At 66.1% G+C, this 57671-nt stretch carries 47 protein-coding genes, 1 tRNA gene and 1 pseudogene (2 of these 49 only partly in view); 19 read left to right on the forward strand and 30 right to left on the reverse strand.

Annotation, left to right across the window (positions count from 1 at the left end; genetic code table 11):
• Together mtaB and dapF are read right to left on the reverse strand one after the other, a co-directional pair.
• A protein-coding gene (gene mtaB, locus H1S04_RS17945) for a tRNA (N(6)-L-threonylcarbamoyladenosine(37)-C(2))-methylthiotransferase MtaB (RefSeq protein ID WP_181746857.1) crosses the window boundary here: on the reverse strand, positions 1-51 show its start. 1200 nt of this gene lie to the left of the window's left edge; only the first 51 of its 1251 coding nucleotides appear in the window; it begins with the start codon at positions 49-51; the stop codon falls past the left edge of the window.
• Complete coding sequence (gene dapF / locus H1S04_RS17950; protein WP_370470500.1) at positions 48-872, reverse strand: diaminopimelate epimerase; 825 nt, start codon at positions 870-872, stop codon at positions 48-50. Before dapF ends, mtaB begins: the two co-directional genes overlap by 4 nt.
• 86 nt (positions 873-958) lie before the next feature.
• Between dapF and H1S04_RS17955 the strand changes: the two genes are divergently transcribed.
• Positions 959-1034, forward strand: a tRNA-Lys gene (locus tag H1S04_RS17955).
• 336 nt (positions 1035-1370) lie between these two features.
• Positions 1371-1955 (forward strand): hypothetical protein, encoded by a 585-nt coding sequence (locus tag H1S04_RS17960; protein ID WP_181746859.1) that lies wholly within the window; start codon positions 1371-1373, stop codon positions 1953-1955.
• 203 nt (positions 1956-2158) lie between these two features.
• Here the strand turns inward: H1S04_RS17960 and pqqE are convergent, their stop codons facing one another.
• From pqqE to pqqA, 5 genes are all read right to left on the reverse strand, one after another.
• A complete protein-coding gene (gene pqqE / locus H1S04_RS17965; RefSeq protein ID WP_370470499.1) occupies positions 2159-3223 on the reverse strand; it encodes a pyrroloquinoline quinone biosynthesis protein PqqE in 1065 nt (354 codons plus the stop codon).
• Positions 3224-3285: 62 nt separating this feature from the next.
• Positions 3286-3549: a pyrroloquinoline quinone biosynthesis peptide chaperone PqqD gene (gene pqqD, locus H1S04_RS17970; RefSeq protein WP_181746860.1), complete on the reverse strand. Its 264-nt coding sequence runs from the start codon at positions 3547-3549 to the stop codon at positions 3286-3288.
• Entirely contained in the window at positions 3546-4298 is a 753-nt protein-coding gene (gene pqqC / locus H1S04_RS17975; RefSeq protein ID WP_181746861.1) for a pyrroloquinoline-quinone synthase PqqC, read from the reverse strand. The genes pqqD and pqqC overlap by 4 nt, the downstream gene beginning before the upstream one ends.
• On the reverse strand, positions 4295-5179 hold the full coding sequence (pqqB, locus tag H1S04_RS17980) for a pyrroloquinoline quinone biosynthesis protein PqqB (RefSeq protein WP_181746862.1): 885 nt from the start codon (positions 5177-5179) through the stop codon (positions 4295-4297). The genes pqqC and pqqB overlap by 4 nt, the downstream gene beginning before the upstream one ends.
• Before the next feature lie 9 nt (positions 5180-5188).
• The gene (gene pqqA / locus H1S04_RS17985; protein ID WP_181746863.1) at positions 5189-5290 is read right to left on the reverse strand and encodes a pyrroloquinoline quinone precursor peptide PqqA; all 102 of its coding nucleotides are present in this window, start codon (positions 5288-5290) and stop codon (positions 5189-5191) included.
• A 221-nt stretch (positions 5291-5511) separates the two neighbouring features.
• On the opposite strand from pqqA, the pseudogene H1S04_RS18855 reads away from it, so the two are divergent.
• Positions 5512-5770 (forward strand): annotated as a pseudogene (locus tag H1S04_RS18855) (hypothetical protein); the annotation flags it as partial.
• Between the two features lie 320 nt (positions 5771-6090).
• On the opposite strand, the gene H1S04_RS17990 reads toward H1S04_RS18855, so the two are convergent.
• Together H1S04_RS17990 and H1S04_RS17995 are read right to left on the reverse strand one after the other, a co-directional pair.
• Positions 6091-7263, reverse strand: a complete 1173-nt coding sequence (locus H1S04_RS17990) for an MFS transporter (RefSeq protein ID WP_181746864.1) — start codon at positions 7261-7263, stop codon at positions 6091-6093.
• 32 nt (positions 7264-7295) lie between these two features.
• Positions 7296-8204 carry a LysR family transcriptional regulator gene (locus H1S04_RS17995; protein WP_181746865.1) on the reverse strand — a complete coding sequence of 303 codons (909 nt, stop codon included), beginning with the start codon at positions 8202-8204 and terminating at the stop codon, positions 7296-7298.
• A gap of 104 nt (positions 8205-8308) precedes the next feature.
• Here H1S04_RS17995 and H1S04_RS18000 point away from each other — a divergent pair, with 104 nt between their 5' ends.
• Positions 8309-8731 carry a DoxX family protein gene (locus tag H1S04_RS18000; RefSeq protein ID WP_181746866.1) on the forward strand — a complete coding sequence of 141 codons (423 nt, stop codon included), beginning with the start codon at positions 8309-8311 and terminating at the stop codon, positions 8729-8731.
• A 35-nt stretch (positions 8732-8766) separates the two neighbouring features.
• Positions 8767-9564: a VOC family protein gene (locus H1S04_RS18005; protein ID WP_181746867.1), complete on the forward strand. Its 798-nt coding sequence runs from the start codon at positions 8767-8769 to the stop codon at positions 9562-9564.
• Positions 9565-9569: 5 nt separating this feature from the next.
• Here the strand turns inward: H1S04_RS18005 and H1S04_RS18010 are convergent, their stop codons facing one another.
• The gene (locus H1S04_RS18010) at positions 9570-9755 is read right to left on the reverse strand and encodes a hypothetical protein (RefSeq protein ID WP_181746868.1); all 186 of its coding nucleotides are present in this window, start codon (positions 9753-9755) and stop codon (positions 9570-9572) included.
• 108 nt (positions 9756-9863) lie between these two features.
• Here H1S04_RS18010 and H1S04_RS18015 point away from each other — a divergent pair, with 108 nt between their 5' ends.
• Positions 9864-10802 (forward strand): LysR family transcriptional regulator, encoded by a 939-nt coding sequence (locus H1S04_RS18015; RefSeq protein WP_181746869.1) that lies wholly within the window; start codon positions 9864-9866, stop codon positions 10800-10802.
• A 43-nt stretch (positions 10803-10845) separates the two neighbouring features.
• Here H1S04_RS18015 and H1S04_RS18020 read toward each other — a convergent pair whose 3' ends face one another.
• Entirely contained in the window at positions 10846-11925 is a 1080-nt protein-coding gene (locus H1S04_RS18020; protein ID WP_181746870.1) for an AbrB family transcriptional regulator, read from the reverse strand.
• A gap of 527 nt (positions 11926-12452) precedes the next feature.
• On the opposite strand from H1S04_RS18020, the gene H1S04_RS18025 reads away from it, so the two are divergent.
• The 11 genes from H1S04_RS18025 to H1S04_RS18075 all read left to right on the forward strand — a co-directional run bounded on the left by H1S04_RS18025 (position 12453) and on the right by H1S04_RS18075 (position 25071).
• A complete protein-coding gene (locus H1S04_RS18025; RefSeq protein ID WP_255435693.1) occupies positions 12453-13037 on the forward strand; it encodes a hypothetical protein in 585 nt (194 codons plus the stop codon).
• A 6-nt stretch (positions 13038-13043) separates the two neighbouring features.
• On the forward strand, positions 13044-14411 hold the full coding sequence (gene tagH / locus H1S04_RS18030) for a type VI secretion system-associated FHA domain protein TagH (protein ID WP_181746871.1): 1368 nt from the start codon (positions 13044-13046) through the stop codon (positions 14409-14411).
• Between the two features lie 51 nt (positions 14412-14462).
• Positions 14463-15836: a type VI secretion system ImpA family N-terminal domain-containing protein gene (locus tag H1S04_RS18035; RefSeq protein ID WP_181746872.1), complete on the forward strand. Its 1374-nt coding sequence runs from the start codon at positions 14463-14465 to the stop codon at positions 15834-15836.
• A 24-nt stretch (positions 15837-15860) separates the two neighbouring features.
• Positions 15861-16421 carry a type VI secretion system contractile sheath small subunit gene (tssB, locus tag H1S04_RS18040; RefSeq protein ID WP_298948146.1) on the forward strand — a complete coding sequence of 187 codons (561 nt, stop codon included), beginning with the start codon at positions 15861-15863 and terminating at the stop codon, positions 16419-16421.
• Between the two features lie 2 nt (positions 16422-16423).
• Entirely contained in the window at positions 16424-17914 is a 1491-nt protein-coding gene (tssC, locus tag H1S04_RS18045; RefSeq protein ID WP_181746873.1) for a type VI secretion system contractile sheath large subunit, read from the forward strand.
• A gap of 58 nt (positions 17915-17972) precedes the next feature.
• Entirely contained in the window at positions 17973-18470 is a 498-nt protein-coding gene (locus tag H1S04_RS18050; protein WP_181746874.1) for a type VI secretion system tube protein Hcp, read from the forward strand.
• 106 nt (positions 18471-18576) lie between these two features.
• A complete protein-coding gene (gene tssE / locus H1S04_RS18055; protein WP_220185290.1) occupies positions 18577-19158 on the forward strand; it encodes a type VI secretion system baseplate subunit TssE in 582 nt (193 codons plus the stop codon).
• Positions 19155-21065: a type VI secretion system baseplate subunit TssF gene (gene tssF / locus H1S04_RS18060; RefSeq protein WP_181746876.1), complete on the forward strand. Its 1911-nt coding sequence runs from the start codon at positions 19155-19157 to the stop codon at positions 21063-21065. Before tssE ends, tssF begins: the two co-directional genes overlap by 4 nt.
• Entirely contained in the window at positions 21062-22060 is a 999-nt protein-coding gene (gene tssG / locus H1S04_RS18065) for a type VI secretion system baseplate subunit TssG (RefSeq protein WP_181746877.1), read from the forward strand. The genes tssF and tssG overlap by 4 nt, the downstream gene beginning before the upstream one ends.
• Positions 22057-24696, forward strand: coding sequence for a type VI secretion system ATPase TssH (gene tssH, locus H1S04_RS18070; protein WP_181746878.1), 2640 nt, complete (start codon positions 22057-22059; stop codon positions 24694-24696). Before tssG ends, tssH begins: the two co-directional genes overlap by 4 nt.
• A 3-nt stretch (positions 24697-24699) precedes the next feature.
• Positions 24700-25071 (forward strand): hypothetical protein, encoded by a 372-nt coding sequence (locus H1S04_RS18075; RefSeq protein ID WP_181746879.1) that lies wholly within the window; start codon positions 24700-24702, stop codon positions 25069-25071.
• Here H1S04_RS18075 and H1S04_RS18080 read toward each other — a convergent pair.
• Genes H1S04_RS18080 through H1S04_RS18105 form a run of 6 tightly spaced genes read right to left on the reverse strand, consistent with a single transcriptional unit; the run spans position 25068 to position 28730 of the window.
• Positions 25068-26111, reverse strand: a complete 1044-nt coding sequence (locus H1S04_RS18080) for a hypothetical protein (RefSeq protein WP_181746880.1) — start codon at positions 26109-26111, stop codon at positions 25068-25070. The two genes, H1S04_RS18075 and H1S04_RS18080, sit on opposite strands and share 4 nt — an antisense overlap.
• Positions 26108-26509: a biopolymer transporter ExbD gene (locus tag H1S04_RS18085; protein WP_181746881.1), complete on the reverse strand. Its 402-nt coding sequence runs from the start codon at positions 26507-26509 to the stop codon at positions 26108-26110. The genes H1S04_RS18080 and H1S04_RS18085 overlap by 4 nt, the downstream gene beginning before the upstream one ends.
• Complete coding sequence (locus tag H1S04_RS18090) at positions 26510-26974, reverse strand: biopolymer transporter ExbD (RefSeq protein WP_181746882.1); 465 nt, start codon at positions 26972-26974, stop codon at positions 26510-26512. It abuts the gene before it with no gap.
• Between the two features lie 3 nt (positions 26975-26977).
• The gene (locus H1S04_RS18095) at positions 26978-27604 is read right to left on the reverse strand and encodes a MotA/TolQ/ExbB proton channel family protein (RefSeq protein WP_181746883.1); all 627 of its coding nucleotides are present in this window, start codon (positions 27602-27604) and stop codon (positions 26978-26980) included.
• A 19-nt stretch (positions 27605-27623) separates the two neighbouring features.
• Positions 27624-28073 carry a hypothetical protein gene (locus tag H1S04_RS18100; protein WP_181746884.1) on the reverse strand — a complete coding sequence of 150 codons (450 nt, stop codon included), beginning with the start codon at positions 28071-28073 and terminating at the stop codon, positions 27624-27626.
• A gap of 12 nt (positions 28074-28085) precedes the next feature.
• A complete protein-coding gene (locus H1S04_RS18105) occupies positions 28086-28730 on the reverse strand; it encodes a hypothetical protein (protein WP_181746885.1) in 645 nt (214 codons plus the stop codon).
• Between the two features lie 95 nt (positions 28731-28825).
• On the opposite strand from H1S04_RS18105, the gene H1S04_RS18110 reads away from it, so the two are divergent.
• Positions 28826-29218 (forward strand): DUF1036 domain-containing protein, encoded by a 393-nt coding sequence (locus tag H1S04_RS18110; RefSeq protein ID WP_181746886.1) that lies wholly within the window; start codon positions 28826-28828, stop codon positions 29216-29218.
• Between the two features lie 6 nt (positions 29219-29224).
• On the opposite strand, the gene H1S04_RS18115 is transcribed toward H1S04_RS18110, so the two are convergent.
• The 13 genes from H1S04_RS18115 to H1S04_RS18175 all read right to left on the reverse strand — a co-directional run bounded on the left by H1S04_RS18115 (position 29225) and on the right by H1S04_RS18175 (position 56866).
• Positions 29225-31546 carry a serine/threonine-protein kinase gene (locus H1S04_RS18115; RefSeq protein WP_181746887.1) on the reverse strand — a complete coding sequence of 774 codons (2322 nt, stop codon included), beginning with the start codon at positions 31544-31546 and terminating at the stop codon, positions 29225-29227.
• A 2-nt stretch (positions 31547-31548) separates the two neighbouring features.
• Positions 31549-32313 (reverse strand): PP2C family serine/threonine-protein phosphatase, encoded by a 765-nt coding sequence (locus H1S04_RS18120; protein WP_181746888.1) that lies wholly within the window; start codon positions 32311-32313, stop codon positions 31549-31551.
• Complete coding sequence (gene tagF, locus H1S04_RS18125; RefSeq protein WP_181746889.1) at positions 32310-33008, reverse strand: type VI secretion system-associated protein TagF; 699 nt, start codon at positions 33006-33008, stop codon at positions 32310-32312. The genes H1S04_RS18120 and tagF overlap by 4 nt, the downstream gene beginning before the upstream one ends.
• Positions 33005-36649, reverse strand: a complete 3645-nt coding sequence (tssM, locus tag H1S04_RS18130; protein ID WP_181746890.1) for a type VI secretion system membrane subunit TssM — start codon at positions 36647-36649, stop codon at positions 33005-33007. Before tssM ends, tagF begins: the two co-directional genes overlap by 4 nt.
• Positions 36646-38526, reverse strand: coding sequence for a type IVB secretion system protein IcmH/DotU (icmH, locus tag H1S04_RS18135; RefSeq protein WP_181746891.1), 1881 nt, complete (start codon positions 38524-38526; stop codon positions 36646-36648). Before icmH ends, tssM begins: the two co-directional genes overlap by 4 nt.
• Complete coding sequence (gene tssK / locus H1S04_RS18140; protein ID WP_181746892.1) at positions 38526-39860, reverse strand: type VI secretion system baseplate subunit TssK; 1335 nt, start codon at positions 39858-39860, stop codon at positions 38526-38528. The genes icmH and tssK overlap by 1 nt, the downstream gene beginning before the upstream one ends.
• A 95-nt stretch (positions 39861-39955) precedes the next feature.
• A complete protein-coding gene (locus H1S04_RS18145) occupies positions 39956-46873 on the reverse strand; it encodes a hypothetical protein (RefSeq protein ID WP_181746893.1) in 6918 nt (2305 codons plus the stop codon).
• A gap of 115 nt (positions 46874-46988) precedes the next feature.
• Entirely contained in the window at positions 46989-49205 is a 2217-nt protein-coding gene (locus tag H1S04_RS18150) for a M23 family metallopeptidase (protein ID WP_181746894.1), read from the reverse strand.
• Positions 49206-49210: 5 nt separating this feature from the next.
• Positions 49211-50560, reverse strand: coding sequence for a hypothetical protein (locus tag H1S04_RS18155; RefSeq protein ID WP_181746895.1), 1350 nt, complete (start codon positions 50558-50560; stop codon positions 49211-49213).
• 160 nt (positions 50561-50720) lie between these two features.
• On the reverse strand, positions 50721-51827 hold the full coding sequence (locus tag H1S04_RS18160) for a DUF475 domain-containing protein (protein WP_181746896.1): 1107 nt from the start codon (positions 51825-51827) through the stop codon (positions 50721-50723).
• Between the two features lie 261 nt (positions 51828-52088).
• Positions 52089-53183, reverse strand: coding sequence for an OpgC domain-containing protein (locus H1S04_RS18165; protein ID WP_181746897.1), 1095 nt, complete (start codon positions 53181-53183; stop codon positions 52089-52091).
• Positions 53180-55234, reverse strand: coding sequence for a glucans biosynthesis glucosyltransferase MdoH (gene mdoH / locus H1S04_RS18170; protein ID WP_181746898.1), 2055 nt, complete (start codon positions 55232-55234; stop codon positions 53180-53182). The genes H1S04_RS18165 and mdoH overlap by 4 nt, the downstream gene beginning before the upstream one ends.
• 75 nt (positions 55235-55309) lie before the next feature.
• On the reverse strand, positions 55310-56866 hold the full coding sequence (locus tag H1S04_RS18175; protein WP_298948160.1) for a glucan biosynthesis protein: 1557 nt from the start codon (positions 56864-56866) through the stop codon (positions 55310-55312).
• 336 nt (positions 56867-57202) lie between these two features.
• Between H1S04_RS18175 and exbB the strand changes: the two genes are divergently transcribed.
• A protein-coding gene (gene exbB / locus H1S04_RS18180) for a tonB-system energizer ExbB (RefSeq protein ID WP_181746900.1) crosses the window boundary here: on the forward strand, positions 57203-57671 show its 5' portion. Its footprint extends 461 nt past the window's final position; 469 of the gene's 930 nt are visible here — the first part of the coding sequence; the start codon lies at positions 57203-57205; its stop codon lies off the right edge, out of view.

The raw sequence follows: 57671 nt of genomic DNA on the forward strand, positions 1-57671 counted from the left end.
TTCGTAAGCATTCAGGCGGCAGCCATGGGTGGAGAAGACCGGCGCGCTCATCCCCGCCACACCCCGTCGAAGGCGTGCGCCGTGGGGCCGGTCATCCAGACGCCATCCGCGCGCCAGTCGATCTGCAACTGCCCGCCGGGCACGTTGACGGTGACCTGACGCCCGGTCAGCCCGCGCCGCGCGGCGGCCACGGCAGCGGCGCAGGAGCAGGAGCCGGAGGCGAGCGTCGGCCCGGTGCCGCGTTCCCAGATGCGCAGCTTGATCTCCGTGGGGGAGAGCACCTGGACGATTTCGACATTGGTGCGCTCGGGGTAAAGCGGGTGATGTTCGTGTTCGGGGCCGAAGCGGTCGAGATCCACCGAATCGGCATCCGCGACGAAGAAGGTCATATGCGGATTGCCCATTCCGGTGGCGACCGGATCGCCGGGAATCGGCAGGTGGTCGATATCGACCGCGCGGGCGAGGGGAATCGCCTGCCAGTCCAGCACCGGCGGACCCATGTTCACGCGCGTCAGGCCGTCGCCGGCATCTTCGGCCAGCAGGATCGCGTGATCGGTGCGCAGGCTGAGGGCCTTCTTCCCCGTTCCATCCATCAGAAAGCGCGCGATACAGCGCGTGGCATTGCCGCAGGCCGCCGAACGCGAGCCATCGGCGTTGAAAAAGACCAGCCGCGCATCGGCCTGATCGTCATGATCGATGGTCGCCATCTGGTCGAAGCCCACGCCGAAATGGCGGTCGGCGATGGCGGCAATGATCGCGGCATCGGGCGCCTCTGTCCCGTGGCGGAGGTCGATGACGACGAAATCATTGCCGAGCCCGTGCATTTTCATGAAGGGCAGGCCGGGGGTGCGCGCGTGTTCCATGGGGTGCATATAGTCGCGTCGAAAAGTTTTCGCCAGATAGGTGTTTTTGCGCTTGACCCCTCCGACGGGTAAAACTAGGAAGCGCCCTGTGATGTGGGCCCATAGCTCAGTTGGTAGAGCAACTGACTTTTAATCAGTGGGTCACAGGTTCGAATCCTGTTGGGCTCACCACTGAAATCAATGTCGTGCGACATGGGTAAGTAGCTCAAACGACAGTGAATCTATCTCAAACGACAGGCGAATCTATCTCAGCCAGCCGCTGACCATGCGTCCGCCGCGGACTTATTCGCTGGTCCTTGACTTCTGCGCCCTGCGGCGCGTCCAATCCACCAGAAGACGACGCTTCACGCTTGAGGACTACACATGGCAGAGCGGTGTAGGGGGGTACTAACTTTGTCAGACCTGCACCTGCTCGACTGGAATGGCGTAAGGGATTGAAAATAAAATAAAACCGGACCGCTTTGGGCGCCGTTACCCAGCCGCCTCAATGCAGGTTCGAGGGTGAAAGTGAGCGATTTGGACCGTCCGACCGCGCATCTGGTCGACATCGCCTTGCAGAAACTGCGCACGGGCTTGCAGCCAGCATACCTTGGTCGGGATGGACGTTGCCGCGGCGAAAACAGGTCTGAAGTCCGGAAGCCTAACCTATCCGAGCGAACTGTTAGGCGCCATTTTCGGAACTGGCCGTCCGAAAATGGCTGTGCTGTTCCGAAAATCGATATCGACAACAATAGCTGGCGATATAGCTGTACCGGCCTGCACCGGAGCCGCAGGAACTTCGAAGCTAGCGATGTGTCAGGAATGCGCCGGTTGGCCATACAGGCCATCACGCTTCAGCCTGATGCGACTGACAGCTATGTGGTCGCGGCCCAGGCCAGTAATGTCCTCGGCGAAAAGATCGCTTTTGCCAGAGAAGCTGTCAGGATCGAAACCCACGCAGCTGCTTGTAGCGCGTTACGGCAAGAGCAGCATTCAGGGCGTTCAGTTCGCCTATCTGAACTTTCGCACGGTACAGGTCTTCCGGATCATCTTGCAGCGGCGCGTGGGATTTGCGCATTACTTCTTCGCTGCGTTCAGATGGAAAATAGGTGACGCGGACCGTCGATCCGTTTGGCGGGGCTTTCCCATGCGCGCGAAAACCACCTCAAAATCCGCCAGATCAGCGGTTGAGATAGATTCGCTTGTCGTCTGCTCCTTCAGGTGGGCAGATTCTACGTCACGGCGAGGGAACTTCCGGGGGGGCAGGTAAAGATCGTAAGCCGCGAGGAGCCTCTGCTGCTGGGCGAGGTTGGCCTTTAGCGGCCTCGCACAGGTTCCAGCCGGCGATAGATGAAATCGGCCGTCGGCTCCTCGGACAGCAGCGCGTCGACGGCAGGGCGGTCCGGCGATTTGCGGCAGACCGGATCGGTGGCATCGGCCCGTCCGAGGATCGCCATCGCCTGACACCGGCAGCCGCCGAAATCGACTTCGCGGCGGTCGCAGCTGCGGCAGGGTTCGGGCATCCAGTCGGTGCCGCGGAAGGCGTTGAAGGCGGGACCTTCATACCAGATTTCGGCCAAAGCCGTCTGCGTCGCATTCTGGAAGGTCAGGCCGGGTATCGTCTCGGCGGCGTGACAGGGCAGGACGGTGCCGTCGGGCGTGACGTTCAGGCCCGTGCTGCCCCAGCCGCCCATGCAGGCCTTGGGGTAATCGGCATAATAATCGGGCGGCACGAAATCGATCACCATCACCCCGCGCAGATCCCGGCGGGCCTGCTCAACCACCCGCTTGGCTTCGGCGACCTGTTCGCGCGTCGGCTGAAGCGCCGAACGGTTGACCAATGCCCACCCCTGGAACTGGACACAGGCGACCTCGATCCGGCGCGCGCCCAGATCGCGGGCGAGCGCGATGGTTTCGGGAAGGTCGTCCAGATTATGCCGGTGCATCACTGCGTTCAGCGTCAGCGGCAGGCCGATTTCGGTAATGGCGCGGGCGACCTGCATCTTGCGGTCGAATCCGCCCCTGTAGCCGCCGATCATGTCCGCAATCCCCGCCCGCACCCCCTGCAGCGACAGCTGCACATGATCGACACCCGCCGCGTCCAGTTCGCGCAGCCGGGCCTCGGTCAGCCCGATGCCCGAGGTGATCAGGTTGACATACAGATCGACGTCGCGCGCGGCGCGGACCAGATCGGCCAGATCGCGGCGAGAGGCCGGCTCGCCCCCGGACAGATGAAGTTGCAGCACGCCCAAGTCTGCCGCCTGCGCGAAGATGTCGGCCCAGGCCTCGGTGGTCAGTTCGCCCTCGCGTGCGGTCATCTCGACGGGGTTGGAACAATAGGGGCAGGCCAGCGGGCAGCGATGGGTCAGTTCGGCCAGCATGGCGATAGGCGGCGCCGGTCGCGGTCGCGTGGAAACGGACGGGGACATGGCCGGCGATACGTTCATGCCTGCATCTCCAGCAGGCGTTTTTCGGCGAGATCGGCCAGAAAGGCCTCGACATCGCTGCGGATCACCTCGGCGGGTGCATCATAGGCCGCGGCCAGATCATCGACGATCCCGTCAAGATCGCGTGCCCCATCCACGCGCGCAAGGATCGCCGCGCCGATCGCATCCAGCAACAGCGCCCGTTCCGGGCCGAGAAGGACCGGAACATTCCGCACCCTGTCATCTTTCATCCTGACGCCGCGCAGCAAAACGGGGATCATGCCAGAAGCCCCTCATGCGGCTGCCAGCCGCCCGGTGGAATGCGTCCGGGGACGACATAGGCGGAATAAAGCGCGTCGAGCTGCGCCCACAGAACATCGGTCTTGAAGATCAGCGCGGCGGCGGCCGCATCCTGATCGGCAGCTGTCCGAGCATGATCCATGACCCAGGCAAGCCCGAAGGCCACGTCCTTGGGCGCCTCGGACAGGCGATGCTCGAAATAGGCGATGGTGTCAGGATTAGCGAAATCATAGTGTTTCAGCAACCCGGCGATCCGGGTCTTGTGAATCTCGGGGGCGAAAAGCTCGGTCAGCGACGAGGCCATGGCCGGCAGCAGCGGCTGTTCGCGCACGAAATGCACATAGGCGTCCACCGCAAACCGGGTCGCGGGCAGGATGCCGCGCTCGGATGCGACATATTCGGGGTCGAGGCCCACGCCCTCCGCCAGTCGCAGCCAGCGGGCGATGCCGCCTTCGCCCGGCGCGCGGCCGTCGTGATCCTCGATCCGCGAGCGCCATTCGCGCCGGAGGGCCGGATCGGTCACGCGCGAGATAAAGGCTGCGTCCTTCATCGGAATGCGGCTTTGATAGTAATATCGGTTGATGACCCAGGCGCGCACCTGTTCGATCGTGCAGCGCCCGGAATGCAGCATGTCGTGGAACGGATGCTTGTCGTGATAGCGTTCGGCCCCGATCTGGCGCAGTCGCGCCTCGAATGCCTCGGGCTGCATGTTATCGGGCTGCACATTCATGGCCGCAGTTCCATCCCGTCCTGCGCGATCCGCCAGCTGGCGGCGATGAGCGCCGCGCGCTCGGCACTGTCGGGCTGCAGGACCGGGTTCGTGTTATTGATATGGATGAATATCTTCTGTCCGGGAATGCCGGCCAGCCGCGCGATGCTGCCCTCGGGGCCGCTCATCGGCAGATGGCCCATGCGGGTGCCGGTCTTTTCGCCGGTGCCGGTTCTGCGCATGTCGTCATCCTCCCATACGGTGCCGTCGAAAAGAACCGCATCTCCCCGCGCCAGTTCCGCGATCAGCCAGTCGGGCAATGCGGCACAGCCGGGGACATAGAACAGTCGTTTGGCCCCGTCGTGAATTTCCAGGCCGATGGTCTGCCCACCGATTGCCGAGGTTTCGACCGTTTCGCCTTCCTTGAACAAGGCGACCTTTCCGGGCACGGCGAAGGCACGAAAGGTCAGACCCGCCGCTGAGAAGGGAGCATCAAGCTCGATCCGGCGATAACGGACCAGATCATCGCTGAGAACACGAAAGACGCCGTTCTCCCTCAGGATGTCCAGAATGTCCGCGGTGGCGCAAATTTCGAACGCCGTCCGCTCGCGCAGCGTCAGCAGGCCGGCAATATGATCGATATCCCCATTGGTTAGGACGACCGACGAGATCGGCGTGCCGCGCAAACCCAAAGGTGCGAGGGCGGGCGTGGCGCCAAGCTGGCTGCGGATGTCCGGCGATGCGTTCAGAACCACCCATGTCGTCTCGTCAGCCGAAACGGCCACCGAAGACTGCGTCATCTGGGGCAGGATTCCGCGGCGGGCGTCCTGACAGTTCCGACAGCCGCAGTTCCACTGGGGCAGGCCTCCGCCCGCCCCGGCGCCCAATATACGTGCGATCACCCGTTCTGATCAGAACAGAGTGTCTTCCCGCCGCTCGTCTTCGGCCGGGCCGTACATGTTGATTTCCATCCCGCAGGCGATTTCGCGGATGCGCGGTTTCGTCCAAGCCATAAGATGTCCTCCCAGACAATTGTTGCGAGTCGTCGTCGACGCAGGACACAGTAACAGCGGTCCGCACGCTGACAGTATGGGACTTAGGTATGACGGGTGAGGTCTCAACCCAGCTGTCACTTACGATTCCGCGAGTAAGGGTGGGAAGCGAGGTCGATCGGGTTCTGATCCTCCCCCAGTGAAGTGGTCCGCCGTTATGGGTAGGAAATGGAGGATCAAGAATGGCAAACAAACGACTGAAGCCGGAAGAGATTGTGTCGAAGCTGCGGCAGGTTGAGGTCTTGATGGGGCAAGGCATGTCCCGTTTGGATGCGATCAGGCGGATCGGCGTTGTCGAACAGACCTATACTGCTGGCGCCAGAAGTGAGCCGTTGAAGGCGCCACTGGTCCGAGCCCAACGGCGAACGCGGAATGGGCGTGGATCAGTTGAAGGAACTGAAGCGCCTGCAGCAGGAGGACGAACGGCTTCGACGTGCGATATTCCGGGCGCTGAACATCCTGGATGGTCGTGGCGCTGCCGTGACGAACTTGTCCCATAGAGCATCCTTCCATTCCGCCGAAAGGATCGCGCCATCAAACGGTGGGATCAAACACCTAGGATAAACAGCTGCTGTTCCGCGCCCGAAGTGCACCGGGGCCCTCTTCGTGAAGGCTGTGAGATAGATTCGTGTGTCGTTGTTAGATGCCATGTCGTAAGGAAAATAAAGTTATTTAAAAACAATGATTTGAAAATTCTCCTGAGTTATTTACCCATGTCGCCTGACAATCACTGAAAACAACAATTCACGGGTCGGCCCCCCTTACCCTTCAAGCACGCGGCGGCGCGCCATCCAGCCGTGGCACAGGATCGCCAGCAGATAGCAGCAGGTGATGGCCGCGATCAGGCCGCCGATGCCCGCGTGGCCCAGCAGCACCAGCAGCAGCGGCGTGCCCAGCAGGTTGCCCAGATTGCCCATCTGCGCCATCAGGCCGTTGGCCAGGGCGCGATCCTCGGCGCTGTGGTTCAGCACCGGAATGGCGGCATAGCTGGCCCCCTGGATGATCCCCAGCGCCGCATAAAGCCCGATCGCGGGCAGCACCGGCCCCGCCAGCGCCATCAGTGCGGCGCTGATCGCGGCCATGCCGAAACCCAGCTGGATCAGGCGCACCGGCGGCGCGGCACGCAGCAGAAGTGGGACCCCCCCGAGACCGGAGGCGATGCTGATCAGCGGCAGGGTGGCGATCATCGCCTCGCGCCGGTCTGCGGGGATCAGCGCCGGCAGGATCGCCAGCAGCGACACGAAGGTCAGCGTATAGAACAGCCAGCCAAAGCCCGGCGCCGCGATCCGGGCCGAGCCATAGGCGCGGGCCAGAATGGCAGCGAATTGGGCGAGCGTGGGGGGCACCGCCCCCGCATGGCGCGGTGGGCGCGGCAGCACCAGTGACAGCGCCAGCGCGCAGCCCAGCATATAGACGCCATGGACGCGAAACAGTGCTGGCAAACCCGCGCGCGCCACCAGATCCATCCCCAGCCACGCCGTCAGCGCATAGGCGACACCGAAGAACGTCGCCCAGAGCGTCATGGCGAAGCTGCGGTAGCGGTCGGGGGTCAGCTGGGCGATCAGCGTCGGCGCCGCGACCACGATCAGCAGATGCGACAACCCCTCGAATCCGCGTGTGATCAGCAGCGCCGGCAGGCTGCCCATCTGCGCCTGCAGAAGTGAGAGGAGGCCGCCAAAGATCAGCGCGAAGATCAGGGCCCGACGCAGCCCGATGCCGGTGACCAGCACGCCCGCGATCATGCCGAAGACCGCCCCCACGAGGCTGACCAGCGACAAAAGCAGCCCGACCGAGGCGCCTGCCTGCGGGAACATGTGCTGGATCTCGGTGAAGGGCACGCCGATCTTGGCGAACTGGCCGGCCGCGCCGAGACCGGCGAGCCAGAGCAGCAGCACCGAAACGAGGATGCGGGGAGGGGAGAGGTGATCGCGCATTCCTCACCCATAACGCGCGTCGCGGTCCGACGCTATGGCTGGCCGATCACCGGGACCAGCCGGTCCAGATGGCGGCGCAACACCGCGCCGAACGCCGCGATCTTGCGCTGCCGGAACGCCGTCGGCTGGCTGAGGATGTGGATCGGGCGCGGCGCGCCGGCGAAATCGTCCAGCACCGTGCGCAAGGCGCCGCTCTGCAGATAGGGGGCCAGAAAGATGTCCGGCGCGCGCACCAGCCCGCCCCCCTGCAGCGCCTGGCCGATGGTGATGGCGGCGCTGTTGACGGCGATCCGGCCGTGAATGGTCTGCGTGATCGGCTGGCCCGCGTCCTGAAAATCCCAGCGGCCGGGAAGCTGTTCGTTCAGATCAAGCACCGCCTCATGCCCGGACAGGTCACGCGGATGGGCCGGTGTGCCATGTGCCGCCAGATAATCCGAGCTGGCGGCGATGCGCGGTGTCGTGGCGCCGATGCGCTGCATCAGCAGGCTGGAATCGCGCGGGATGCCGATGCGCACTGCCATGTCGAAGCCGCCCGCCGCAAGATCGGTCAGCCCGTCCGACAGGTGCAGGTCGACCCGCATCCGGGGATGTTCGGCGACAAAGCTGTGGGCGGCCTCGGCCACGCAAAGCTCTCCCATCGTGGCGCCGCAGGTGATGCGCAGCCGTCCGCTGAGGCCGCCGGTCGGGTCCGCGAACACGCTTTCGGCCTCCTCCAGCGCCGACAGGACCTTGCGGGCATGCGGCAGCCAGGTCTCACCCGCCTCGGTCAGGGATACGGCGCGGGTGGTACGGTAGAGCAGGTTCCGGCCCAGCCGTGCCTCGAGTGCGGCGACCTGCTTGCCGGCCTGCTTGTTGGACACCCCCAACCGCTGCCCGGCGGCAGTGAAGGAGCCGGTCTCGACCACGGCCAGAAAGGCGCGGATGCCATCGGCGAGATCCATCATTATCTCCAATCTGGGGATAGTTAATCGCTGACTGTATCCATTCCGGCGATGTCGGCAAAGCCCTATCTGTTCGGCAGGAAATTCGAACAGGAGATACGACGATGACCAATGTTCTGAAACGCTTCGGCTTCGGCAGTGAGGATGCCGCGCTGGCCGCCGCGATGCTGCTGCGGGTGGCGCTGGGGGTGCTGTTTCTGGCCCATGCGGGGCTGAAGATCTTCGTTTTCACCCCCGCCGGGGCGGCGGGGTATTTCGGCTCGCTCGGGCTGCCCGAGGGGCTGGCCTATCTGACCATCGCCGCCGAGGTGCTGGGCGGGATCGCGCTGATCGTCGGCTTTCAAACCAGCCTTGTGGCGCTGGCGCTGGTGCCGGTGCTGCTGGGCGCGGCCGTGCTGGCCCATGGCCCGAACGGCTTCTGGTTCAGCAATGAAGGCGGCGGCTGGGAATATCCGGCATTCTGGGCGCTGGCATTGCTGGTACAATCGCTTCTGGGCGGCGGCAAATATGCCGTGACCGAAAACTGACCAACTGTCCCAACCGTTCCTGAAAGGAGACCATCATGGCCACCAGCGATGCCCCCGTTTCCGTCAGCCGTGTCGTTCTGACCGTGCGTGATCTGGACCGGGTGGGCGACTTCTACCAGCGCGCGATCGGGCTTGACCGGATCGCGGGCGATGGCGAATCCCTGGTATTGGGCAAGGATGCCCTTCCCCTGGTCGATCTGCGCCGCGACACCGCCGCGCGCGCCTATCCGGCCGAGGCGGGGCTGTTTCATACCGCTTTCCTGCTGCCGGACCGTGCCGATCTTGGCCGCTGGCTGCGCCACGCGGCGGGGCAGGGGCTGCGGCTGGACGGCGCCTCGGACCATGGTGTCAGCGAGGCGCTGTATCTGCGCGATCCCGAGGATAACGGCATCGAGATCTATGCCGACCGACCGCGCGACCAGTGGAACCGCGACGGTACCCGCGTCCGCATGCCGACCGAGGGGCTGGATCTGTCCGAACTGGTCCGCGCCCCCGGCGACTGGCAGGGCGCGCCCGAGGGCACGGTGATTGGTCATGTCCACTTGCAGGTGGGCGATGTGGCCGCGGCCGACCGTTTCTATACCGGGCCGCTCGGCTTTGATCTGTCGTCGCGGATCCCTTCGGCCAGTTTCTACGCCACGGGCGGGTATCACCACCACCTGGCCACGAATGTGTGGCGCAGCCGTGGCGCGGTAACGCGCAGCCCGGACAGCGCCGGACTGACCGAACTGGTGCTGTCGGCCGATGCCGACCGGGCGCAGGCGCTGGGCAGCGCGGCGCTGATCGACCCGTGGGGAAACCGCATCACGATCGAGTCCCGCGCCGCCGCCTGACGCCATCACGAAGGTGCGCGGTGCGCCTTCGTCCTCATCTCCCCCGCCTGCTGACGGTTCGCCCACGAGTCGCGTTGAGCGGCGCCGGTCGCTCTGGCCATGACCGCCAGCAGCAGCGCGCCGCCGCCGATGCCGAAGGCGACGGTGATTAAGGGCCCCGCGAAACTGGTCGCCAGCAGCGCTGCGGACACCCTTTCGCACGCCGTCGGGCAAGTGCATCAACCCATTTTGTAACATTTCCTTGCCCCTTCGAAATAGCCCGCTAGCCTTGTCCAATGTGGTGTTGTGGAGCGTGGTGAATGCGGGTTGATTACCTTGGACTGGAAGCCTTTGTGGCGATTGCCGAATACGGCTCTTTCCAGCGGGCCGCGCGGGCGCTGAACCTCTCGCAGGCGGCTTTGAGCCACCGGTTGCGCAAGGTCGAGGAAGATCTGGGTGCCACGCTTCTGACCCGCACCAGCCGCGAGGTATCGTTGACGCCGACCGGGCAGGCGCTGCTACCGGAGGCGCGTAGGCTGCTGAAATCCTTGCAGGAAACCTACGAGTCCGTGCGCGCGGGGGCGCGGCGCCAGTCGCGGCGCTGCACGATTGCCTGCGTGCCCACCATCGCCCATGCGGTCCTGCCTGAGGTGCTGGTCGAACTGACCTCGGTTCAGCCCGACATTGATTTCGAGGTGCTGGATGTGCCGGTTGCGACCATTTCCGACGCTGTGCGTCTGGGCGAGGCCGAGTTCGGCATCACCGTGATGTCTGCCGAACCGACGGACCTGCGGATGCGTCCGCTGGTCGATGAGGATTACCGGCTTTTCCTGCGGGGCGACCACGCGTTGGCGCAACGTAGGCACGCGCTGCTGGCCGATCTCGAAGGCGTACGCATGGCCCGTGTCGCAACCCAGTTGAAGAACCGGCAGTTGCTGGATGTGGCCTTCGGCGAGTGGGGCGACCGCCTGCATTGGCATGTCGAGGCGCAAAGCATTAGCCTCGCGCTGCGGCTGGTGGCGACCGGGATGGCCGTGGCGATCCTGCCGGTCTCGGCGCTGTCCATGGCGCCGGCCCCGGTGATGGCCATCCCCGTCGAGGATGTGCAGCTGCGGCGCACCATCGGCGTCGTCACCCGGCGCGGGGTGCCCCCTTCGGATAATGCCGCCGATCTGCTGGCGCGCGTCGAGGCCGCGCTGGCGGCGCGCTTTCCGCCCCATTCCATGGCCGCGGACCGGCAGACCCGACCCAAAGCCTGAGGGTGTGGGAATGTGCAGCGGCCACCTCGGCACGGGGGCAAGGTCACTCTCGCCTCCGGCCGGCTTTCCCGCGCAGCCCCATGGCCCTTGCAAAGATCGGTGCGCCGAGGATCACCAGCGTCAGCCGCGACAGGTGATGGACGACGACAAAGCCCAGATCGGCCCCGGCGACGATGGCCAGCACGGTCATTTCCGCCTGTCCGCCGGGCGCGAAAGCCAGGAAGCCATCGATCGGCGCGGCGAGGCCCAACTGGACAACCGCCTCGGTCACCAGAAACGCCAGGGCCGCGAGGATGACCACGAAGACCAGCCCCGACAGCACGAACCGGCGCAGTTCGATCAGGGTGACGCCGACATAGCCCACGCCGATCCCCATGCCGATGAGGAATTGCGCCGCCAGAATCGCCTCGCGCGGGGGGCGGTGGGTAATGATGCCGGTCAGTGACAGGATAGCGGTCGCGATCATCGGCCCAAGGATCGGGGCGCCGAACAGTCCCACCCGTTCGGCCAGCTTCCAGCCGCCGATGGCGGCGACGCTCATCAGCAGCAGTTCGGAGATCGGCAGTTCGGCGGCGGGGGCGCCGATCGGCTGGATCAGCGGCCGGTCGAAGGCATAGACCAGCACCGCCGGCACGATGGTGACGATGACCAGCACCCGCGTCGCATGGATCAGCGACAGCGCGCGGACATCGCCCCCGGCCTCCTTGCCGAAGACCACCATGTCCTGCAACCCGCCCGGCATGGCCGCGAAATAGGATGTCGCCAGATCGAAACCGCAGATGCGGTGGAAATAGGGCACCCCGACCAGCCCGATTGCGGCGATGTAGATCGGCACAAACGCGACCGAGCCGCCCATCTGCGGCAATTGATGTATCACCTGCGGTGTGATTGAGGCCCCGACCGCCACCCCCAGAATGGTCCGCGCCCCCGATGAGAGAGGTGACATTCCCTGCAGCCGCGCCCCCGCCAGTGCCCCCAGCAGGCAGGCGAACATCGGTCCGAACAGGAAGGGCAGGGGCAGTCCCGCCAGCCAGAAGACCAGCGTACCTGATGCCGCCAGCGCCAGCGTGCCAAGGCGGCGCGGCGACAGCAAGCTGGAAAGGAATGTGGCGGCTTGACGCATTTGTATCCACAACTAGGCGATTGGCCACATCCTGCAATCGGAAAAAATCGGCCCCGTGGAAACTGTCCCCGCCGCCGGCAGGCGTCGGGGCGAGACAGCCCAGGAGCAGTTGCGCGACGAGATCTGCCTAGGCAAACCGCCGCTGGGCAGTCGGTTGCGTGAAACCGCAATTGCCGAGCGGCCGGCCGCTGCACGCCGCTGCGCGAAGCCCTCTGCGGGCTGGAGATAGATGGACTCGTCAACCACCTGCCGCGCTGCGGGGCGGCGCTGCGAAAGCTTGGCTGCCCCGAGCGGATGGAGCGCTACGAGATGCGCAGCGTGCCGGAAGACGAGGTGGCGCGGCTGGTGGCGCGCGGCGTGGCCGGTCGAGTTTGTCGCGATGAGCGACGAGATGCACACGAGATGCACGCAAGGGCCTGTCAGCGCGGGCTTCTTCTCCGCATGGGTTGACACTGGCGCTGGCTGCGGCAACTTGCGATGGAAACACCCGCCCGCCCAGACAACCGCCCGCTTGTGCCGAGTTTCCGATGACCGCCGGTGACGACCTTGAAAAGACCCGCCCGCCGCGCCGGACGCTGCGCACCGAAAGCCCGGTCGAACTGTTCAGCCAGGTGGAACGCCTGCCCGAACTGGTCAAACCGCGCCCCCGCGCCGACGAAAACGGGCTGCAGTTCCTCTATCGGCTGCGCGGTTCCACGACGCCCGAGGAGGCGGTGACCTATGTCGCCTTCGCGGCGCTGCCAATCTCGGCTGTCGGCTGGGGCTATGAATGCCTGCGCATGATGGCCGAACATCTGGACGCCAGCGAGCGGCCGATGATGCACCTGATCTCGGACTGGCTGAACGATCCGACGACCTCGCGCCGCCATGTCATCATGCGCCAGGCGCTGTGGGCACCCGTCCGCAATCCCTCGGTGCTGCTGGGGCTGGCGGTCGGCTGGGCCGCCGGTGGCCCCGCGCCCAACGATCCCGAACCCTCGCCACCGCACAAGGCGCCGGTCGCGATCAACAGCGCGGTGCTGTCCTGCCTCGCCCGCACCCAACTGCGCCAGCGGCCCGTTTACCTCGCCCGTTTCCTCGATATGGCCGAGGCCCTGTTCCGGGCCTATTGAGACAGCATGACACTTACCCTGCAGATCGAGAATTTCAGCGTCCTGGACGACGGCGGACCGGTAAACGTGACCGTGTCGGAAACCGGGCTGCAAGCCGGGCGCAATGCCGGGATGGGCTGGGTGCTGCCTGATGCCAGCCGGCATATCTCGGGGCATCATTTCGACATCTCGTTCCAGCACGGCACCTGGTGGCTGCACGACCGCTCGACCAACGGGACGTTTCTGCAGGGCCATCGCCACCGGCTGGACGGCCCGCACGGGCTGCAGCATGGTGATCGCTTTCAGGTGGGCCAATATATCATAGTCGCACTGATGGAGGTGCCCATGCCGGGCGGCCGCATCGCGCCGGGATCGCTGCCGCCCTTCAATGTCGACCGCGCGGCACGCATGCCGCTGCGCGACGACGATCCCTGGTCGGTGCCCGGCGGCTTCGAACCCGTCAATCCGATGCCCGCCGCCGAGAGCGGCCCCCGGCTGCCCGACTTTGCCGGCGATTTCGTGGCCTTCCCCGCCGCGCCGCATCAGCCGCCTACGCCCGAGGCGCCGCCAACGGACTACCCGGCGCCCGTGTCGCCCGCCCAGCATCCGGGCGCACGGCCGGCCACCCCGTTCGGAGCATCGCTTCCGCCCGCGCCGGCCCATGCCTTCCCGCAAGCGACGCCCGCGCCGGTGGCCCCCACGCCCGTCGCGCCTGCGCCCGAGGCCGAGACCCCGGACCTGCCCGCGCCGCAGATGCCGCCGCCCGCCGCGGCCGCGATCAATACCGACCCTGTGGCCTTCCTGCACGCCTTCTGCCGCGGTGCCGGGCTGTCGCCGGATCTGGCCGCCGGCATCGATGCCGAGGCGCTGGCGGAAGCACTGGGCCAATCCGTCGCCGCGACCACCGGCAGGCTGATGGCGGCCCTGCGCGACCGCGCCGCCGCGCGCCATTTCACCCGCGCCGGCGAGCGCACCATGCGCGAGGCCAGCGACAACAATCCGCTGAAATTCTTGCCCACCCCCGAACAGGCGCTGGAGGCGGTCTTCCTGCGCCCGCGCGCAGGCTTCATGACCGGAGCGCGGGCCTATGACGACGCGCTGGTCAACCTGGCGCGGCACCAGACGGCGCTGTTCGCGGCGCTGCAGCCGGCGCTGGCCGAGCTGATGCAGGACCTCGACCCGACCCGGATCGAGGCCGATGCCAAATCCCGCGCGGGCATTACCGGGCAGCGCAAATCGAAGGCTTGGGATGTCTATGTCGAGCGCTGGGATGCGAAGGCCGCGCATGAAAACGGCATTCTGGACGAATTCATCCGGCTGTTTGCCGACGCCTATCGCGCCGCCGATGAATCGGGCGGCATCGGTGGGGGAACCACAAAGGACGATGCCGGTTAAACCGGGGCCGGGGCCGGGGCGGATATCAGAAAGGGATCAGGAAGACGGAATATGAAATTCGAATGGCTGACCGACCCCACCGACGATGCCCCGCCCTGCGGCCCCGATCTGGAGGCCGAGGACGATGACGCTTTCATCGGCTATTATTACGAGGCCGAAGGGCGCCTGCCCGAACGCTATTTCACCCCCGGCCTCGCGCCCGATGGAAGCGAGGACAGGCTGTTCGACCCGCGCTCGATCAGCTTCGCGCGCGAGGGCAAGCAGATCGGCGATTTGCTGCGGCGCTCGCGCGATCTGCGGCTGACCAGCCTTTTGGCCCGCTTTGCGATCCTGTCGGGCCGATTGGAGGATTTCGCCGACGCCGTCGAAGCCACCGCCACCCTGATGCAGATCTGGCCGAACGAGGCCGTTCCCCGCGTCGACCGCAGCGCAGCCGAGCGGCGCGGCGCGATCGAAGCGCTGAACACCCAGCCCACCGTGGTCATGCCGCTGCTGCATCTGGCGCTGCTGCCGACCGGCGATGTCACCCTGCGCCGCCACATGGTCGCCACCGGCCGCGCCGAGGCCCGCGCGTCCGAGGAGGGTCTGGACGGCACCACCGATGTGCTGGGCCCGCTGCGCAGCGACGCCAATCGCGCGCTGGTGGCCAGAACCCAGGCCGAGCTGACCCGCGTGGCGGCGGCACTGAACATGATCGCCCGGCTGGCGGCAAGCCATCCGGGTGCTCCATTCTCGCCCGATCTGGCGGCTGTACGCACCGCCGTCGCCGACATGCAGGCGATGATCTCGACCGCGCGGCCGGATCTGCCCGGCTGGACCGAAGGCGCGGACACACCCGCCGCCGATCCCGGCTATCCGCAACTGGGGGGCGCGCCGGCCCCAGCGGCATCTGACGCGACTCCCGCAGCCGCCCTTCCTGCCGCGCCCTCGACCCCGGCGGCGCCGGTCAACGCGCCGCTCATCGCCGATCGCGACGCGGCGCTGGCGGCGCTGAAGGCCGCCGAGGCATGGATGGCGCTTCGCGAGCCGTCCTCGCCCTCGCTTCTGCTGATCACGCAGGCGCGCCTGCTGGTCGGTGCGCCGCTGGTGCAGGCGCTGGAAACCCTGTTGCCGGCACAGGCCGGGGGCGCGATGCTGAATATCGGCCATGCCAGCGGCTTTGCCCTGCCGATGGAGCGGTTGAAGACCCTCAGCTCGGCGGCGCAGGAAAACCGGCCAGAGGCCGTCACCCCGCCGCCCGCACCGGCGATCTCCGATCGCCGGGGTCTGACCGCCTGTCTGATCGGGGTCGAGGCCTATTATGCCCAGCACGAACCGGCTAGCCCTGTGCCCTTGCTGCTGGTAAAAGCCCGTGACATGTTGACGAAACGTTTTGATGCCATCGTTGCCGAGCTGATTGCGGCACCGGTCAGGCAAGGTGAATGAGGTTAGAGTCTTCGCATTGACTCTGTGTTTGAAATTGCGTTTTTTAACGCAATCGGAGGATCGAGTAACATGGCATCTGATAAGTCGACCGATTTTTTGAAGCGTAATCGCCCGCCGCGGGTGAATATTTCCTATGAAGATCCGTACGATTCGGAAAAAATGGTTGAACTGCCCTTCGTGGTGGGGGTGATGTCGGACCTGTCGGGGAATGCCTCGCAAGTTGACAAGCCCGCGATGGAAGAGCGCGACTTCGTCGACGTGACCGCCGCGACGCTGGATGACTATATGAAGTCGATCGCGCCCGGTCTGAGTTTCAATGTCGAAAACAAGGTTGGCGGCGATCAGCGTCTGGGCGTGCAGCTGAATTTCGAATCCATGGATGATTTCGATCCGGCCGCGGTCGCGCGCCAGATCCCGGCGCTGAAGAAGCTGCTGGAAGCCCGTCAGCACCTGGCCAACCTGCAACGCTATATGAACTCGAAGCCGAAGGCGCAGGACCAGATCCGCAAGCTTCTGAACGACCCTGAACTGATGGCGGCCCTCGCCGAGCGCGACGAATCCGCCTCCCCCGAAAAGGATAGCTGAGCATGGCACAGGAAAATCAGGCCCAGGTTGCCGGCGCCGGCCAGCTGACCGAGCTTGAGGAATTCTCGGACATCCTCAAGCAGACCATCAAGCCGCGCACTGAAGTCGCCGCGAAAGAAGTTGACAACGCCGTCGTGGCGCTGGTGCGCGAGGCTCTGGACGATCAGACGCTGATCGCCGAAGACGTGATCGACACCATCGACGCCATGCTGTCGAAGCTGGATCAGAAACTCAGCGAGCAGCTGAACGCAGTGATTCACCACGAGGATTTCCAGAAGCTGGAATCGTCCTGGCGCGGGCTGGCCTATACGGTCAACAATTCGGAAACCGATGCCTCGCTGCGCGTGAAGGCAATGAACGTGTCGAAGAAAGAACTGCAGCAGATGATGCGGCGCTATCCCGGCGCGAAATGGGATAAATCGCCGCTGAACCAGCGCATTTACGAAGCCGAATTCGGCACCCTGGGCGGCAAGCCTTATGGCGCCCTGATTGGCGATTATTATTTCGACCATTCCAGCCCCGATGTCGCCCTGTTGCGCGATATGGGCAAGATCGCGGCAGCCGCACATGCGCCGTTCATTTCGTCTGCCGCGCCTGAATTGCTCGGTATGGACAGCTGGACCGAAATGTCCACGCCGCCGGACCTGTCGGAGATTTTCGATACGCCCGATTATGCGGCCTGGAATGGTCTGCGCGATTCCGAAAACTCGCGCTATATTGCGCTGACCCTGCCGCGGGTGCTGTCGCGCGAGCCGTACGGCCAGAATTCCAATTCGGTCGTCGAGGAGTTCAATTTCGAGGAAGAAACCGACGGTCATGCCGGCACGCAATATGCCTGGATGAACGCGGCACATGCGATGGCGGTGAATATCAACCGCGCGCATAAGGAATTCGGCTGGACCGTGCATATTCGTGGCGTCCAGTCGGGCGGTGAGGTTCTGAACCTGCCCACGCATAATTTCGAAACGGGCGATGGCATGAAGGACCTCAAATGCCCGACCGAAGTCTCGATCACCGACCGGCGCGAAGCGGAACTGTCCAAGGCTGGTCTGATCGGGCTGATTCACCGCAAACACACTGACAAGGCGGCGTTTATCGGCGCCCAGACGTTGTATCGGCCTAAGAAATATGTGGATGACCAAGCCACGGCGTCGGACAATATGTCCGCACGTCTGCCGTATATTTTTGCGGTGTCACGGTTTAGTCATTATTTGAAATGTATGGTCCGCGACAAGATCGGGCAAAGCCCCGATCGGTTGCAACTTCAGACGCAGTTGCAGAGTTGGGTTAACAAGTACGTTTCTGGTAATCCCGAAAGCGCCAGTGAACGCGAGAAGGCCAAGAAACCTCTTGCGGGGGCGAAGGTGGAAGTGGTGGAAGACGAGGAAAATCCCGGCTATTACATGGGCAAATTCTTCCTCAAGCCGCATTTTCAGCTTGAAGGGATGGATGTCGGGATGTCTCTCGTCTCCAAGCTGCCGAAGGGCAAGTAATTTGACCCGAGGCATTAGACTGTCTGAAGTGACGCCATATTAGAGGAGTTAGGTTAACATGGCTGTCGATATTTTTCTGAAACTGTCCAACAACATCAAGGGTGAATCGCAGGACTCGACTCACCGTAACGAGATCGACGTTCTGGCCTGGGACTGGGCGCTGACCCAGTCGGGCACCACCCATGTGGGTTCGGGCGGCGGCGGCGGTAAGGTCAACGTCAAGGACATTACCCTGACCAAATATGTTGACCTGGCATCCAACGATCTGATCAAGCGCTGCACCAACGGCGAGCACATCGAAAACGGCGAGCTCATCGTGCGCAAATCGGGCGGCACCGCGCCGGTCGAATATTTCCGCATCAAGATGAGCAACATCATGATCACCAGCTACACTACTGGTGGCTCGAAGGATGGCCTGGACCGCATCCAGGAAACGCTGACCCTGAACTTCCGCAAGTTCGAAGTCGCCTACACCCTGCAGGAAGAATCGGGTGCCGCCGGCGCCGAAACCCTGGCCGGTTGGGACATCGCCGAAAACAAGGAGTGGAACGCCTAAGCGTTTCGCCTTTTCGGTCGGAACAGGGCTGGCGCAATCCGTGCCGGCCCTGTTTCATATGCGGTGGGCGTGTGCCCGCATGGTTCAGGTTTTGGTGGGCGGACAAGTGCAGCGTTATCGCAAGGTTTCCAACGACGATCCCACGCGCAGCGGGCTGCGCGAGATGTCGTTGATGCATGTGTTTCGCGCCTCGGCCGGGCGGCGCGACGGCCGCGACCCCGACCAGCATTATCAGGATGGCGAGCGCGACCTGACTCTGCGAAGCCAGAAGCGCCGCGACGGCACTGATGAGGCCGCGCTGCGCCACAATATCGCGCTGGATGTCTCCAGCCTGATGAACACCATCCGGCTCGATGTGGTTGTCGGCATGGCGGATACGCCGCGCGTCGCGCGATCGGTGGTGAATTTCGGCTTTCAGGACATGGACAGCCTGTGGCGCGATCATCGCAACCCGCAGGACATGGCCGCCGCCATCCGCGAAACGCTGATCGCTAACGAGCCGCGGCTCCGCCCCTCGACCATCGAGGTCCGCATCGACGAGAGCGGCCCCGGCAAGGATCAGCGCCTGCAATTCGAGATCGTGGCCGAAATGATTTCCAATCCCTCAGACATTCCATTGCAATTCTATGCCGAGGTCGATCCCGCCGCCGGAAAGATCGCGCTGAAACGGATGCAGGGCGATTCATGAAAAAGTCATTCCGCGACGCTTACGAACGCGAGCTGGATATCCTTTACGAACGCACGGCGGAATTTGCCGATGAATATCCGGGTCTCGCCGACCGGCTGGGCGGTCTGCTGCGCGACAATATCGACCCGACCGTAGCCGGCCTGCTGGAGGGCACCGCCTTCATGGCCGCGCGCGTGCAGCAGAAGCTGGACGAGGAGTTTCGCGGCTTCACCACCGAGTTGCTGGAGCAGATTTTCCCCGATGCGCTGGCGCCGATCCCCAGTTGCATGCTGGTGCAGGCGCAGCGCCCCGAAAATCCGCCCCCCGATCTTGGCGTGGCCCGCTATCCGCGCGGCGCCACGATGGAGGCGCCGTTCCGCGACGCCGACAAGCGCATCGTCTGTCGCTTCTCTCTGGCCGCGCCGCTGGACGTGCTGCCGTTGGAAATGACCGGATTGCGCTATCTGGACCGCCCAGCCCCCATCGGCGCGCTGGGACAGGACCCTGATCCCGCGACCCGCGCGGCCCTGCAGGTCGATCTGCGCCACATCACCGAACGTTCGCTGTCGACCCTGGAATGCGACAGCATCACCTTTCACCTGACGGCCGAGATGGCGCAGGCCTCGGCGCTGTATGAACAGATCCACGCGGGCGTGGTGCGGGCCAGTCTGCGCTGGCTGGAGCCCAATGGCGATCCGGTCTTTGTCCGCCTGCGTCCCGACCAGATCGACCAGATCGGCTTCGCGAGCGAGGAATTGCTGTTCGACCGCGACAGCCGCCTGTTCGAGGGCTTTGCCCTGCTGCGCGACTTTTTCGCATTTCCGCGCAAGTTCATGGGCTTCAGGCTGACCGGCATGGCGGGAGCGCTTGCCGGGATCAAGGCCCGCGAGGCGCAGCTGATCCTGGAATTCGACCGCAGCGATGCCGACATCGCCCGCCAGATCGGCGCGCAGGATCTACGGCTGAACTGCGCCCCGGCGGTGAACCTGTTCGAGGAACGCTCGAACCAGATCCGGCTGGGGGATAATCTGCACGAATATGTGGTGACGCCCGACAGTGCCCGGCTGACCCAGATCGAAGTGCACCGCATCCTCGACGTTTTCGCCAGTTCCGGCGGTTCGCAGCAGCGCGCCGAGGTGCATCCGCTTTACGCCCTGCCGCCGTCTGCGCAGGCCCCCCGATCGGTCTATTACTATACCATGCGCCGCAAGCCCCGCCGGTTGACGGCGTCGGAACGGCGCAACGGGTTGCGCACCGATTATCGCGGGACGGAGACTTACATCTCGTTGTACGAACCGCCTTCGGGCGAGGTCGGCCAGCGGGCCCAGCGGTTGCATGTGCGCACGCTCTGTTCCAACCGGCATCTGCCAATGTCGCTGCCCCTGGCGCGCAGCGATGATCTGCATATGGATGACGACCAGAAGCTGCGCCTGCGCTGCGTGAACGGGCCGACTCCGCCGCGCGAAGCGATGACCGAGACCGAACTGGGCGGCCCGCATCGCAGCCAGCAGGGCGATGTCTATTGGCGGCTGATATCCTATCTGTCACTGAACCATTTCGGGCTGGATGACCGCTTTGGCCGCGACGGCGCTGCCAGCCTGCGCGAGATCCTGTCGCTGTTCGCCGATCTCTCGGACAATATCACCCAAAGCCAGATCGCCGGCATCACCCGCCTGGATGTGCGGCCGGTCACAAGGTCCATCCGCCGGCCCGAAGGTTTCTTCCCGGCACGGGGGTTGGAAGTCGCCATCACCTTCGACGAAACGGCCTTCGAGGGTGCGGGCATCCTGCCGCTTGCCGCGGTGCTCGACCGCTTTCTGGCCGAATATGTCAGCATCAACAGTTTCTCGCAGACGGTGACGGTCAGCAAACAGCGCGGCGTGCTGCGCCGCTGGCCGGCCCGCACCGGTCAGGGCCCGCTGATATGAGAGGGCAGGGCGGGTTTCTGGCCCTGCTGCGCCGGCTGGAGCGTGACAACCCGCACCGGCCGCGCATCGGGCGTTCCGCCCATCTGGCCGAGGAGATCGTTGATCTCGGGCAGGATCCCCGGCTGGAATTTCCGGTGGCCGAGTTCCACAGCCACCCCGACCAGCCCGCAGAGATCCGAGACAGTCTCGGCCGGGTCGCGCTCCGGCCACAGTTTCTGGGTATGTTCGGGGCGTTCGGCGCCTTGCCGCTGAATACCACCGAGGAGGTGCAGCGCTGGCAGAACGAGGGTCAGGACGGCTTCACAAAATTCGCCGATATCTTCACATCGCGGTTTTTGCAGCTTTTTTTCCGTGCCTGGTCCGATAGCCACGCGATCAGCCAGCATGACCGGCCCGACGAGGACCGCTTCGCGCGCTATATCGCGGCGGTGTCGGGCACCGGCAGCCCGGCCTTTGTCCATCACGATGATTTTCCCGATATCGCCCGCCTGCCGATGGTGTCGATCTTCGGCGGGCGGGTGCGCAGCGCGGTGCGTCTGCGCCAGATGATCGCGCGCTATTTCGGCCTGAATGTCGAGGTCGAGGAGCACGTTCCGTCCTGGCTGGAATTCGAGACAGACGAGTTGAGCGGCTTGGGCGCACGCGGTGCGCTTGGCCAGAACACCTATCTGGGCAGTCGTGTCAGGTCGGTCAGCGAAAAGATCTGCCTGCATCTCGACCTGCCCGATGCCGACCGCTACCGCCGCTTTCTGCCCGGCGCCGAGGAACACCGGATGCTGACCAATCTGGTCTTCTGGTATCTCGGCCGCACCTACGAGGTAGAGCTGGCCCTGCGGCTGCCGCCGTCGAAAATCCCGGCGGCGACGCTGGGCAAGACCGTGGCGGTCGGCTGGCTGGCCGCACTCAGCCCCCCGCGCGGGACCGATGACAGCCCTGTCGAGGTCGCCCGCTTTCAGATCGACCCCGAATCCGCACGACCGCGAGGAACCGCATGACCGCAATCACCATCGAGAAATTCGCCGGCAAGATGAACCGCGTCGGCTATGACGCCTTTTTGCAGGCGATGCGGCAGGCGCGCGGCGACGGCAACCGCAATGTCGAACTCAGCCACTGGCTGTTTCACGCGCTGTCGAACCAGAATTGCGACATCTCGGTCACGCTGCGCGAGGTTGGCAAGGATCGCGGCCGGGTGCTGAAGGATCTCGATCAGGCAATGGCGCGGTTGCAGAAGAATGTGACCGAAACGCCCGGCATCTCGGAACGGCTGGCCGATGCGCTGAACCACGCCTGGACCTATGCGACGCTGTTCTTCGGCGAGACGCAGATCCGCACCGGCCATCTGCTGGTCGCGCTGCTGAACGACGCCAGCCTGCGGCGCGAGATCGAAAGCTATTCTCCGGTCTTCGAAGAACTGTTCGCCGATCAGATCGGGAAAGAGGCGCGCACCCTCTGGTCCGGATCCGAGGAGGAGGACATGCGCCCGATGGACGGCTCGGGTCTGGTGGCGCCGGGCACGGGGCGCGACAGCGCCGGGCCGTCAACGGCGCTTGGCCGCTTCTCGGTCGACATGACGGCGCAGGCGGCGGAAGGGGCGATGGACCCCGTCGTCGGCCGCGACGACGAGATCCGCCAGATCGTCGACGTGCTGATGCGCCGCCGCCAGAACAACCCGATCCTGACCGGCGAGGCCGGCGTGGGCAAGACCGCCGTGGTCGAGGGCTTCGCCCAGAAGCTGGCCGCGAATGACGTGCCGCCGACGCTGCAGGGGATGCGGCTGCATATGCTCGACATCGGCGCCATGCAGGCCGGGGCCAGCATGAAGGGCGAATTCGAACAGCGCCTGCGCTCGGTCATTGACGAGGTTCAGGCAAGCCCGACCCCCATCATCCTGTTCATCGACGAGGCCCATACCCTGATCGGCGCGGGCGGGGCGGCGGGCACCGGCGATGCCGCCAACCTTTTGAAACCGGCGCTGGCGCGGGGCACCCTGCGCACCATCGGGGCCACCACCTGGGCCGAATACCGCAACTATTTCGAAAAGGACCCGGCGCTGACCCGGCGTTTCCAGCCGGTGACGGTGGACGAGCCGAGCATCGAAACCGCCTGTTACATGATGCGCGGGCTGCTGGGTCCGATGGAGGCGCATCACAAAGTCCGCATCTCGGACGAGGCGGTCGAGGCGGCTGTGAAGCTGTCGGCGCGTTACCTGCCGGCGCGGCAATTGCCCGACAAGGCAGTCTCGCTTCTGGATACGGCCTGCGCGCGGGTCGCGGTCAGCCAGTCCGCGACGCCCGCGCGTCTGGCCGATCTGCGCGCCGATATCGCAGCGCTCAACACCGAAATCGCCGCCAAGGAGGCCGAGCGCGAGTTGGGTGCCACGGATGAGGGGCGCCTGACCGAGATCCGCGAGAAACGCGAAAAGCTGCTGTCTGATCTGGCCCTGGTCGAGGCCGCTTATGACAGCGAAAAGGGGCTGGTCGATGGCATCCTCGACCTGCGCCGCAGCATTGCCGAGGCCGAGGGCGAGGATTTCGATGAAGTCGCTGCCCGTGCCGATCTGGATGGCAAGATGGCCGATCTGTCGGCGATCCATCCCGATGAGCGGATGATCTGGCCGCATGTGGACGATCAGGCGGTGGCCTCCGTCATCAGCGACTGGACGGGGATTCCCGCGGGCCGCATGGTGGCCGATGAATTGCAGGCGGTGCTGGGATTGGCCGATCACCTGAAGGAACGAGTGATCGGGCAGGATCCCGGTCTGCAGATGATCGCGCGCCGGGTCGAGACCGCCCGCGCGGGCCTGTCGAACCCGGAAAAGCCGATCGGGGTTTTCATGCTGTGCGGGCCGTCCGGTGTCGGCAAGACGGAAACCGCGCTCGCGCTGGCCGAATCGCTTTACGGCGGTGAACAGAACGTCATCACCATCAACATGTCCGAATTTCAGGAAGCCCATTCCGTTTCGCTGCTGAAGGGCGCCCCGCCCGGCTATGTCGGCTATGGCGAGGGCGGGCGCCTGACTGAGGCGGTGCGCCGCAAACCCTATTCGGTGGTGCTGCTGGACGAGATGGAAAAGGCCCACCCGGACGTGCACGAGCTGTTCTTCCAGGTCTTCGACAAGGGCCGGATGGAGGACGGCAACGGCCGGCCCATCAACTTCCGCAACACGCTGATCCTGATGACCTCGAATGTTGGGACCGGCACCATCATGAACCTTGCCCCCGAAGGCGAGATCACCGATCCCGAGACACTGGAAGCCTCGCTGAAGGAAGAATTGCTGGGCACCTTCCCGCCCGCGCTTCTGGGCCGGATCGTGTCCATTCCCTATGTGCCGCTGTCGGCGCCGGTTCTGGCCGGAATCACCCGGTTGAAGCTGGGTTCGGTGGCGCGGCGGATGCGGGATTCGCATGGCACGCAGCTGATCTGGGACGATGCGGTGATCGACCATATCGTCGCCCAATGTCGTGATCCCGACAGCGGCGGCCGGATGATCGACAACATCATCACCAACTCGATCCTGCCGGATTTGTCACGCCAGGTGCTTGCGCGTATGGTGAGCGGTGAGGAGATGTCGGATGTCACCATCCGTATCGACGACGGCGCGTTCAGCTATGACTTTTCAGGGAAGAAATAGGATATGACGGTAAAGATTGACTGGGTTCTGATTGAAGGCAATGCCGGCGCGCGACTGGGCGCGCTCGGTTTTCTGGGGGATGAGGTTGCGGCCATCGCCCTTTTCTCGCCCCATGACGGCGCGGTCGAGGTGCTGACCGCCGCAGCCGGCCGCCCCGAAATCCGCCTGCGCGATCCCGCGCTCGGTCGACTGTCGCGCCGCGTCAGCGCCGAGTTCACGCGCCCCGCCATGCCCGGCCAGACCTGGTGGAAACACCTGCAATCGGCCCCCCGGATGCAGACCCGGGCCGGTTCGGAACTGATCCGCCCCGGCGAAATCATTCGCGTCCTGACGCGGCTCTCCTCGGACAAGGCGCTGGCAGCGGCGCTGGCTTAGCGCACGTCGAAACTGGCGATGCCGATCAGGGCGGTCTGTCCGACTTCGGCGAAAAGCGCGTCGAAAAACGGCCCGGCGGCGTCGCCCGCACGGGCCGTTACCGTGTTCAGCCGTTGCGGCGTCGCAAGCGCGATCAGCAGCTGGCGGGTATCGCGCGGCTGGCGCATCCGCGCCACCGGGATGTCAAACCGCGTGACCCCGGCCGAGGACAGCAGGAACCGCCGCAGATCGTGAACGGCACCGTTTTCGTCAACCATCAGCAGCGTCTGCACATAGCCCGCACCATTGCTGATCCGCCCGCGCAAGCTGTCGCCCGAGGCCACGCTTTGCGCGTCCAACTGCAGCCCGAGCGCAAAGACCGGATAGCGGATGTCGCGACGCGCGAAGGCGACAGCGGGGCATTGGCGCGGGTCGAGAAGCAGTGTTTCGCGGGCGATATCGCCTTCGATCCCCGCCACCAACTCGTCGGTCAGCGCCGAGGCATTGCGGTCGCTGTCCGACAGCAGGCTCAGCGTCAATTCCTCCTCGCCGCGCATGATCGGCAGCGCCAGCAGACAGGCATCGGTGAGCTGGCTGCGGATGCGGTCGACCAGAATCAGCAGGCGCGGATCGGGGGGCGGCGCCTCGGTCGTGGCATGAACGGGCAGGGCGCCGGTCGGCTCCGCCGGGGCGGTGCTGGCGATGGGCGCCCCCGCTTCGCCCGGCAGGCTGTGGGCCGGGTCTGAAGGCGGCAGGGTTTCGGCGGGCACAACCTCGGCAATCGGGGGGGTGATCGGGCTGGCGACGGCAGCGGCCTCGGTCGCCGTTGCCGGGCCGGGATCGGCGGGAGAGGGCAGCGTTTCGGTCGGGACGGCCGGGATGTCGACGACCTCGGGGATCAGGGTGGTGACCTCGATCTGGGGCAGCGGCATCGCCGGATCGGGAGACAGGAACTCCAGCGTCGGCTGATAGACCAGATAAGCCAGCAGCGCCGCGTGCAATCCCAGCGACAGGCCCGAGGCCTGCGCCCATTTCCAGCCATCGGCGGGTTCACCGATCATGGCGTCCCCCGGTCGTTCAGGGTCACCAACCGCAGGTCATAATCGGTCAGCACCGGGTCGTTCAGCGTATCGACCAGCAGATGGGCCGGCGCGTCCCGATCGATCATCAGGTGCAGCACCTGTCCGCCGGTCGCGGGAACGGCCGCGGGCAGCAGATCGGGCGAGATCGGCTCGCCGTCCAGCAGCCAGTTGCCGTCCTCCTCGACGATCAGAATGGGCGAGGGCAGCTGCTCCAGCGGCAGATCCTCGGTCCGGGACAGATCAAGTTCCGGTGCGGGCCGGACGGTCTGGCCGACGATCATGAAGAAGAACAGCAGCAGCAGCACGATGTTCACGATCGACAGAGAGGTGTCGATATGGGCGCGGTCGTGGCGGCGGGGGGGCAGATTCAGGGCCATTCAGGTTCCCCCGCTGGCAATCTGGACCGAGGTGATGCCCCGCGCCGCCAGCGTTTGCAGCACCGTCACCAGTTGCTGCACGGCCACGTCATGACGCAGCACCACCAGCACGTCGCGGGTGCCCTGCGCCATCAGCGCGTCCGCCAGCGCCGGCAGGCGCGCGGGCTCGAAGCGTTGGCCGCTGGCCAGGATGGTGCCGGTCTCGTCCAGGGTCCAGACGGCGGTGCTGCGGATATCGGTGGTGCGGCCCGGCTCGGTCCCGGTCTCGGGCGCGGGCGCAGCGCCGCCGCCGCTGAGCGCGCCGGTGCGCAGGTCGAGCATGGAATAGGGTGCGATATTGGCCGAGAGCATGAAGAAGATCAGCAGCTGGAACATCACATCCGCCAACGGCGTCATCGAGAACCGATAGCGCCGGTTGCGGCGGGGCAGGATCAGCCCCGGACGCCTGTGGCCGCCCGCCGCCATGGATCAGCCGCGCGTCTGGCCGACGCGGCCATGGATCGCGGCCGAGATCACCATCTCGATCGTCTGACGCTCGTCGTCGATGCGCCCCTCCAGCCAGGCGGCGATGAAATAGGCCACCAGCGCGATGGCCAGCCCCGCCGCTGTTGTGGTCAGCGCCGTCCAGATGCCCGAGGCCAGCATCCGCGGATCGGCCGCCGCCTGACTGGCGGCAAGGCTGCCGAAGGCGTCGATCATGCCGATCACCGTGCCCAACAGCCCCAGCATCGGCGCCATCTGCACCACGGCCTCCAGCAGCCGCATCCGGCTGCCCATGCGGGTCAGCTCCACCAGTGCTGCCTGCCGAGCCAGTTCCTCGCCATAAAACGGATCCGAGGGTCGCGCCCGCAGCCCCGACATCACCGCCCGCAGCACCCGCGACAGCACCGCCCCGCTGGCGGTGGCCTTGCGCTGCGCCTCATCGGGGCGGCCGTTCAGCCAGTCGTCGAGGATCGCCTCGGCCTCGGCATGGCGGCCAAGGCCCATGCGGCGGAACTGGGTAATCTTGAAGATGGCGACGGTGACGGTCAGCACCGACAGGGCGGCAAGGGCAAGAAACACGGCCAGCGTCGTTGCCGGCAGGGATTGGAACATGGACAGGTTCATGGGAAGGTCAGATTCCGAACTCGATACTGCTGCGGTTTTGGGTCGCGAGGTTGCTCAGGCAGAGATCGCGCAGATCGCTGCCGTCATCGGCGGTGCATTCGACGACATCGTTGACGACCACCCGCCCGAGGCTGGCGCAGCCCCCGCCGGGGATCACGAAGGAAATCACCCGTGTCTTCCCCGCCAGCAGCGCCCCGAAATCCAGCACCGGCAGCGTCCTGACCCGGCCATCGGTATCGAAGATGGCGACCTGCCAGGCGGCGCGCTGCAAGCCCTGGGGCAGGCGGTTCGTGGTCACCATGGTCAATGCGCAACTGTCGTTCTGGGTGTCGGTCAGGCCGTTCAACTCCATCATCACGCCGCCGCCGCTGTCCTGCGCCGCGGCAGACTGCGCCAGCACGAGGCCCATTGCCAGCATGGCGCCGCCTGCCGCCTTGAGGGAGGGTGAGCGAAACATCGGGGGCTCCTTTCAGCGATAGACCCCGATCAGGGGAATATAGTCAAACTGCGCGGCCGCAGCCGGATCAGGCCGGAGGAGGGGCGGATCGGCCATCGGCACGGGGCCAGCATCCGCAGCGGCGAGGACCGGGCGGCGCACCGGGCGCGTGGCGGGGCCGTCGCCGGTCGCAGCCCCGGACAACGGCAGCAGATACATCCGCGACGCGGCCCCCGAATCCTCATCGAACAGCGCCGCGCCGAGGGCGTCAACATCGACGCCTGTGGTGTCAGCGGCTGCGTTTTCGGCGGAGGTGTTCGCGGATGTTGCTGTCATCGCGGCAGGGGCCGAGGAAGCGGTGGCGATCCGCGATGATGCTTTCGACCTGTCACCCGCTGGCCCGGCGTTGAAGGCAGCGATGTCAGCGCTTGCGCTGTTGGTGGGAGTGGTATCGGCGGTGGCCCCATGCGTGGCAGGCGCCGGGGGTGTGGCGGCACTCCGTGAGGTCTGGATGCGGACGGGAAGGGCCTGCGCCGGGATTTCGCGTGCGACATTGGCGGGCCGGACCGGGTTTGCCGCGACCGCGCGGGGCGGCATCGCCTGATTGGCCAGCACCGCGAAGGCCGCCGCCACCGTGGCGGCCGAAATGCTTGCACCAAGGATCAGGATGGGCTTCATGGTCCGGGGGGCTCCTTTGGCTCTGACGCTAACACAGGCGATGTGGACGCTCAATGAATCACGGCAGCGGAAGACGGGGGAAAATCGCGTGCCGGATGGGGGCGGCCACGTTTTTCGCCATCGCCACACCGGGGGCGGCGATCGCGTCGCTGAGCCTGTGCAATCAGAGCTATGACGTGCTCAACATCGCCATCGCCGAACCTCACGGGGCAGAGTTCGTCACCAGCGGCTGGTGGCGCGTGGCGCCGAACCAATGCGCGACCCTGCGCCCCGAGGCTTTGCAGGCCCGCTATTACTACATTTTCGCCGCCGATGTGTTCGGAAACGAGGCGCTGCCCGGCTCGACCCCGATGTGCATCGCCACCGGCAAATTCGAGATCGAGGGCCAGCAGGACTGCCTGATCCGCGGCTATCTGGACGCCCGCTTCTACGAAATCGACACCCAGCAGCAGGACAACTGGACGGTCTTCGTGGCGCCCAGACCCTGAAGCGGGTTAACCCGCTTCCGCCGGCTCTGGCGGCGTGGCGGGCGCGGGTGACGGGGCGGTCATGGCCAGTGGGGTCAGTGCGGCGGCCGCAGCCTCGGGATCGGCCTGCAACTCGTCAAGGAGGGCGGGCAGAATGGTTTCGGCGCTCGCACCCGCAGGCGCGGCGGCGACTGCCGCCAACGGCTGGGACGAGGTGACCGCCAGCAGCATGTAGGAGCTTGCGGCCCCATCGCCGGGCGGCGGCTGGGGCAGGTCGATGGCCGCGCCGACCTTCACCCCGCCATCGGGCAGCAGGTGCGACTGCGCCGTCAGGTCATAGACCGAACCATCGGGCGCGATCAGGGCCAGCCACAGGTTACGCTCCGCCAATGCGCCGATCTGCGCCTCGATCTGGAAGCCGGACGGGGTGCTGCGGGTCAGCGGCTCGATCACGGGGGCGCGGGCGCTGCGCCCGCTCAGCGTATTGGCGAAATGCAGCACCGGGCATTGTGACGGGGTGACCCGGTATTCGGTCACGGCGGGGCGGCTGCCGAACGCCTCCTCATAGGGGTTCTGAACGCGGGCGGGATCGATGGCGGCGTCGCTCAGCACTTCGATCGTGCCGGTCTGGGGGCCGGCGGCGATCCGTTGCGCCATGGTGCAGGGCCCCAGCGGCAGACCAGCCAGGAAGCCCTCGCGGCTGGCAGGGTCGCGGGGGGGCAGGGTGGCCGTGACCGGGGGGCCGGGATCGTCCTCGGGCGGCGGCGGCACAGCCGGGTCGCGCAGCGCGAACCAGGCGGCCGCACCAGCCAGCAGGAGCAGTGCCGCCCCCCCGCCGAGCAGGGCCGACACAGGGGCCCAGCCTCTGGCCTCGGGCTGGGTGCCGGGCGGGGCTGGCAGCGGGGCTGCGGGGTGGAGACTGCCGAAGGGCGATTCGGACACGCCGGAGATTTCGGCCGGGCCGGGCGGGCTGGTCGGATCCGCTTCCCAGATCGGCAGGCGATAGCGCGCCGGGATTCGCATGGGATCGTCCAGCATGGCAATGACCTGCCCCATATCGCTGGGGCGGGCGGCCGGATCGGGTTCCAGCATGTGCTGGATCAGCGGGAAGACCCGGTGCGACAGTCCCGAGAGGTCGGGAATCTGCTGGCGCGCGGCCGAGGCGGTCACCACCGAATCGCCCATGTCCAGCGGCTTGCCGCGCAGCACCGCCACCATCAGCAGCGCCAGCCCATAGACATCCGTGGGCGGTCCGATCTGACCGTCGAAATGGCCCAGCTGCTCGGGCGAGATATACTTGAACTTGCCCGCGAAACGCCCGGCCAGCCCGTCGCCCAATTCGGTCGAGCGGGCGATGCCGAAGTCGATCAGCACCGCTTCCTCGACCTTGTCATGGCGCAGAATGACGTTGTCGGGCGAGAGGTCCCGATGGGTCACGCCGCGCGCATGGGCCTGACGCAGACCGCCTGCCAGCCGCCGCATCAGCAGCAATGCCTGATCGTCCGGCATCGTCCTGCCGCCGCGGATGCGGCTGCCCAGATGCGCGCCCTCGACGAATTCCATGATCAGGCAGTAGCGGTCCAGCCCCTGATCGAGGATGAAATTGTGATAGCTGACGATGGCGTCGTTGCGCAGCTGGACCAGCACGCGGGCCTCGCGGCGGAACAGATCGATGATGTCACGGTCGCGGGCGAGGTCGGAGAGGATCACCTTCACCGCCACCGGATCGCCGGTGAAGACGTTGATGGCGCGGTAGACCTCGCCCATGCCGCCGGCGCTGATCAGCGCCTCGATCCGGTAGTTGTTGTTGATGAGCGTCCCCGGCTCGACCAGGCGGGCGGGACTGGCGGTGGGCAGCGCCGGCGGAATGTCTGAAACGACCGTCGCCATCGGCGGCGGCAGCGCCGGGCTGAAGAAGGCGCCGGGGCCCGGTTCCGTCTGACCGGGCGCGGCGATCATGGTGCGATCATGGACGATGGGTTCGGGCAACCCGTCCTCGGCCGGGGGGCCGATGCGGGTGCGGTCATCTCCGGGCGTGCCGGGTGTGGCGGCTCCGTCGGCCAACGCGGCGCCCGGTGTGACAGCCGAGCCTTCCGGTGCGGCGATCATGGTGCGGTCATGAACGATGGGTTCAGGCAGGCCATTGTCGCTGCGGGGCCCAATGCGCGTGCGGTGATCGCCAGAGGCATCCCGCGCGGCGGGACCGTCTTCCGGCGCAGCGATCATGGTGGGGTCGGTATCCACCTGTCCGGTCGCGGCGGCGGTGCCGTTGCGGTCGTCTGCGGCGGCGCGCTTGGCCGGGGCGCCCGTGGCCTGATCGGCGTCCTCTGGCTTCCCGGCGCCCGTCATGCTCAGCCGCCTTCGCCCGGATCTTCGCCACCTGCCGCGGCATCGATGACCAGCACGGTCACATTGTCCTTGGCGCCGCGTTCCAGCGTCAGCCCGATCAGCTGCTCGGCCGTGTGCTGGGCATCGTGCCCGCTGTCCAGCAGAATGCCCAGTTCTTCGTCGGTCAGATGCTCGGTCAGGCCGTCCGAGCAGATCAGGAAGCGGTCGCCGGGCCGGGCCACGCCGGTCACCATTTCGGGCCGCGGGTCGTTGCCGATGCCGACGGCGCGGGTGATGACGTTGCGGCGGGGCGAGCTGCGGGCCTCCTCGGCGGTGATGGCGCCCTCGGCCAGCAGGGTGGCGACCTCGCTGTGGTCGCGGGTCATCGCCGTCAACTCGCCCTTGCGCAGCAGGTAGATGCGGCTGTCGCCCGCCCAGGCGCAGGACAGTTCGGCCCCGAAGACCAGCAGCGCGGCGACGGTGGTGCCGACCGTATCCAGTTCGTGTTCGGCCGCATGTGCGCGGATGCGCTGGTGGGCACGGTGCAGCCGTTCCATGAAGCGGGCCCGCTGATCGGCGGCGGTGACCGCGACCCCCAGCGAGGACATTTCCTGCACGATGATGGCGCTGGCGATATCGCCCGCTTCATGGCCGCCCATACCGTCGGCGACGACCCACAGGCCCAGCTCGGGCAGGGTGGCGTAATTGTCCTCGTTATGGCTGCGCACGCGGCCCTGATGACTGAGCGCGGCGGTCTGGAAGATCAGCGGCGTGGTTTCGGCATTCATGCCCGCGCCTCATCGGCGGGGGAGGCGGCGCCGGGTTGAACCTGTCCCGCGACCAGAAGCCAGCCCATTTCGGCGGGGCCCGGCCAACCGGCACAGGCCATCAGCCCGCTTTGCTGGCCCGGCTGCTCCTCGGCGGCAAACCACCAATAGCTGCGCCCGGCCTGTGCATGGGCGTAATCGGTGCCCCCCAACTCGGCCAGGAAGTCCTGCGGGGCGCGGGTCGCATTCGTGGCCCAGAAGCTGGCGCCGGGGGTGATGCGTTCCTCAGCCGGGGCGGGCAGATGGGTGGCAAGCGCGGCCGCCACCTCGCGCGGTTCGAACCGGTCGACATGGGTAAGCTCGCGCAATTCCGCCAGCGCCTGATCGTAGAAGCGCTGATCGGAATCGACGACCGGCGAGGCCCCGCCCGTGGCCTGGGCCACGATCAGCGGAAAGCGCCGCCCGCTGCGATCGCGCGAGGGGACCATGACGCCGCGCAGCGCCGCGTTGCCGGTCAGGCCGGCGCCGATCCAGAAGCGCAGGGCGGGCGCGCGGTCGAAGACAGGCTGCCAATCGGCGTCCATGCCGTTGCGCCATGCACCGAGGACCTGTGCCAGCCAGTCCATGACCCGGCTGGCGCTGTCGGCAGGCACTTCGCCGGCGGCCAGAAAGTCGCCGAAACCAGGGTGTTTGCCGAAGACGGCGGTTGCGCTCAATCGACGCTCTGCGGACATTCGAATTCTTTCAGTTCCGGCATCGTGAAGGGATTTGCGATGGCGTTGATGGTGAAATCATAAGTAATATTGCGCCCCCCGATGGTATAGGTGGCGCGCAAGGTGTCGCCGCGCTGCTGGCGCGAGCTGGCGGCGTTCAGGAAATCGATGAAGGTCCAGGCGCTGCCATCAAAGCGCAGCTCGGACGGGCGGTCCAGTGACGGCTCCAGCTTCAGCAGGGTGGCCTTGCCCGTGCCCGGCCAGATCACCGTGCGCGGCAGCGAGCCGGTGACGGTCGGAACCAGCGTGTCATTGATCGCCAGCATGGCGCTTTCGATGGTCGGATGGGCGTCGACCTGCGCCACCGTGATCTCGACCGAGGGGCTGGTGCCATTGCCGGCGAAGAAGGCGCGGCGGATCTTCTCGGCCCGTTCGAACTGCTTCAGCGTATTGACCGACAGCCGTTGGGTAATCTCCTTGTCGTCGCGCCAGACCAGACCCTCCTCGGTCCGGTTGACATAGGGATCAAGATATTCGTTGAAATACCGGTCCATCGCGCCGCCCGGTCCGAAGAAGGCGGTGAAATTGTCGATGGACAGGCTGCGCGTCGAATCGGCGAAAGGATAGGCGGCCGCAATGGTGTCGCGGCAGGTGAAGGTGATACTGTCGCTGAGCGCGCGGTTCATCGTTTCGATGCTGGAATCGGAGGCGCCGGCGCGGAAGTCGTCTTCGGCCCGCGTCATCATCGCCGCCAGCGATTCCGGCAGGCGTGAATTGTTGCGGGTCAGCGTGTTCAGCAGCGTGGGCAGCGCCGCATCGGCGGGGCCGGGATTGGCCTCGGCGTCGCGGCGGTTCATCCAGATCGCCCCAAGATCACCAAGCAGGGTGTCGATGGGGCGCGCGTTTTCATTGCCCTGCAACAGCGCGTGCCAGCCCTTGAACTCGTCGGTGATGGCCTCGATCGGGGCGAAGACGCCACCTTCGGAAGTCCCGTCGGCCCCGCCGCTGCTTTCCCCCGGCCGGATCTGGGTCTTGCCGCGCTTGCGGTTGGCTTCCTCCAGCAGGATACGCTGCATGCCGCCCGTGCGCGAGATGAAGCGGTTCAGCAACTGGTTGGCCACCGCCCCGCCAGAGCCGCCATTGCCGCCCGCCATGGCCGTCGCCAGCTCTTCCTGAGGGATGCTGGCGGCGTCGTCGATCTCGCGGGTGAGGTAGGTTTCACGGTCGACGCTTTCGACCAGCCGCATGATCGGCGAACCCGAGGCAGACGAGGCCGCCCCCAGCGCCGCATATTGCGGCTTGTCCGCGACCATCGACACCAGCGTCAGGTTGCCCAGCATCCCTTGCCAGGCGGCGATATATTCGCGGCGATAGCGTTCCATCAGGTCGCGGTCCAGACGTTGCAACCGCCGGTCGATATCGGTGGAACTGGCCTGTTCGCCCAGCACCCACTGGTCCTTGCGCAGCTGTTCGCCGACCACGTCCAGCTGGTCGAAGAAATAGCCCCAGAATCCTTCATAGGTATAGAGTGCCGGCACCGTCAGCGTGGCGAGGTCGCTGCCGTCGCGGGTGGCGAAGACCTGGGCGGCGGGGCCGTCGATCTTCTTGACCAGTTGCCATTCTTCCAGATTGGTGGCGTTGATCGCCCCGTCGACGATCAGCGCATAGGCCTGTTCGTCCAGCGGCAACTGGGCGATGGCGGCGCGGGCGCGGTCGACCGTGGCCTGATCCAGCGCCACCAGCGGCGCGCGGCTGTCATCCAGGGCCAGCATCGCGTCCAGATGCGCCTCCAGCCCGTCGGCAAAGCGGATGCCTTCCAGCCCCGGATATTCCTGCGCCCACGCCTCGTCGAACCAGGCCTTGATTGCGGCATCGTCGGAGGTCTCTCCCTGCTTGCCCAGCAGCAGATAGACCTTCAGCGCGCGATAGATCTGCGTCATCTCGCCGGCGGCGATGATCTGCGGCATCTTCTGTTCCAGATCGAGGATCAGCCGGGGCCGCATCATCCGTTCCAGCGCCTGCGCATAGGTGTCGGTGGCGACGGCGTTCAGCCGCTTGCGCTGACCAAGGCCCATCCGTTCCCAGATACCGGGATCCTGGCTGTCGCCGTAACCCGCCGGCATGGATTTCAGATCGTCCAGCAAGGGCGCCACCGGGCGCAGATCGGTGTCCGAGATCACGTCGCGGTTCAGCTCATCGACGGCGGCGCGGGCATAGCCCTGGGTCTCGGCCTCGGCGGTGCGCACAAGGCTGAGGTTCTTCCAGTAGCTGTAGCCGAGCGCGCCCGCCATTCCCAGCGTGGCAAGCGCGATGGCCATCAGCGCGGTGGTGCGGATCAGCAGCGCCCGCTGCACGGCCTTGCGGTCATGGCTGACCCAGCCCTGTTCGGGGATCACCACCCGCTTCAGCAGGTCATGGATGAAGAAGCTCTTGCCGCGCCCCGACATGAAGGCGGCCGGGAAGACCGAGGCACCGTCCTGCCCGGACTGGATCGCCCCCAGCACCTGATCGATCGGCGTGCCTTCCTGCGTGCCCGAGGTGAAATAGAAGCCGCGCAGGATGGCATTGGTCTTGTAGCGCGTGGGTTCGAACACCCGGCGCAGGAAATCCGCGATATTGTCGCGCAGAAGCGCCATCTGACCCGGCAGCCCGAAGATGGCGATGCGCGAGATGCCGTCGGGTTCTTCGGACAGCCGGTCCGCAACCTCGTCCGACAGCCGGGCGACCAGGCGGTCGAACTCGGCCGGCACCGCTTCATGGGTGATGGCCTTGCGGTCGGCGGTCTGGAAGGTGGTGCCCCAGACCAGCTTGCGCCGGCTCTGGCTGAAGCTGGCGAAATATTCGCGGAAACCGGCGATCAGGTCGGCCTTGGTGAACATCACATAGACCGGGAAGTCGATCTTCAGCCGCTCGTGCAGCTCGGCCAGACGGGCGCGCACGGTTTCGGCATGGCGGGCCAGCGTTTCGGGGCTTTCGGTCATCATGTCCTCGACCGAGAAGGACAGGATCACCCCGTTGACCGGCTGGTTCGGCCGGGTCTTCTTCAGCAGGTCCAGAAACGCATCCCAGCTGGCCTTGTCAGCGGTCAGATCGCTGTCCTGAGTGGTATAGCGCCCAGCGGTATCGATCAGGAGCGCATCTTCGGAGAACCAGAAATCCATGTTGCGGGTGCCGCCGAAGCCCGTCACGGCCTTGTCCTGCGCCAGCGGAAACTCCATTCCCGAATTGGCGATGGCGGTGGTCTTGCCGGCGCCGGGCGGTCCGATGATGATATACCACGGCAGGTCGTAGAGAGAGCTGGACCCTCCCGATTTCTTAAGGACGCCAAGCGCTTCCTGCATCTTCTCGGCCAGAATCTTGCCGTCGCCTTCGGGTTCGACCGGGATCAGCGCGGCCTCGATCTCGCGCGCGGCACGGACGCGGCGGCGCCAGCGGATGAAGGCCAGCAGGAAGAAGATGCCAAGGATCAGCCCGATCAGCGTGGCGCGCAGCCACACGGTCGTCAGCGGCCCCCAGCCGGTCATCGGGCCGCCGATCCAGATCGCGGCGCACAGCCCCGCAAGCCCGAGGATGGTCACGAACCAGCGCCACCAGGCATGTTCACCCCAACGCGGAAAGCGCAGGTAATAGCCGAAAAATCTCACTGGGGCGTCTCCGTCTCGGGCGTCTCGGTCGCGGCGGCCAGGGCTTCGGCCGTGTCGGTGGCGGCTTCATAAGACCCCTCGCGCGCCAGCAGCAGGTCGACCCGCCGGTTGGCGGTGCGGCCTTCGTCGGTGGCGTTGTCGCCGACCGGATCATCCTCGCCGCGGCCGGCGGCTTCCAGCCGGCTGGCATCGGTCATCAGGGGCGCCAGCACCCCCAGCACGGAATCGGCGCGGGCCTGCGACAGCTGGTAATTGTCCTTGTATTGCCCACGGCCCGACATCGGCACGTTGTCGGTATGGCCCTCGATCAGGACCGGGCCGGGTTCGCTGTTCAGCACCTCGGCAATGCGCGCGGCCAGATCGCCGAAACCCGGCTTCACCTGGACCTTTCCGGTGTCGAACAGTTGCAGGTTGCCGACGCGGATGGCGATATAGTCGCCCTTCTGTTCGACCTGCACCCGGCCATCGGCGATTTCGGGGCTGAAGGCATCGCGGACGCGCTGCAATTGCGTGGTTTCGGGGGCGACGAAGGCGATCTGGGTCGTGCGGTCGATCTGCAGGGTCGGCGCCCCCTGATGCAGCGCCCGCATCTCCGCCGCCACCGCCGAGCCGTCGCGGTTGATGAGCGTCGAGAAGGTGGCGAAGATCCCCAGCAACGCCGCTGCGGCGATGCCCGCCACCGCCGGGATCGGGATGGCGCCGAAACGTCGCCGGCGTCCCTGTTCGACCGGCGCCCAGGTGACCGAGATATCCTCGTCCGGGCGCGGCTTCACCCGGCGCAGGCTTTCATAGATCGCGCCGCGATACCGCGCCAGTTGCACGGCGCCGTTGGGGGCAGTGCGGAACTGGCCTTCGAAGCCCAGCGACAGGCAGACCAGCATCAGCTCCAGCAGGTTATAGCGTTGGGCGGGGGCCTGCAGGGCTTTCTCGACCTCCTGAAAGAAACCGACGCCGGAATCGCGCTTGTGGAAGAAGCGTGCGACCATCGAATATTGCTGCCAGTCGCCGCGATTGCCGCCGGGCAGGTTCTGGACGATATCGTCCGCCGTGCCCGACAGCGCATATTTCGCCACCAGCACCTCATGCGGGTCCACGCCGGCGGCGCGGGCATTCTGCTCGAAGCGCTCGATCTCGCGGGTCACATGCTCCATCAGGGGGGCGACCTGCAGTTCCACCAGCCCGGTGCGCAAGCGGCCCAGCAGGATCAGCAGCGGCGCCGCCGCCGCCAGCAACGGGTTCGAGGACGAGGCCGCGCCAAGGTCGCGGACGCGCAGCGCCTCGTGCAGGGGGATGCGCGGCGTCGTCTGGCGAGGGGCGCTGTCGGGCTGGTGATATTGCGGAAAGAAGCCCTCATCGCCCTGACCGGGCGCACGGCCGATCTGCCCTACCTGATCGAACGGGCTGGCAGAGCCGCCGTGACCCGCCTGCCCGACCGGCGCCCCCGGATAGCCCGGCTGAGCGCCATGCGGCGCCGCCGGATAGGCGGGGAAGGGCGAGCCAGACTGCGCGGGCGCCGAGGGCGCCCCGACCCAGGTCCCCCCTGAGGGCGGGGCATGGCCGGAAGGATAACCGCCCGGCGCGGGATAACCACCCGGCTGCGGACCGCCGGGCGGATAGCCCCCCGGTCCCGGTGCATAGCCCGGCGTCTGTCCTGGCGCGGGGGGATAGGGGTTGGCATAGGGCGACTGCTGGCCCGGCGGGTTCAGCTGGCCGCCGATGACGGTGCGGTCGTCCCCGCGCGCGGGGGGGGCGGGAAAGGGCGATTGTGGCTGACCGAACGGGTCGTCGGCCGGCCGGCTCTGGCCGGGGCCCTGACCGAATCCGTTGCGGCCGCCAAGATCGGTGCGGTCGTCGTCGTCCTTGCGCCCTCCGGCCATCACGTCCCCTCCGGCACCGCCCAGAATTCAAGTTGCAGATCGGGCCAGTCGCCCGCGAAATGCATCCCCACCGCCGGTGCGACGGAAAATTCGCGCCACAGCGGCGAGTTCTTCTCCAGCCGGAAATAGACGTGGCTGGACAGAACCCGGATCTGCCGGGGCGGGTTCGGCATATGCAGCAGCTGGATGCCGGGCAGGTTGTTGTTCACGATCTCGGCCATGCGGGTGTTCGGACCGACCTTGCACAATTCGGGGAACTGGGCCTGCACCTGCGCCAGCGGCTTCGCGCTTTGCACCTCGATGATGAAGGTCGCCTCGCGGAACAGATTGCGATCGGCGACCTGCGCCAGATAAGAGTTCTGGCGCACCTGCTGTAGCGGCAGACGGATCGCCCGGCCGATCTCGCGCGACAGGAAGCGCTGGATGTCGGCCACAATGGGCGCGAAGCTTTCCTTCGGATTTTCATGGTCATAAGCGGGGTAATCCGCCGCCATGCGGTTGGCGCCGTCAAAAGTCGCCAGTTCGCCCGCCAGCGCGATCAACTGGCGATACAGCATCTCGGGGTGGAGCGCGAAGGTCTTGGACAGGTGCCGCAGCAGGCCGATATTGCGGTTCAGCACCATCAGCATCAGATAATCCGCGGCCTGCATTCCACCTCCGGCCGAGGGGTCGGCGGCAAAGCGCGCCAGGCTTTCCAGCCGCGCCTCGATCCAGCCGATCACGCGGGTCAGATAGCCGAGGATCTGCGGATGGGCGCCGATCACCAGCGCCGGCGGCGGCGCGGTCTCGTCCAGCGTCACCACACCGTCGCGCACCTCGGAGATGCGGGCGATGCGCAGGTTCTGATAGCCGGGGCGCGGAGTCTTGCGGATGACCAGTTCCAGTCGGGGCACTGCCAGTTCCAGCACCTGTTCATTGCGTCCGGCGGCGGCGGTATCGGCCACGGCTTCGGTCAGGATCCCCCAGCGGGTGGAGCTGCCTTCCTCCTGATAGGGGGCCATGTCGCGCATGTTGGGCGAGCTGTCGGGCAGCGTCAGCCAGACGAACTGGCCGGCGGCGTCGTCGGGCACGGCGACGGGAACGGGCAGCGGCCCGGTGCCCGGCGCGTCGAACGGCGTGCCGTCGGGCATCACCCCCGAAATCGCCCGCAGGCTGATGCGGCCCTGCTGGCAGGCATCGCGGTCCACGGTCAGGTCGCTGACGCCCCAGGGGTAGGGGGTCAGCAGCCGGGTGCGCGCGTTGACGAGATTTTCGACATAGCGATCAGCCTGCTGAAGATGCTGGGGCTGCATGAACAGCCCCTCTTTCCAGGCAACCTTGCTGAACCACGACATCGGGAAATCTCCCCTTCAAAAAATCGAACCGATCCGGCCGGCGCGCCGCCGCCCGGAACAGGCCCGCAGACTAAATCACTGCCGGGCGGATGCAATCAGAACTGCCACCGGATCTGCCCGGTCACCCCGACGCTGTCGATATTGCTGCCGAAGCGGCCGTCGATGCGCGCACTGGTCGAGAACTGGCGCGCCCCGCCGGCGCGGCCGGGGTTCAGCACCTTCAGATAGTTCGCCCCGATGCTGAGTTCGGTATAGGATTTCAGGTTGTCCGAGGTCATCACCTGGGTTTCATATCCCTCCAGGTCGTCATTATACAGCCGCGAGACGGCCGCATCCGCGAAGTCCTTGTAATAGGTCGCGGTGGCGAAGGTCTGGATGGCGGCGTTCTCCTCCAGCCGGACGAAGGACTTGCTGACGGTGGCGCCGACGAAGCCGATCTGGCGCTCGCTGTCGTCGAACTCCATCCAGAAACCATCCTCGAAGCTGATGCTGTCGGTCGAGTATTTGGACCAGGCAAATCCGACCGTCGGGGTCAGGTTCCAGCCCGTCTTGGCAATCGGCATCGAATAACTGACCGAACCCGACAACGTATAGCCGTCGCTGCTGAAGTCGGGATCGGTGATCCCCAGACCATCGCCGACGACCGGCTTGTTCTTCAATTCGAAGTCGGTCTTTTCCATGCGGAACTGCAGGTCGGCCACCCAGCGGTCCTTGCTGGCCGTGGCATAGACGCCGATATAGCGCTGCTGGAAGTCGGTGGTGGTGATGCTGGACAGCGCCCCGGTGGTCGCCTGCGAATCGTAGCCGTTGATGGCATAGATCGGTTGGCGCGAGTCGCCGATGTTGACGCCACCAAGCGCCCCGAAGGCCATATCCCAGCCGTCGAACCGGTCATCGAAACAGGCCAGGTCGATGCCGCCCTGCATCCCGTAATAGCTGGCCGAGACCTTGTTGTTCAGCACGCTGACCTGGTTGTCGGTCTTGCCTTCGACATCGGCGGTCCCGCCTGTGGCCCGGCCCCAGCCGCCGACGCCGCAGGGCTTGTCGGCGCTGTCCACAACCAGACCGGTGACATAGGGGCTGGTCGGCCGGTTGATGACCGAGCCGATCAGCGACTGCACCAGCGTGACGTTGGCGAACATGGCCCCGATGGCCGGGTTCACCTGGCTGACCAGCGTCAGGTCGCCCCCCGCATTCATCTGGTCGACCGAATAGACGATCCGCTCGGAGGCGTTCGAAAGCGGCGTCGCCGAATAGGTGAAGTCATTCTGGCTGCCGAAGCTGTCATCGACATCCAGCAGCATCACCCGCTTGCCCACCAGCGAGCCGGTCTCCTTGTCGGGGCTGGAGAAGGTCAGCTGCAGATTGCCGGTGGTCCGTCCGCCGTCGACCACGATCTGGTCAGCCGCCAGCGTATCGCCGGTCTTGACGTCCATCAGCACGGCGCCATTGCCCGCCAGTCCGCCCAGCGTCAGCTTGCCGGTGGGACTGCCGTTCTGCATGTCGATGGTACCGTTATTGGTCAGCCGCCCGGCGATCCTGCCGCTGATGTCGTTCGTCGCCAGCGTCCCCTCGTTGGTGGCGGCGCCGCGCAGCGTGCCATCGAGGACCAGTGTGGTGCCTTTCGAGATCAGCGTGTTCGCGGCGCTGATGCGGGTGCCGCTGGCGATCCTGTGGTTCTTGTCCAGCGTCAGCCTGCCGCCGATCGACAGGCCGTCATTGGTGACCAGCTTGCCGCCCGTATAGGTGACATTGCCGGTCACGGTCCCGCCCAGAGAGGCAGTGCCGGACGTGGCCTGCAGCGACCCATCCAGCGTACCCGTCTGCGTATAGGCGCCGTAGTTGGTGACCGTGGTGGTATCGAGGGTGCCACGCAACCTGAGGGCCGAGTTGAATCCGTTGGTGACGCCGCTCAGCACCGTCAGCGTGGTGCCGGCCTCGATCGTCATGCTGGAGCCGGTCGCAGCCTTGGGCGCCGCCGCAGAGGTCATCGCCGCGGCACGGTTGGTGCTGGGGAGGGCGCCGTTGGTGATCGCGCCCTTGATCGTCAGGTCCTTGCTCAACGACAGGGTGGCGCCCCTGTTGATCAGGTCCTTGGTGATCGTGCCACTCATCGAGGTCGTGCTGCCCGCACGGGTGGTCAGCGACCCGTCGATGGTGCCGTTGCCGGCCACCGTGCCGCCATTGTCGACATTGCCGGTGACAGTGCCACGGTCAAAGGTGATAATGCTGCCGGTGGCATTGGCGACATCGGCCTGCACATTGCCTGCGATGTTGAGCTGGCCGTTGTTGCGAACCGCGTTGGCCGAGGCGAGCGTGTCACCCGCATTGACTTTCACGTTCCCGTTGTTGGTCAGCTGGCCGGCAGTCAGCGCACCATTCGTCGTCACCGTGCCGGTGTTGAGGATCTCTGTGACCTTGCCGGACAGATTGGCGTTGTTGCTGTTGGTCAGCCTGCCGTTGATGGTGCCACCGGTCAGGCGCAGCGTCTTGGCGTTGCTGACATTGCCGTCCAGCGTTCCGGCAATCGTCATCAGGCCGCTGTTGGTGGCGGTGGTCCGGGTGACCAGCTGGTCGGTCGCCTCGACTGCGATCACGCCGGTTCCGGTGTTGTTCAGACCGGCCACCGTCAGCTTGCCCAGGATGTTCAGGCTCTTGTTGTTGGTGATCCTGCCCGCGTTGCCGCCGATATTGGCATTGCCGCTGTTGGTCAGGCCGCCGGTCAGCTTGCCGTTGCCCCGGACCACGCCGCGGTTGATCAGCAGGCCGGTCATCTCGCCGCCTTCCAGCTGCAGGGTGCCGGCAAGGTTGTTCGACAGCCCCCCATCCAGCGTGCCGCCGAGGCTGATAGTGCCACTGTTCGCCCCCGTCGCGGCGGTGCCGAGCGTATTCCCCTTGGAGATATTCAGCGTCGCCTGGTTGACCAGCTTGCCAAGCGCCAGCCGGCCGGTCGCGTTCAGGGTTCCGGTGTTGGTCAGCGTCCCGGTGACCGTGCCGGCACCGGCGAGCGTGCCGCTATTGCTGACCGCGCCGTCGATGGTGCCACCGCGCATGTCGGTCGTCGCCCCGGCGCGGTTCTGGACATCGCCTTTCAGCCGACCTGAAATGGCGAGACGGCTGGTGTTGAAGGTCTTCTTGGCCGCCAGCGTCTGGCCCGCGCCCACATTGGTCAGGCCGCTATTGGTCAGGAAGCCCTCGATGGTGCCATTGCCCAACAGGGTGCCCCCATTACGGACATCGCCGGTGATGAGGCCGTTGCCGCTCAGTGCCGTGGTGGCGTCGGCGTCGCTGGTCAGCGTGGCGTCCAGCTTGCCGGCCACGCTCAACAAGCCCTGATTGTCGACCACATTGGCCGAGGCCAGCGTGGTGCCGGCCTTGACGTTGGTGCTGCCGGTATTGGTCAGGTTGGCGATGGTCATCGTGCCATTGGTCACCAGCGTGCCGGCGTTGCTCAGGCTGTTGCTGAGGGTTCCATGACCGCCAATCAGGCCGATGTTGGTGACCGGGCCGGTGATGGTGCCCCCGTTCAGCAGCACATTCGCCTCCGCGCCGTTCACCAGACCGGCGCGCAGCGTCCCGTCGACCTGCACCAGCCCCTTCTGGTTGTCGACGGCCGCGGTCGAGACCAGCTGATCGCCGGCCTCCACCCGCACGGTGCCGGTATTGACCAGCCCGGTTACGTTCAGGGTGCCGGCCGTGCTCAGCCGGCCCGCATTGGTGACCCCCGACATCTGACCGGCAATAGCGGCGATGCCGGTATTCTCCAGATTGCCCGCAATGGTCCCGCTGCCCGTCATGATGCCGGCATTGTTGACGGTCTTGGTGATGGTGCCCCCATCCAGCCTGGTCGAGCTGTTGGCCTTGTTGATCAGGGCGCCATCCAGCGTGCCGGTGACGCGCACATGGCCGCTGTTGTCAATCGGAACGTCGGCGGTCAGGGTGTTGCCGTTCTCGACCAGGATCTGGCCGCCATTGGTGATCTGGGCCGCCACCTTGCCGGTGCCGGTGAGGATGCCGGAGTTGTTGAGTGTCCCGTTCAGCGTGCCGCCATTGACCAACCGGACGCGGGCGCCGCCGACATTGGTAAGCGGGGCGGTCAGTGTGCCGCCGATGGTCATCGTGCCAGCGGTGTTTTTGGCGTTTGCCGCCGTGACCGCGCCGTTCGTGTTGATGGTGAAGTTGCCGGTGTTTTCCAGCGCATCGACGTTCGACAGGCTGCCATTTGCCTGCACCAGGAAGTCGCCGCGGTTGGTGATGCTGTTATTGGCCGCGTTCTGGGCGGCGGTGACCGTGACATTGCCACTGGCCGCGTTCAGCAGGCCGCCATTCATCGGGCTGGTGCCGTCCAGCGTCAGGTTGCCGTAGTTGGCGACGAAGCCGTTCAGGGTCACGCCGGAGGTGCTGACGTTCGAATTCTTGCCGAACGAGATGATATCGGCTTCGATCGTCAGGCTGCTGCCGGCGCCCGTGACATTGATCGTGCCGTTGTTGTGGAAGGTGCCGTTTTTGACAAAAAGCTGCGCGTCGGCAACCGTCCCGGTGATGGTCCCGTGGTTGGTCAGGTTGCCGCTTACCGTCGAGATACCGGTGACGTTGGTGGTCGCGCCCAGCTGATTGACCACGGTTCCGGTGACACTGGCATTGTTCAGGTTCAGTGTATTTTCGTTCGACAAGCCGCCATTGGCCTCGAGCGTATTGTTGACGGTCAGGGCGCCGCCGTTGGTATAGGCCCCTTGCGAGACCAGCTTGCCGTTCACGGTGATCGCACCGGTGCCTTCCACCGTGCCGTTGGAGGTCAGCGTCTCGCCGGTATCGACGGTGATGGTGCCGGTGTTTTTCAGGCGGCCGACGGTCAGGTTTCCGTCGAGGCTCAGCTGGTTGTTGCTGTTGTCCAGCGTGCCGGTGATCGCGCCGCCAAGGTTCGCAGTACCATTGTTCGTGACATTGCCTGCGATCCTGACCTTGCTGTTCAGAACGCCACTGGCATTGTTGGTCACGTTGCCGGTGATGGTGTTGCTGTTGGCCAGCAGGCCGCTGTTGTCGACATTCCCCGACAGTTCGCCCAGCACGCGCACCGTGCCGCCCTGTTCGTTGGTGATCGTGCCGGTCGAGGTCAGCGTCTGCCCGGCCTTCACCTCGACCGTGCCGGTCTGGCGGTTGGTCAGGCTGCCGGTTTTCAGGTTGCCGGTGAGGGTCAGGTTGCTGGTGCTGTTGTCCAGGTTTCCGGTGATCTCGCCCGCCAGGTTCGCGGTGCCGTCATTGTCGAGGTTGCCGTCGATTCTGGCGCTGCTGTTGATGGTGCCGATATTCGCGACATTGCCCTTGATGCCGCCGCTGTTGGAACCCGTCCCCTGCAGGTTCAGCGTGCCGCTGTTGTCCACAGTGTTGGTGGAGGTGAGCGTGGCCCCGCCATTCACGTCCAGCGTGCCCGAGTTGGTCACACGTGCCACGTTGAGATTGCCGGTCACGTCGACATCGGTGCCGCTGTTGTTCAGGGTGCCCGAAATCGAGCCGGCCAGATCCGCCGTCCCGCTGTTGGTCAGGCTGCCGACGATATCGCCGGTGCTGGTGATGTGGCCGACCGCCCCGGTCATGGTGTCATTCTGGTTGGTGACGGAGCCGATGATCTTTCCGGAGTTGGTGATGGTCCCGGTGTTCAGAACGGTATTGGAGTCAAGTTCGGCGCCATTCCTGATCGTCAGCGTCGCCTTGTTGCCGAGGTTGTTGAACGCGTCGAGGTCGTCAACTTCGGCGTTGGTTTCAAGCGTGAAGCCGCGTGTGTTGGTGATGCCGAAATCATTACCGCCATTATTATCAGTGCCGTCCAGCCTGACACCTTCGGCAACGGTGACCATAACAGTGTCGCTGCCTTCGATCAGCAGGCCGCCCCGAACGTCTCCGTCGAAAAGGTCCTCATTGCTGGAGTAGACGTGGTTGCGGTTCAGGACCTCAGTGCCGATGAGGATGACATTGTCCTGCGCAACGTAATTGCCACCCAGCAGAAACTCCTTCGCCTCGATTGTCCGATCCTCGAACCACCAGACGTTGTCGGTGACGATGGCGCCGTTGCTGGTCAACCTGCCGTTGATCGTCAGCGCCTTGTTGGAAGCGTCCTTCAGGTAGATCGTGCCGGTCCCGCGGTTCAGGACGTCGCCATCGATAGCGCCGCCCTGAGCGGAGATGAAGGTCGCGCCGGAATTGTCCAGCGTCCCCGTCACGGTGCCCCCGTCGAGATCGAACCAGTTTCCCGAAACGCCCCTGTTCGTCACATTGCCGTTAATCGTCGCGTCCTTGCGGACGGTGAAAATGCCATCATTGGTCACGAGCCCGGTGACGGTGCCGTTGTTGATGACGGCCACGCTGCTGCCGGCCTTGCTGTCTATGTTGCCGGTATGCGCGCCGGAAACCGCCACTGCCCCCCTGACCGTCAAGGTGCCCGCGGTCTCAGCCGTGCTTGTCGTGTTTAGGGCACCGCCTACCTCGACGGTGATTCCCGTTGTTCCGGCGCCCGCCGTCGCAGGCTTGCCGGAATAGAACAGCTTCACCCCTTTGTTGACAGCGATCTTGCCGGACAGGGTGGCGCCGACCTCGACTTCGACCGAGTTCCCAGCGGTCGAAAATTTCAGGCCCGTTGTGCTGTTTGCCGCTGACAGGCTACCGGTGCCGTTCGCGCCACTCGCCAAGGTAAAACCGTCATCGTTGACGCGGATCTCGTCAACCTTGATGTCGTCCTCGATCGTCAACGTGGCCGTTCCATTGCCCGGTATATCGTAAAGAACGGCCGTGCCCGCGCCAGGCCAGACCTGGTGGCTCTGGCCGTTGTCGTTGGTCCAGATGGCGCCCGACCAGGTGCCGTCGGTTGCCGAAACACCACTCCCGTTGCCGTTATCCAGATAAAGCTGGGCGGCGGCCGGCTCGACCGACGCCAGAAGCGGCAGCAGCGAGACGAGGGCAGTGGTGCGGAGGAGATGACCTTGGGGACGGCGGGGCGCAGCGGGCAGTCGAAGGGACATGGGCACTCGGATATCTGAACTGGGACGGGCGGCGATGAAATTCAGGGTAGTATCGCCAAGATTCGACGGATCACAAGGTTTTGTAGGCGCTGAGACCGCGGCATCAAGAATCCAATCAGATCGCGCGGCGAATTTGGTCGATCGCGGCAATAAAGGCACGGACTTCGGGCGAGACCGGCGCCTCGGTCATGACCGTCCCGCCGGAGCCGCCGCGCGCGCCGCTCATCTTGCGATCGGCCCAGCTGCGCAGATCGGCGATGCTGTAGCTGCGCAGGAAGGGGTTGGCCGCGATCACCGCGGCGCCCATCACCGCCGCGACCGAACTGGCCGGATCTGCCCGCAGCGCCTGATCGGCGCCGCCCGGACCCAGGAAATGGGCCAGATACAGACGGCCGGCGGTGATGTCATGGCCGCGGGCGCGCAGATAGGCCTCGTTCTCCTGGGCGAGGTGACGCACCATCTCGCGCGAGAGGTCGGGGTTGAAGCGCAACTCCAGCACTTCGGCGCGCGACATGCTGACCAGCAGATCGGGGCGATAGCTGCGGATCATCCGCAGCCATGTGCTTTCGATGAACTGCCCCAGCCCCGAGGCGGTCGACAGCGGGTTCCGCGCCCGCGCATTGCCGGCGCTTTCGACCTGGATGATCCGCCCGATCAACGCCTCGACCGCGCCCGATCCGGCAACCGGCGCGGTGCCCCCCAGCCGGGCCGAGGGATCGACCGGCGCGCCGCCTTCCAGCAACTGGAAGATCAGCCCCGGCTGGTTCTGTCCCGCCGGCAGTCCGACGGTGCCGATCTGGGTGCCTGCCTCGACCGGGCTGCCCTGCGCCAGTGTGGTCGAGACCGCCCCCAGCCCGCGATAGCGGCTGGCGCTGCCATCGGCATGGGTGATCTCGACGCTGGGGCCGAAGGCGGGGTCATTGGTGATCGCGGCCACGGTGCCGGTCGCAGCGGCGCGCACCGGACTGCCCTGCGGGGCGGACCACATGACATGGCCACGCAGCAGGTCGTTGGCGGTCGGGGCCGCGCCGCCTTCGGGCAGCGGGACGAAGCGCTGTGTCATCACCCCGGCAACCGGCGGGGTCAGCGCCGCGCCCCCGTCTGCGGGCAGGGCGACCTGGCGGCGGGTAAAGCAGGCGGGGTCTTCCTGCCCGGTGCCCGACTGGTCGAGCAGATAGCAGGGCTTGTCGCCCGACGGCCCGCTGACGCCGATGAACAGGATCGGCCCGGTCACGCCGGGCGGGGTCTTTTCACGGATCACTGTCAGCCGGTCGGCGGGATCGGCGAAGCCGTCCAGATCGTGGATCTTCGACATCATCGCCAGCGTCGAGCCGGCCTCGTCCGGGGTCAGGCTGGACCGGAGCGCGGCGGAATAGATCATGTCCAGCAGGCGCTGGGGCTGGAACTCGGCACCCGCCTTGCCGGCCAGCGTCTCGGTCACCACCTTCTGGTCCGCCCAGGCATCCGCCGCCGGCACTAGCTGCCCCGAGGCCGCCATCGCCATCGATCCCAGATATTGCCCCTGCTGGTAAAGGCCCAGCTGGATCACCTGCTTCGACGCCCCCTCGCCGCGGTAGCGCAGGGCCAGCAGAGTGCCGGGCTGGACCTCCTCGGGCAGGTTGAAGCTGGCGCGCATCCGCGCGGCGATGCGGTCGGCCTCGGCGTCGGGCAGCCCGTTCTCGGCCAGGATCGCGGACAGACTGCGCGGGGTGGTGGTCTTGATCAGGCTGTCGGTCCAGATCGGGCTGCGATAGGCCGGCTCGCGCAGAAAGACGGTGCCGGAAATGGCCGGCTGCGCGGGGTCCGTCGGCGTTGTCGCCGGGGCCGCGGTCTGACCGGCCGCATCGACCGCCGCCCGGCGTGCGCGGCTGCGTTCGGCCTGAAACATGGCGAATTCCTCGCGCGTGGCGGGCAGGGCCGCGACCAGCAGCTGGTCGGGCGCGCGCAGATCGGTGTTCAGCACCGTCAGCTCGTCCCCGCGCGCACCGCCGAGGCCGGCATTCATCAGCGCGGCGGGGGCCATGACGGTCTGGCCTTGCGCGGTCTCGCCCTGATCCATGCGCGGAATGATCATCGGATCGCCCGGAATATCCGTGAAGGTATCGCCGGGGGTGACGGGTGCGATGTCGAACTCCGCCTCGACCTGGGTCATCTGGTCGGCGCCGGTCAGGTGGGTCCAGAGTGTTTCGATCCGGGGCGCGAACTGCCACCAGATCGCCCCGCCAAGCGCCGCCACCGCCAGCCCGGCCAGCCCGCTGCGCTGCGCCGCCGATTTTCGGCGCCTGCGCCGGGCGGTCCGGCCCATCTGCTGAAAGCGCGGATCGACCTGCATCGGGGCTACTTGATCACGCCCGAACCCAGCGAGTTGACCAGATCCGGGTTGATCCGCGGGGCCGCACCGCTGGGTGCCCGGCGCGGCTGTTCGGCCGGTGCGTTCGGCTGCGTCCGGGCCGGGCGGCTGTTGGTCTGGCTGGTCGTGGCGCGGGTGCCGCTGGGGCGGGCTGACGTGTTGCGGCTGCCGGTGGCGCGCGGCGCGTTGCCGGCATTGTTGCGGGTCGGCGCGGCCTCGTTGCGCGGGACCGAGACGCGCTGTTCGACCGGGCAGCGCACGCTTTCATTGGTGACGATGCGGCGGAACAGTTCGGGGCCCGGCGCGGTCCCCGCCTGCGCCTGACCCAGCGTGCTGAAATAGCGTTGCAGTGCCGCCAGCGAGCCATTGCCCCAATTGCCGTCGACGCTGCCGTTATAGCAGTTCATCTGCGCCAGTTCCGTCTGGATGGCGGCCGCGTACTGGTTCCCCTCGGGGTCGAAGCGGCCCTCGTTCAGCATCATCTCGAAAAAGGCGATGTCGATCTGGCGGATGCGGTCGCGGACCTCTCGCGGGATGCCCAGCGGACCGCGGTTGGCGGCGCCGAGCAGGCTGGCCAGTTCGCCGACGATGATGGCGGGTTCGGGCTGGCCCGGACGGCGCCTCATGCTGACGGGCACGGCGCGGGGGGCGATCACTGCGGTCTCGGGCGCCGTGGCTGCGCCCTGCGGGGCCGCGGTTTCCGGCGCGGCGGCCCTGACCGGAGGGACGCTGGCCTCGCCGGCGCGGATCACGGCGGCCGGCGCGCCGGTCAGGCTGGTGCCGGCGGGCAGGGCGGTGATGATCAGCTTGCCGGACATGGCCGCCCCCGGCGGAACCGACCCGGCTCCGGGGGCAGTGGTGGCGGCGCTGGCGGAGGCGGTCAGGCTGGCGCCGGCGGGCAGCGCGGCCGGTTCCACCGCGGACAGGCGCAGGCCCTTCCCCAGCAGCAGCGCCAGCCGGTCACGCTCGGGCATGGCGGCGGCGCGTTCGGCCGCGGCGGCGATGGCTGTGGCATCGCAATCCGGCGTGGCCGGCTCCAGCAGCCAGAGCGGGCCTTGAACCGCCGCGCGCAGTCGGGCGGTTGCTGCCGGGGGATCGGCCCAGTCGCAGCTGTTGGCGATCAAAATCGCCGGGCGGGGCGGCGGCTGCTGCGGTTGGCGGCGAGGGGCATGGACCGGGGCCGGCGCGCGCTCGGGGGCGGCGGAGAGATGGATCATGCGGACCGAGCCGTCGACGATCCCGGCCAGTCGGGCGTCCAGATCGCGCGGGGATGCGAGCATGACGGCATCGGCCATCGCCTCGGCCAGGGCCGGGATGGGCAGCACACTCGTCAACATGGCCAGGAGCAGCACGCTGCGCCGCATGGGCCGGAACCTCCGCTTCGACAGCCGATTTCTAGCAGAAGCTGTGTTCCGAATGAACCCCCGGGGCGCACCGGACGGCCATGAAAACGGCCGCAGGAGATCCTGCGGCCGCGTATCGTTCGGGGTGCGGGGATCAGCCCTCGCGATGGCCTTCGCCGCCGATCCCGGCCGTCTCGGCCGCGACCGCGCTGCGGTTCCAGCGGATCGAGGACCACAGCGAGATGCCGATCAGTGCCGCACCGCCCAGACCGGTGACGACTTCGGGGATCTTCACGAAGCTCTGCACGAACATGATGACCGACAGGGCGATGATGGCATAGAAGGCGCCGTGTTCCAGATAGCGATACTGCGTCAGCGTGCCCTTCTCGACCAGCATGATGGTCATCGAACGTACATACATCGCCCCGATGCCGAGGCCGATGGCGATGACGAACAGGTTCTGCGTCAGCGCGAAGGCCCCGATCACCCCGTCGAAGCTGAAGGACGCGTCCAGTACTTCCAGATAGAGGAACGCACCGAGGCCCCCCTTGGCGCCTGCGGCGACCATTTCCTGGCTGCTGTCCAGAAGGCCGCCCAGCACCTCGACCAGCAGGAAGGTCAGCAGGCCCCAGATCGCGGACTTGAAGAAGACCTCGGATTCGACGGGATCGAGGAAATGCGCGAATCCCAGCACCACGACCAGCACGATGGCCACCTCGATGCCGCGGATGGTGGCATATTTCTGCATCTTGCTTTCCAACCAGCGCACCCAGTGCACGTCCTTTTCGTGATCGAAGAAGAAGGACAGGCCGACCATCATCAGGAAGGTGCCGCCGAAAGCCGCGATCGGAATATGCGCGTCATGCATGATGCGCGCATATTCCTCGGGCTGGCTGGCCGCCATGACCATCGCCTGCCACGGGCCGATCTTGGCGGCAACCACCACGATCAGCAGCGGGAAGACGATCCGCATGCCGAAGACGGCGATGATGATCCCCCAGGTCAGGAAGCGGTGCTGCCATTCCGGGGTCATGTCCTTCAGCTTGTTGGCGTTGACGATGGCGTTGTCGAAGGACAGCGAAATTTCCAGCACCGCCAGCACGCAGCAGATGAAGAAGATGGTCAGCATCCCGCCGACCGTGCCGGTCATCTCCCAGCCCAGAAAGGCGCCAAGCGCCAGGCCCAGGATGGTGACGATGAAGGCCCATTTGAAATAATGCAGCAGGCTACCGCCAGATGCTGATGTCGGATTGGTCTGCATGGCAGACTCCTCTTGCGGCGGGTCAGAAGAGAGTGCCGACATCACGAACGTGCCGCCACGTCCGCCAGAGGGGCCCGGTCACCAGGGGCTGTGTTCACGAAGACGCGAACGAGTGCAAATTGATGCTGGCCGGACCAAAAATCAAGAGATTCGTCTGCGGCGGGATGGTATGCCTCGCGATATTCCGCCACCGCGCCGCGAGGGGAGGTACGCGACGAGCGCGGCGGGGGCAGCGGGGTCAAAAGGGGGGCAACGATCGCGTCAGCGGGCGCTGCGCCTCTCGGCCAGCACCCCCACCAACCACAAGGCCCCCAGCGTCCACAGATCCACCGCCAGTCGGCGCTGCCAGTTCGTGTGTCCCGGTGTGTTCATCAGCGCATCGCCCAGCACCGACAGCAGCACGCAGGCCACGAAGGTCACCAGTCCGCCGCGGCCGATCACCGCCAGCGCCCGGCCGGGCGCGGTCCCGGCCAGCCGGGCCAGCGGACGGCCCAGCGGTACCGCGACCAGCCAGCTTGCCGCAAGAATGGCAACATAGCGCATGCCGTCCAGTGACCACTTGTCGACCGGTCCGACCAGCCCCCACAACACGTCCGAGATCGCCTTGCCCTCGGGGCCATAACGCCACAGCTGCGCCATCCCCAGCGAATAGATCACGATCACCGTCGACAACGCCGTCAGTCCGGTGCGATGGCGCAGCAGCACCGGCATGAACCGCTTGCGGAAGGCGCCCATGGCGATGCCGGTATGAAACAGCGCCTGCCAGGCGAAGGGGTTGAACAGCAGGCCGCCCTCGACCCGCTGGTTCGGCAGGTGCAGGTTCAGGGGCACCGACACCGCCCACAGCGCCCCTGAACCGATGGCGAAAGCCCAGGGCCAACGCAGCAGAAGCGGCACGGTGATCGGCGTGAAGGCCAGCAGGATCACGTAAAGCGCCAGCACGTCCAGCAGGTTCGGCTGCATCCACAACGTGCCCAGCGTGACCACATAGCCGACCGGGAACTCGACGATCCAGCGCGCATATTCCGACCAGATGGCGGTATGGGGAAAACCCGCCGCGAACAGGCCGCGCGACAGCAGCGCCAACAGGACACCCCCCGCAAGCAGCGCCAGCCAGACCTGCCCGGCACGGCGCAGAAAGCGCCATTGCGCGGCGCGGCGCCCGTGCCGGGCCTCGATCCCGACCCAGACGAGGCCGACCAGAAAGCCTGACAGCAGCACGAACAGCTCGGCCGCGTCGAAAACGGCGAAATTGGCCAGCGTATAGCCGCGCAGCACGCCGACCGGCATGTGATCGAGCATGATCGCCGCCAGCGCGTAGCCGCGCAGCATGTCGAGCGCGAGGATTCTGCTCATTGCGGCAGTCGTGCCCAGCGGTCGAGAAGGGCGGGCGTGTTCAGCAGAGCCGCGCGTTCAGCACGGTCAAGGAAGCTGAGCGCCTGTCCCTGCGTGCTGGCCACCGCGATCTTGGCCGCGGCCGAAATCTCGGGCAGGCGCCTGTCGATCGGCAGATCGGGCTGTGGCGGGATCATGGCGGTATAGGCCGCCCGCGCGCGAGGGTTCCGGCCCAACTCGGCGGTGGCGTTTGCCGGGCCGCGCAGGCGGCGGGCGTGGGCCACGCTGGCGGTCAGAACCGGTGGCGGGTTGCGCTCTTCCGGCGTGACCAGCAGATCGGCCTGGCGCGCCCAGCGGCCCAGCACGGCCGAGGCGCTCCACCGCGAGGTCAGTGGCGCCAGGATCAGGCCGGCCAGGATCGGCGCCAGCCAGATCAGTTGGGCGGGCGACAGATAGGCCAGCACCAGCCCGATGCCGACACCGGCCGCGACATGAATCCAGTGCCGCCGCAGGACCACGCCCCAGGGCGGCATCGAGCCCTTGCGGACCTGGCTTTCCCAGCCGGAGTTGCGGCCCATCAGGATCTCGGCGATCTGGCGGGTCTGGATCAGCATCTGCACCGGCGCGATCAGCGTGGACATGATGATCTCGAACACGGCGCTCAGCGTGATGTGGACCTTGCCGCCGGCATTGGCGGCCAGCGGGCGGCGCCAGGCGCGGATGACGGCGATCAGCTTGGGCAGCAGCAACAGCGCCGCCGAGGCGATCAGCAGCCAGATCATCCGGCGCGCATCGAAGGTCGGCCAATCGGGAAACAGCTGATAGGTGCTGGGGAAGTAGGTCGGGCTGGACAGGATGACGATGGCGGTCAGGATCAGCCCGGCGACGATCATCGCCAGCCAGATCGGGCTCATCAGAAAGCCAAGCATGCCGATCAGGAAATGGGCGCGGCTGATGGCGGTAAAGCCCTTCGCGCTGATGACGCGGACATGCTGCAGGTTGCCCTGCGCCCAGCGGCGTTCGCGCACGGCCATGTCCAGCAGCGTCGGCGGGCTGCCTTCGTAGCTGGCGCGCAGGTCCCAGTCCAGCCGGACCTTCCAGCCGGCGCGGCGCAGAAGGGCTGCTTCGACGAAGTCATGCGACAGCACGGTGCCGCCCCAGGGCGGATTGCCAGACAGCTCCGGCAGGCCGCAGCATTCGGCGAAGGCGCGGACGCGGATCATCGCGTTATGTCCCCAGAAATTGCCGTTATCGCCCGACCAGGCGGCGACGCCGCGGGCGATGGCGGGGCCGTAGATGCGGCCGGCGAACTGGATCACCCGTGCGAAGATGGTCTGACCCTGCACCAGCATCGGGATGGTCTGGATCAGCGCCAGCGCCGGATCGGCCGACATCCGCGCCGACATCTGCCGGATCACGTCGCCCGAGACCACGCTGTCGGCATCCAGCACCACCATCTGGTCATAACGGCCGCCCCAGCGGCGCACGAATTCCGCGATATTGCCCGCCTTGCGGCCGGCATTGTCGGTGCGGCGGCGATACCAGACCGGAATGGGCGCGTCTTCGCGCAGCTTGGCCACGGCAAGCGCCTCGGCGACGAAGTTATCGGGATCGCGGCTATCGGACAGCACGAAGATCTCGGCCCTGTCGGCCATGCCGGCCTCGGCGATCTGATCGGCCAGGGCGGCCAGCAGGCCCATGCTGTCGGCGGGGTCTTCGTGATAGACCGGCATGACGATGGCAATGCGGGCGTTGCCGTCATCGGCAGGGGTTTCATACGGGCGTGCCACAAGGCCCGCCAGCATGGAAAAGAAGCTGAAACCGATCCAGGCGAAGGTGATGCTGAACAGCGCCAGCAGCACATATTGCATCGGCAGGATGTTCGCGCCGAAGGCCGCCCACATCTGCCACGCACCGAGGGCCGTGACCAGCGCGGCGCCGCCAAAGGCGATCAGCCGGGCCAGCCGCACTTCAGGCGCGGAGGGCTGAAAGGCGGGACCGGGCGGCGGGGCGGCGGCAAAGTCCTGCACCGGCATGTCCAGCGGCGCCTCGGGCGGGGTCGACGGGGGCATCGGTGGCAGATCGTCCGCCTGCGCAGGACGCGGCGGCGGCGACTGCGTGCTCGGGTCGTATTCTGTTTCCAACGGTCAGCCCTCGGACCAGCGGAACAGCCAGGTTTCCGACAGATCGACCTCGCCCGCTTTCAGCACCGCGCTGAGATCGGCCATCTGCGCTCCTTCCGGACTATATTCGAAGGCCAGGCGCATCAGCCCCTGCTGCGGCAGGCGCAGCAGATAAGGATGCTCGATCTTGCCGGCGGTGGCGTTGACCTGAACCTGCGGATCCTCGCGGCCCTCAAAAGGGGCCAGATCAAAATCGATGAAGAAGCTGCGCGCGCCCTTGCGGTTGATCGACACCCCCGAGCGGGTGGATGTCACCTGCGCCAGCGTGGTCGGCGGCACGACCTGATCTCCGAAGGCCAGGGTATAGGCGAAATCGGTGCGGTTTCCCGGCTCCAACGGGGCCGAGGGTTGCCAGTAGCTGACGATATTGTCGTGGAACTCGCTCTCCACCGGGATCTCGATCAGGGCGACATTGCCCTTGCCCCAGTTGCCCGTGGGGCGGATCCAGGCCGAGGGGCGGCGTTCGTAATTCGCCTCGGCATCCTGATATTCGGCGAAGTCGCGGGGGCGCTGGATCAGGCCGAAGCCGCGCGGGCCGTCATCGACAAAGGCCGAGATCTGCAGCTTGGCCGGGTTCGACAGCACCCGCCACAGCCATTGCCCGGCGCCGGTAATCATCTGCAGCCCGTCGCTATCATGGACGGCGGGGCGGTAATCGTCCTGGCCAGCCGCGTCGGCGGGGCCGAACCAGAACATCGAGGTCAGCGGCGCCACGCCGAAATTGGTCAGCGTGGTGCGCGCAAACAGCGCCACGCGGATGGTCATCACCGATTGCGCGCCCGGCGCCAGCACGAATTCGAAGCCGCCCGCGACAGATTTGCTGTCCAGCAGTGCCTGGATGGTGATGGTGCCGGTGTCCGGGTCGGGATCGTGAATCCAGAATTCGCGGAAGACGGGAAACTCCTCGCCCGCGGCGCTGCCGGTGCCGATGGCCAGACCGCGCGCCGACAGCCCATAGCGGCTGCCGCGTCCGAGGACGCGGAAATAGGACGCGCCCTGGAACACCGCCAACTCGTCCAGGATGTCGGGTTTGTTCAGCGCGCTGCGGATGCGGAAACCCGACCAGCCCATGTCGCCCGGGGGCGCCTGGGCGGCATCGGGCGGGAACTGCGCCGGATCGAAATCGAAGACCGAGGGGTCGAAGGGCAGCGGCTGCGGCGAGCCGTCTCGCACGATGTTGATGCGCACCGGTTCGTAGAAAATCATCCCCGGCGACAGCAGATCCAGCCCGAAGCCCGGAATATCCTTCCACGGATCGGCGTCTCGCTTGAACCGGATCGCGCGATACTTGTCGTAGTCGATATCCTTGAACGGCCCACTCAATGGCGCGGCCGGCGATTTCCAGTCACGTGCCGCCCAGCCTGCCGCGATCGCGGCGACGCTTTCAAAGCCGAACGGTGCCGAAGACTCGGTCTCGGGCTGCGGCTCGGCGGTGGCGGGCGAGGTCTGCGCCTGCGCGGATGACACCTGGCTGAGCGCGAAGGCGGCCGAGATTGTTCCAAGAAAATAACGACGTTTCACGCTGAATGATCCGGCAAGATGATACTCATCGGGTGTTAAGACATCGCTGCGATGACAGCAAGAAATGGCTGTATCTTTATAGGGCCTTGGGCGGAAATTTGTCATTTTTTTGTCGCCGGACCCGCCCATATTCGCCATTTTCGGTCGCAGTGCGGCGTGGCGCCGCGGGGGTGGACCGACCCGCTGCCTGCGGCTGGGCGCGGCGAATGCCGCCGATGCAGTGGATACGAAACGGCCTCGCATGGTGGGGGGGTGATGTTGACAATAATACTCGGATTTGAAATATGCCCGCCATGCCCTCCGCCCGGTCATGCAACCCTGAAGCGAGTATGTGCCATGTCGAAGCCCGGAATTCATCGCCTCCCATCGCTTGCCTGCCTGGCCTTCGCCGTTCTGGGGCCGGGCGCGTCGATGGCGCAGACAACACCTGCGGCCACCGAGGGGGCGCCCTCGGTGCCCAACGCCGCGCCAGCCGCTGCCACCACTCCCGCGCCCGCTGCCGCGCAGGTTCCGGTCCCGGCTGCGACCGACTCGCCGCCGGCCGAGACCGCGGGCGCCCTCTCGATCCCCGAAGCGATGCTGCCGCATGATCTGTCGCCCTGGGGGATGTTCATAGGCGCCGATATCGTCGTCAAAGGAGTGATGGTCGGTCTGGCCTTCGCCTCGGTGCTGACCTGGACCATCCTGATCGTCAAGCTGCTGGAAATGCTGGCCGCAACACGCAATGCACAGCGCAGCGCCCTCCTGATCGCCACTGCCCCCACCCTGGCCGAGGCCGTCGCCGCCAGCGCCAGGCGCACCGATC

This window comes from Paracoccus sp. S1E-3 (assembly GCF_013868135.1).
Lineage (GTDB): Bacteria > Pseudomonadota > Alphaproteobacteria > Rhodobacterales > Rhodobacteraceae > Paracoccus.

Bases quoted from the DNA above. Each gene is read 5' to 3' on its own strand.
- dapF (WP_370470500.1), bottom strand. From the start codon at position 872: ATGCACCCCATGGAACACGCGCGCACCCCCGGCCTGCCCTTCATGAAA.
- pqqE (WP_370470499.1), bottom strand. From the start codon at position 3,223: ATGCTGGCCGAACTGACCCATCGCTGCCCGCTGGCCTGCCCCTATTGT.
- pqqD (WP_181746860.1), bottom strand. From the start codon at position 3,549: ATGATCCCCGTTTTGCTGCGCGGCGTCAGGATGAAAGATGACAGGGTG.
- pqqC (WP_181746861.1), bottom strand. From the start codon at position 4,298: ATGAATGTGCAGCCCGATAACATGCAGCCCGAGGCATTCGAGGCGCGA.
- pqqA (WP_181746863.1), bottom strand. From the start codon at position 5,290: ATGGCTTGGACGAAACCGCGCATCCGCGAAATCGCCTGCGGGATGGAA.
- H1S04_RS17990 (WP_181746864.1), bottom strand. From the start codon at position 7,263: ATGCGCGATCACCTCTCCCCTCCCCGCATCCTCGTTTCGGTGCTGCTG.
- H1S04_RS17995 (WP_181746865.1), bottom strand. From the start codon at position 8,204: ATGGATCTCGCCGATGGCATCCGCGCCTTTCTGGCCGTGGTCGAGACC.
- H1S04_RS18000 (WP_181746866.1), top strand. From the start codon at position 8,309: ATGACCAATGTTCTGAAACGCTTCGGCTTCGGCAGTGAGGATGCCGCG.
- H1S04_RS18005 (WP_181746867.1), top strand. From the start codon at position 8,767: ATGGCCACCAGCGATGCCCCCGTTTCCGTCAGCCGTGTCGTTCTGACC.
- H1S04_RS18015 (WP_181746869.1), top strand. From the start codon at position 9,864: ATGCGGGTTGATTACCTTGGACTGGAAGCCTTTGTGGCGATTGCCGAA.
- H1S04_RS18020 (WP_181746870.1), bottom strand. From the start codon at position 11,925: ATGCGTCAAGCCGCCACATTCCTTTCCAGCTTGCTGTCGCCGCGCCGC.
- H1S04_RS18025 (WP_255435693.1), top strand. From the start codon at position 12,453: ATGACCGCCGGTGACGACCTTGAAAAGACCCGCCCGCCGCGCCGGACG.
- tagH (WP_181746871.1), top strand. From the start codon at position 13,044: ATGACACTTACCCTGCAGATCGAGAATTTCAGCGTCCTGGACGACGGC.
- H1S04_RS18035 (WP_181746872.1), top strand. From the start codon at position 14,463: ATGAAATTCGAATGGCTGACCGACCCCACCGACGATGCCCCGCCCTGC.
- tssC (WP_181746873.1), top strand. From the start codon at position 16,424: ATGGCACAGGAAAATCAGGCCCAGGTTGCCGGCGCCGGCCAGCTGACC.
- H1S04_RS18050 (WP_181746874.1), top strand. From the start codon at position 17,973: ATGGCTGTCGATATTTTTCTGAAACTGTCCAACAACATCAAGGGTGAA.
- tssF (WP_181746876.1), top strand. From the start codon at position 19,155: ATGAAAAAGTCATTCCGCGACGCTTACGAACGCGAGCTGGATATCCTT.
- tssG (WP_181746877.1), top strand. From the start codon at position 21,062: ATGAGAGGGCAGGGCGGGTTTCTGGCCCTGCTGCGCCGGCTGGAGCGT.
- tssH (WP_181746878.1), top strand. From the start codon at position 22,057: ATGACCGCAATCACCATCGAGAAATTCGCCGGCAAGATGAACCGCGTC.
- H1S04_RS18075 (WP_181746879.1), top strand. From the start codon at position 24,700: ATGACGGTAAAGATTGACTGGGTTCTGATTGAAGGCAATGCCGGCGCG.
- H1S04_RS18080 (WP_181746880.1), bottom strand. From the start codon at position 26,111: ATGATCGGTGAACCCGCCGATGGCTGGAAATGGGCGCAGGCCTCGGGC.
- H1S04_RS18085 (WP_181746881.1), bottom strand. From the start codon at position 26,509: ATGGCCCTGAATCTGCCCCCCCGCCGCCACGACCGCGCCCATATCGAC.
- H1S04_RS18090 (WP_181746882.1), bottom strand. From the start codon at position 26,974: ATGGCGGCGGGCGGCCACAGGCGTCCGGGGCTGATCCTGCCCCGCCGC.
- H1S04_RS18095 (WP_181746883.1), bottom strand. From the start codon at position 27,604: ATGTTCCAATCCCTGCCGGCAACGACGCTGGCCGTGTTTCTTGCCCTT.
- H1S04_RS18100 (WP_181746884.1), bottom strand. From the start codon at position 28,073: ATGTTTCGCTCACCCTCCCTCAAGGCGGCAGGCGGCGCCATGCTGGCA.
- H1S04_RS18105 (WP_181746885.1), bottom strand. From the start codon at position 28,730: ATGAAGCCCATCCTGATCCTTGGTGCAAGCATTTCGGCCGCCACGGTG.
- H1S04_RS18110 (WP_181746886.1), top strand. From the start codon at position 28,826: ATGGGGGCGGCCACGTTTTTCGCCATCGCCACACCGGGGGCGGCGATC.
- H1S04_RS18115 (WP_181746887.1), bottom strand. From the start codon at position 31,546: ATGACGGGCGCCGGGAAGCCAGAGGACGCCGATCAGGCCACGGGCGCC.
- H1S04_RS18120 (WP_181746888.1), bottom strand. From the start codon at position 32,313: ATGAATGCCGAAACCACGCCGCTGATCTTCCAGACCGCCGCGCTCAGT.
- icmH (WP_181746891.1), bottom strand. From the start codon at position 38,526: ATGGCCGGAGGGCGCAAGGACGACGACGACCGCACCGATCTTGGCGGC.
- tssK (WP_181746892.1), bottom strand. From the start codon at position 39,860: ATGTCGTGGTTCAGCAAGGTTGCCTGGAAAGAGGGGCTGTTCATGCAG.
- H1S04_RS18145 (WP_181746893.1), bottom strand. From the start codon at position 46,873: ATGTCCCTTCGACTGCCCGCTGCGCCCCGCCGTCCCCAAGGTCATCTC.
- H1S04_RS18150 (WP_181746894.1), bottom strand. From the start codon at position 49,205: ATGCAGGTCGATCCGCGCTTTCAGCAGATGGGCCGGACCGCCCGGCGC.
- H1S04_RS18155 (WP_181746895.1), bottom strand. From the start codon at position 50,560: ATGTTGACGAGTGTGCTGCCCATCCCGGCCCTGGCCGAGGCGATGGCC.
- H1S04_RS18160 (WP_181746896.1), bottom strand. From the start codon at position 51,827: ATGCAGACCAATCCGACATCAGCATCTGGCGGTAGCCTGCTGCATTAT.
- H1S04_RS18165 (WP_181746897.1), bottom strand. From the start codon at position 53,183: ATGAGCAGAATCCTCGCGCTCGACATGCTGCGCGGCTACGCGCTGGCG.
- mdoH (WP_181746898.1), bottom strand. From the start codon at position 55,234: ATGCCCCCGTCGACCCCGCCCGAGGCGCCGCTGGACATGCCGGTGCAG.